The 56,230-nt window shown below is 61.5% G+C and carries 55 protein-coding genes and 2 pseudogenes (1 of these 57 cut by a window edge); 47 read left to right on the top strand and 10 right to left on the bottom strand.

Translation table 11 applies throughout. The features are described from left to right. From nadC to AC0L2B_RS11945, 4 genes are all read right to left on the bottom strand, one after another. Positions 1–820, bottom strand: the 5' portion of a protein-coding gene (gene nadC, locus AC0L2B_RS11960) for a carboxylating nicotinate-nucleotide diphosphorylase (protein WP_473512887.1). The gene continues 68 nt to the left of window position 1, outside the view; the window shows 820 of its 888 coding nt (coding positions 1–820); the start codon lies at positions 818–820; its stop codon lies beyond the left edge, outside the window. After that, positions 817–2,364: an L-aspartate oxidase gene (locus AC0L2B_RS11955; RefSeq protein ID WP_473512886.1), complete on the bottom strand. Its 1,548-nt coding sequence runs from the start codon at positions 2,362–2,364 to the stop codon at positions 817–819. Before AC0L2B_RS11955 ends, nadC begins: the two co-directional genes overlap by 4 nt. Continuing rightward, positions 2,361–3,335, bottom strand: a complete 975-nt coding sequence (gene nadA, locus AC0L2B_RS11950; protein WP_473512884.1) for a quinolinate synthase NadA — start codon at positions 3,333–3,335, stop codon at positions 2,361–2,363. The genes AC0L2B_RS11955 and nadA overlap by 4 nt, the downstream gene beginning before the upstream one ends. Positions 3,336–3,400: 65 nt before the next feature. After that, entirely contained in the window at positions 3,401–4,363 is a 963-nt protein-coding gene (locus AC0L2B_RS11945) for an NUDIX hydrolase (protein ID WP_065010606.1), read from the bottom strand. Between the two features lie 173 nt (positions 4,364–4,536). Here AC0L2B_RS11945 and panB point away from each other — a divergent pair, with 173 nt between their 5' ends. The 4 genes from panB (at position 4,537) to AC0L2B_RS11925 (ending at position 7,831) form a co-directional block, all read left to right on the top strand. Beyond that, the gene (gene panB, locus AC0L2B_RS11940; protein ID WP_473512882.1) at positions 4,537–5,373 is read left to right on the top strand and encodes a 3-methyl-2-oxobutanoate hydroxymethyltransferase; all 837 of its coding nucleotides are present in this window, start codon (positions 4,537–4,539) and stop codon (positions 5,371–5,373) included. Beyond that, the gene (panC, locus tag AC0L2B_RS11935) at positions 5,370–6,269 is read left to right on the top strand and encodes a pantoate--beta-alanine ligase (RefSeq protein WP_473512881.1); all 900 of its coding nucleotides are present in this window, start codon (positions 5,370–5,372) and stop codon (positions 6,267–6,269) included. Before panB ends, panC begins: the two co-directional genes overlap by 4 nt. Positions 6,270–6,381: 112 nt before the next feature. Beyond that, entirely contained in the window at positions 6,382–7,107 is a 726-nt protein-coding gene (locus AC0L2B_RS11930; RefSeq protein ID WP_473512879.1) for a LuxR family transcriptional regulator, read from the top strand. 94 nt (positions 7,108–7,201) lie between these two features. Beyond that, positions 7,202–7,831 (top strand): acyl-homoserine-lactone synthase, encoded by a 630-nt coding sequence (locus AC0L2B_RS11925; protein WP_065010610.1) that lies wholly within the window; start codon positions 7,202–7,204, stop codon positions 7,829–7,831. A 1,067-nt stretch (positions 7,832–8,898) separates the two neighbouring features. Here AC0L2B_RS11925 and AC0L2B_RS11920 read toward each other — a convergent pair. Further along, entirely contained in the window at positions 8,899–9,288 is a 390-nt protein-coding gene (locus AC0L2B_RS11920) for a hypothetical protein (protein ID WP_473512911.1), read from the bottom strand. A gap of 423 nt (positions 9,289–9,711) precedes the next feature. Here AC0L2B_RS11920 and queC point away from each other — a divergent pair, with 423 nt between their 5' ends. The 16 genes and pseudogenes from queC (at position 9,712) to AC0L2B_RS11840 (ending at position 23,931) form a co-directional block, all read left to right on the top strand. Then, on the top strand, positions 9,712–10,410 hold the full coding sequence (gene queC, locus AC0L2B_RS11915; RefSeq protein ID WP_473745481.1) for a 7-cyano-7-deazaguanine synthase QueC: 699 nt from the start codon (positions 9,712–9,714) through the stop codon (positions 10,408–10,410). Continuing rightward, complete coding sequence (gene queD / locus AC0L2B_RS11910; RefSeq protein WP_065010611.1) at positions 10,410–10,766, top strand: 6-carboxytetrahydropterin synthase QueD; 357 nt, start codon at positions 10,410–10,412, stop codon at positions 10,764–10,766. Before queC ends, queD begins: the two co-directional genes overlap by 1 nt. Then, the gene (queE, locus tag AC0L2B_RS11905) at positions 10,763–11,497 is read left to right on the top strand and encodes a 7-carboxy-7-deazaguanine synthase QueE (RefSeq protein WP_473512876.1); all 735 of its coding nucleotides are present in this window, start codon (positions 10,763–10,765) and stop codon (positions 11,495–11,497) included. Before queD ends, queE begins: the two co-directional genes overlap by 4 nt. 746 nt (positions 11,498–12,243) lie before the next feature. Then, positions 12,244–13,503, top strand: a complete 1,260-nt coding sequence (locus AC0L2B_RS11900; protein ID WP_473512874.1) for a glycosyltransferase family 9 protein — start codon at positions 12,244–12,246, stop codon at positions 13,501–13,503. Between the two features lie 318 nt (positions 13,504–13,821). Beyond that, positions 13,822–14,793: pseudogene (locus AC0L2B_RS11895) on the top strand (cation:dicarboxylate symporter family transporter); the annotation flags it as partial. A gap of 20 nt (positions 14,794–14,813) precedes the next feature. Next, a complete protein-coding gene (locus AC0L2B_RS11890) occupies positions 14,814–15,008 on the top strand; it encodes a hypothetical protein (protein WP_473512873.1) in 195 nt (64 codons plus the stop codon). A 122-nt stretch (positions 15,009–15,130) separates the two neighbouring features. Further along, positions 15,131–15,847 carry a DsbA family protein gene (locus tag AC0L2B_RS11885; RefSeq protein ID WP_473745479.1) on the top strand — a complete coding sequence of 239 codons (717 nt, stop codon included), beginning with the start codon at positions 15,131–15,133 and terminating at the stop codon, positions 15,845–15,847. Between the two features lie 398 nt (positions 15,848–16,245). Continuing rightward, the gene (locus AC0L2B_RS11880) at positions 16,246–17,232 is read left to right on the top strand and encodes an ArdC family protein (protein ID WP_473512872.1); all 987 of its coding nucleotides are present in this window, start codon (positions 16,246–16,248) and stop codon (positions 17,230–17,232) included. 145 nt (positions 17,233–17,377) lie between these two features. Further along, positions 17,378–17,770, top strand: a complete 393-nt coding sequence (locus tag AC0L2B_RS11875) for a DUF2958 domain-containing protein (RefSeq protein WP_473512871.1) — start codon at positions 17,378–17,380, stop codon at positions 17,768–17,770. Between the two features lie 444 nt (positions 17,771–18,214). Further along, the gene (locus AC0L2B_RS11870; protein ID WP_473745477.1) at positions 18,215–18,349 is read left to right on the top strand and encodes a hypothetical protein; all 135 of its coding nucleotides are present in this window, start codon (positions 18,215–18,217) and stop codon (positions 18,347–18,349) included. A gap of 534 nt (positions 18,350–18,883) precedes the next feature. Beyond that, entirely contained in the window at positions 18,884–19,207 is a 324-nt protein-coding gene (locus AC0L2B_RS11865) for a DUF736 domain-containing protein (RefSeq protein WP_065010508.1), read from the top strand. A gap of 179 nt (positions 19,208–19,386) precedes the next feature. After that, positions 19,387–19,656, top strand: a complete 270-nt coding sequence (locus AC0L2B_RS11860; protein WP_473512868.1) for a helix-turn-helix transcriptional regulator — start codon at positions 19,387–19,389, stop codon at positions 19,654–19,656. Next, positions 19,653–20,201, top strand: a complete 549-nt coding sequence (gene traF / locus AC0L2B_RS11855) for a conjugative transfer signal peptidase TraF (RefSeq protein ID WP_473512867.1) — start codon at positions 19,653–19,655, stop codon at positions 20,199–20,201. Before AC0L2B_RS11860 ends, traF begins: the two co-directional genes overlap by 4 nt. Then, positions 20,189–20,875, top strand: a complete 687-nt coding sequence (locus tag AC0L2B_RS11850; RefSeq protein WP_473512865.1) for a lytic transglycosylase domain-containing protein — start codon at positions 20,189–20,191, stop codon at positions 20,873–20,875. The genes traF and AC0L2B_RS11850 overlap by 13 nt, the downstream gene beginning before the upstream one ends. Before the next feature lie 211 nt (positions 20,876–21,086). Beyond that, complete coding sequence (gene rlxS, locus AC0L2B_RS11845; protein WP_473512863.1) at positions 21,087–23,057, top strand: relaxase/mobilization nuclease RlxS; 1,971 nt, start codon at positions 21,087–21,089, stop codon at positions 23,055–23,057. A gap of 574 nt (positions 23,058–23,631) precedes the next feature. Beyond that, complete coding sequence (locus tag AC0L2B_RS11840) at positions 23,632–23,931, top strand: hypothetical protein (RefSeq protein WP_473512862.1); 300 nt, start codon at positions 23,632–23,634, stop codon at positions 23,929–23,931. 430 nt (positions 23,932–24,361) lie between these two features. Here AC0L2B_RS11840 and AC0L2B_RS11835 read toward each other — a convergent pair whose 3' ends face one another. Further along, complete coding sequence (locus AC0L2B_RS11835) at positions 24,362–24,583, bottom strand: hypothetical protein (protein ID WP_065010489.1); 222 nt, start codon at positions 24,581–24,583, stop codon at positions 24,362–24,364. Positions 24,584–24,909: 326 nt separating this feature from the next. Here AC0L2B_RS11835 and glmS point away from each other — a divergent pair, with 326 nt between their 5' ends. The 13 genes from glmS (at position 24,910) to AC0L2B_RS11770 (ending at position 38,876) form a co-directional block, all read left to right on the top strand. Continuing rightward, the gene (gene glmS / locus AC0L2B_RS11830) at positions 24,910–26,733 is read left to right on the top strand and encodes a glutamine--fructose-6-phosphate transaminase (isomerizing) (RefSeq protein WP_473512860.1); all 1,824 of its coding nucleotides are present in this window, start codon (positions 24,910–24,912) and stop codon (positions 26,731–26,733) included. A gap of 246 nt (positions 26,734–26,979) precedes the next feature. Next, positions 26,980–29,010, top strand: coding sequence for a conjugal transfer protein TraG (locus AC0L2B_RS11825; protein WP_473512859.1), 2,031 nt, complete (start codon positions 26,980–26,982; stop codon positions 29,008–29,010). Between the two features lie 120 nt (positions 29,011–29,130). After that, on the top strand, positions 29,131–29,544 hold the full coding sequence (locus AC0L2B_RS11820) for a CopG family transcriptional regulator (RefSeq protein WP_065010491.1): 414 nt from the start codon (positions 29,131–29,133) through the stop codon (positions 29,542–29,544). After that, positions 29,541–30,509 (top strand): P-type conjugative transfer ATPase TrbB, encoded by a 969-nt coding sequence (trbB, locus tag AC0L2B_RS11815; RefSeq protein WP_473512857.1) that lies wholly within the window; start codon positions 29,541–29,543, stop codon positions 30,507–30,509. Before AC0L2B_RS11820 ends, trbB begins: the two co-directional genes overlap by 4 nt. Before the next feature lie 11 nt (positions 30,510–30,520). Continuing rightward, the gene (locus AC0L2B_RS11810) at positions 30,521–30,829 is read left to right on the top strand and encodes a TrbC/VirB2 family type IV secretion system protein (protein ID WP_008871922.1); all 309 of its coding nucleotides are present in this window, start codon (positions 30,521–30,523) and stop codon (positions 30,827–30,829) included. Beyond that, complete coding sequence (locus AC0L2B_RS11805; protein WP_008871923.1) at positions 30,829–31,101, top strand: VirB3 family type IV secretion system protein; 273 nt, start codon at positions 30,829–30,831, stop codon at positions 31,099–31,101. The genes AC0L2B_RS11810 and AC0L2B_RS11805 overlap by 1 nt, the downstream gene beginning before the upstream one ends. Further along, positions 31,095–33,545 (top strand): conjugal transfer protein TrbE, encoded by a 2,451-nt coding sequence (gene trbE, locus AC0L2B_RS11800; RefSeq protein ID WP_473745476.1) that lies wholly within the window; start codon positions 31,095–31,097, stop codon positions 33,543–33,545. Before AC0L2B_RS11805 ends, trbE begins: the two co-directional genes overlap by 7 nt. Next, positions 33,542–34,267: a P-type conjugative transfer protein TrbJ gene (trbJ, locus tag AC0L2B_RS11795; RefSeq protein ID WP_473512854.1), complete on the top strand. Its 726-nt coding sequence runs from the start codon at positions 33,542–33,544 to the stop codon at positions 34,265–34,267. Before trbE ends, trbJ begins: the two co-directional genes overlap by 4 nt. 29 nt (positions 34,268–34,296) lie before the next feature. Continuing rightward, the gene (gene trbL, locus AC0L2B_RS11790) at positions 34,297–35,619 is read left to right on the top strand and encodes a P-type conjugative transfer protein TrbL (protein ID WP_473745475.1); all 1,323 of its coding nucleotides are present in this window, start codon (positions 34,297–34,299) and stop codon (positions 35,617–35,619) included. Further along, complete coding sequence (gene trbF, locus AC0L2B_RS11785) at positions 35,620–36,351, top strand: conjugal transfer protein TrbF (protein WP_473512850.1); 732 nt, start codon at positions 35,620–35,622, stop codon at positions 36,349–36,351. Then, positions 36,341–37,363, top strand: coding sequence for a P-type conjugative transfer protein TrbG (gene trbG / locus AC0L2B_RS11780; RefSeq protein ID WP_473512848.1), 1,023 nt, complete (start codon positions 36,341–36,343; stop codon positions 37,361–37,363). Before trbF ends, trbG begins: the two co-directional genes overlap by 11 nt. Positions 37,364–37,376: 13 nt before the next feature. Continuing rightward, positions 37,377–38,591 carry a TraB/TrbI/VirB10 family type IV secretion system protein gene (locus tag AC0L2B_RS11775; protein WP_473512846.1) on the top strand — a complete coding sequence of 405 codons (1,215 nt, stop codon included), beginning with the start codon at positions 37,377–37,379 and terminating at the stop codon, positions 38,589–38,591. A gap of 12 nt (positions 38,592–38,603) precedes the next feature. Then, positions 38,604–38,876 (top strand): DUF2274 domain-containing protein, encoded by a 273-nt coding sequence (locus AC0L2B_RS11770; protein ID WP_473479515.1) that lies wholly within the window; start codon positions 38,604–38,606, stop codon positions 38,874–38,876. 152 nt (positions 38,877–39,028) lie between these two features. Here AC0L2B_RS11770 and hemN read toward each other — a convergent pair whose 3' ends face one another. Beyond that, positions 39,029–40,378, bottom strand: a complete 1,350-nt coding sequence (hemN, locus tag AC0L2B_RS11765) for an oxygen-independent coproporphyrinogen III oxidase (RefSeq protein WP_473512910.1) — start codon at positions 40,376–40,378, stop codon at positions 39,029–39,031. Between the two features lie 157 nt (positions 40,379–40,535). On the opposite strand from hemN, the gene AC0L2B_RS11760 reads away from it, so the two are divergent. Continuing rightward, the gene (locus AC0L2B_RS11760; RefSeq protein ID WP_473512909.1) at positions 40,536–41,300 is read left to right on the top strand and encodes a Crp/Fnr family transcriptional regulator; all 765 of its coding nucleotides are present in this window, start codon (positions 40,536–40,538) and stop codon (positions 41,298–41,300) included. Here the strand turns inward: AC0L2B_RS11760 and AC0L2B_RS11755 are convergent. Next, positions 41,237–41,758, bottom strand: a pseudogene (locus AC0L2B_RS11755) (IS481 family transposase); the annotation flags it as partial. The gene AC0L2B_RS11760 and the pseudogene AC0L2B_RS11755 overlap by 64 nt on opposite strands. Before the next feature lie 123 nt (positions 41,759–41,881). Between AC0L2B_RS11755 and ccoN the strand changes: the two are divergent. The 13 genes from ccoN to AC0L2B_RS11690 all read left to right on the top strand — a co-directional run bounded on the left by ccoN (position 41,882) and on the right by AC0L2B_RS11690 (position 54,374). Next, on the top strand, positions 41,882–43,513 hold the full coding sequence (ccoN, locus tag AC0L2B_RS11750; protein WP_473512845.1) for a cytochrome-c oxidase, cbb3-type subunit I: 1,632 nt from the start codon (positions 41,882–41,884) through the stop codon (positions 43,511–43,513). After that, entirely contained in the window at positions 43,504–44,235 is a 732-nt protein-coding gene (gene ccoO / locus AC0L2B_RS11745; RefSeq protein ID WP_077376382.1) for a cytochrome-c oxidase, cbb3-type subunit II, read from the top strand. Before ccoN ends, ccoO begins: the two co-directional genes overlap by 10 nt. An 11-nt stretch (positions 44,236–44,246) precedes the next feature. Further along, positions 44,247–44,396, top strand: a complete 150-nt coding sequence (locus AC0L2B_RS11740; RefSeq protein WP_040591650.1) for a CcoQ/FixQ family Cbb3-type cytochrome c oxidase assembly chaperone — start codon at positions 44,247–44,249, stop codon at positions 44,394–44,396. Between the two features lie 2 nt (positions 44,397–44,398). Beyond that, positions 44,399–45,262 carry a cytochrome-c oxidase, cbb3-type subunit III gene (ccoP, locus tag AC0L2B_RS11735; protein ID WP_473512844.1) on the top strand — a complete coding sequence of 288 codons (864 nt, stop codon included), beginning with the start codon at positions 44,399–44,401 and terminating at the stop codon, positions 45,260–45,262. A 171-nt stretch (positions 45,263–45,433) separates the two neighbouring features. After that, the gene (gene ccoG, locus AC0L2B_RS11730; protein ID WP_473512843.1) at positions 45,434–46,987 is read left to right on the top strand and encodes a cytochrome c oxidase accessory protein CcoG; all 1,554 of its coding nucleotides are present in this window, start codon (positions 45,434–45,436) and stop codon (positions 46,985–46,987) included. Beyond that, entirely contained in the window at positions 46,984–47,481 is a 498-nt protein-coding gene (locus AC0L2B_RS11725; protein ID WP_473512842.1) for a FixH family protein, read from the top strand. Before ccoG ends, AC0L2B_RS11725 begins: the two co-directional genes overlap by 4 nt. Beyond that, the gene (locus AC0L2B_RS11720; RefSeq protein WP_473512841.1) at positions 47,478–49,760 is read left to right on the top strand and encodes a cation-translocating P-type ATPase; all 2,283 of its coding nucleotides are present in this window, start codon (positions 47,478–47,480) and stop codon (positions 49,758–49,760) included. The genes AC0L2B_RS11725 and AC0L2B_RS11720 overlap by 4 nt, the downstream gene beginning before the upstream one ends. Next, positions 49,757–49,912: a cbb3-type cytochrome oxidase assembly protein CcoS gene (gene ccoS, locus AC0L2B_RS11715; protein WP_008871940.1), complete on the top strand. Its 156-nt coding sequence runs from the start codon at positions 49,757–49,759 to the stop codon at positions 49,910–49,912. Before AC0L2B_RS11720 ends, ccoS begins: the two co-directional genes overlap by 4 nt. Positions 49,913–50,117: 205 nt before the next feature. Continuing rightward, entirely contained in the window at positions 50,118–50,240 is a 123-nt protein-coding gene (locus AC0L2B_RS11710) for a hypothetical protein (protein ID WP_473512840.1), read from the top strand. Continuing rightward, complete coding sequence (locus AC0L2B_RS11705; protein WP_473745474.1) at positions 50,237–52,222, top strand: glycoside hydrolase family 127 protein; 1,986 nt, start codon at positions 50,237–50,239, stop codon at positions 52,220–52,222. The genes AC0L2B_RS11710 and AC0L2B_RS11705 overlap by 4 nt, the downstream gene beginning before the upstream one ends. Positions 52,223–52,226: 4 nt before the next feature. Then, a complete protein-coding gene (locus AC0L2B_RS11700) occupies positions 52,227–52,517 on the top strand; it encodes a hypothetical protein (RefSeq protein ID WP_473745473.1) in 291 nt (96 codons plus the stop codon). Between the two features lie 124 nt (positions 52,518–52,641). Beyond that, complete coding sequence (ubiM, locus tag AC0L2B_RS11695) at positions 52,642–53,823, top strand: 5-demethoxyubiquinol-8 5-hydroxylase UbiM (RefSeq protein ID WP_473512837.1); 1,182 nt, start codon at positions 52,642–52,644, stop codon at positions 53,821–53,823. 125 nt (positions 53,824–53,948) lie between these two features. Further along, entirely contained in the window at positions 53,949–54,374 is a 426-nt protein-coding gene (locus tag AC0L2B_RS11690) for an EAL domain-containing protein (protein ID WP_473512836.1), read from the top strand. 285 nt (positions 54,375–54,659) lie between these two features. Here AC0L2B_RS11690 and AC0L2B_RS11685 read toward each other — a convergent pair whose 3' ends face one another. Together AC0L2B_RS11685 and AC0L2B_RS11680 are read right to left on the bottom strand one after the other, a co-directional pair. Beyond that, a complete protein-coding gene (locus AC0L2B_RS11685; protein WP_065010507.1) occupies positions 54,660–55,436 on the bottom strand; it encodes a sulfite exporter TauE/SafE family protein in 777 nt (258 codons plus the stop codon). A 122-nt stretch (positions 55,437–55,558) separates the two neighbouring features. Further along, positions 55,559–56,230: TCP-1/cpn60 chaperonin family protein (locus AC0L2B_RS11680; protein ID WP_473745471.1), on the bottom strand; the 672-nt coding region annotated here is incomplete at its 5' end.

Genomic DNA, 56,230 nt, shown 5'->3' with positions numbered 1-56,230 from the left:
GCGCGCTGTGTGTCAGCCATCCGACTGAGATGAGGTCGACCCCCGTCGCAGCAATCAACGGAGCCGTTTTCGGCGTCACCCGACCGGAAGCCTCGGTGATGGCGCGGCCACCGACGATTGCCACGGCGCGCGCAAGGTCCTCAACCGACATATTGTCGAGCAGCACTGCGTCGACTCCCAGCGTGAGCGCTGTATCGAGCTGCTCAAGGGTCTCGACCTCGACCTCGATCTTCACCATGTGGCCTGCGGCGGCGCGCGCCCGCTCTATTGCCGTGCGAATGTCGCCGGCGATCGCGATGTGGTTGTCCTTGATCAGCACGGCGTCGTCGAGCCCGAAACGGTGATTGGCGCCGCCGCCGACGCGTACCGCATATTTCTCCAGCGCGCGCAGGCCGGGCGTCGTCTTTCGCGTGCACACGATCTTCGCCTTGTGGCCACGCACGGCCTCGACCATCGTCGCTGTGGCAGTGGCGATACCGCTCAGGCGGCACAGAAAATTGAGCGCCGTGCGCTCGGCCGTGAGCAGGCCTCGCGCCGGTCCGCACAACTTGGCGATAGCCTCGCCCGCCGCGACATCGCTGCCGTCAGCTCGCCAGATGTGCATGTCGATCGCAGGCTCGACGAGCATGAAGGCGAAGGCGGCCAGATCGAGACCGGCAACGATGCCCATCTGTCGCGACTTGAGCACCAAGGTGGCCGTGCGATCACGCGGGATCACGGCGTCGCTGGTCAGATCACCGCATCTGCCCAGGTCTTCGAGAAGAGCACCGCGCACGATCGGCTCGATCAGGGTTGAGGGAAGGGGTGAGAACGAATTCATGTCAGGGTGCTCCGTATCGGCGCCCGCCAGCTGAGTGCGACGGCGGTCTGTATTGCGCTGCGCAGTGTCAGCCGTGACTGGCGCGCATCTGCATCGCGTCCGGGGAAATCGGAACGACAGTGCGAGCCGCGGCTCTCTTCGCGCCGCAGGGCCGCAATGGCGATCATCAGCGCGACCAAGGCGGGGCCGGAGGTAGCGCTGTCGTGAGCTGCGATCGGCAACAGGGTCGCCACCCCGTCGCGTAGCGTCTCGCTATCGCGTATGATGCCGAGCGCGGCCGAGACGATTGGGCGGATGCCGGAGGCGTCTGGCCGTCGAGGCACGAACGCGGAACACACGCGCGGACGCCGGGTGTGTGATACGTCGGCGACGCTTTCAGCAACCCAGCTCGCTGTGACCGCCGCTTCGATAAGCGAGTTGCTGGCGAGTCGGTTCGCGCCGTGCAGACCGGTGCATGCGACCTCGCCACATGCCCACAATCCCTCGATGGAGCTGCGGCCGGCAGCGTCTACAGCAACACCGCCCATGTGATAATGTGCCGCCGGGCGCACCGGGATCGGGTCGATCGCGGGATCGATGCCGGCCTGGCGGCACAAATCGGCGATCGCCGGAAAGCGCTTGTCAAATCTGAGGCCGAGACATCGCCTTGCGTCCAGGAACACACGGCGTCCGGCAGCGAGCTGGTGCCAAACCGCGCGCGCAACCACGTCGCGAGGCGCAAGCTCGCCCCCGGGGGTTTCAGCGAGGAAACGCTCTCCTTGCTCGTCGATGAGCACAGCACCCTCGCCGCGCACCGCTTCGCTCACCAGCGGCATCGGCCGCCGCGGACCCTCGAGGGCGGTCGGGTGGAACTGCACGAATTCCAGGTCGGCGAACTCCGCCCCGGCACAGGCGGCGAGCGCGAGCCCCTGTCCACATGAGCCAGGCGGGTTTGTCGTATCGCTAAACAAGCCGCCGATGCCGCCGGTCGCCAGGACCGCGCGGCGCGTTGGCAAGGCGATTGCGCCCGTGCACCCGGCCGCGACCACGGCGATAATCGCCCCGTCTTCCACGACAAGCCGGCGGGCCTCCACGTTTTCCAGGATAGTGATCGAGGTTGTGCGCCGTGCCGCGGCGATCAGCGCGCGGACCAGCTCGCGACCGGTGGCATCGCCCGCCGCATGCACGATCCGCCGCTGCGAGTGCGCCGCCTCAAGCCCGAGCCGCAACGCGCCGTCAGCGCGTCGGTCAAATGCGACACCGAAGCGCTCTAGAGTCCTGATCGCTTCAGGTGCAGCTCGGACCGTTCGCCGCACCGTCGTCACGTCGCAGAGACCGTCGCCGGCCGCGACGGTGTCACAAAGATGAAGTTCGGGACTGTCCTCGCCGCCGACGCTTGCCGCAAGACCGCCTTGGGCGAGCTCGCTGCAGGCTCCGGTTCCCAGCCCCGCATTGGACAGAAGCACAACCGGTTCCGGCGCCAGATGAAGCGCCGTCATCAGGCCTGCCACACCGGCGCCGATGATGACCGGCGCCCCGCCGATGTCATGAACGTCGAGGCTCATATGGAAAGCATACGCTCGACCGAGCGGCGCGCGCGCCCTGCAATCCCGGGATCGATCCGAACCTCATGCCGGTTCTCCTCGAGTGCGACGCGAATGTTAGCCAGCGTGATGCGCTTCATGTGCGGACAGAGATTGCAGGGGCGGACGAACTCGACGTCGGGATTCGCGATCGCGACATTGTCGCTCATCGAACATTCCGTCATCAACACTACGCGGGGTGGTTTTTCCCGCTCGACATAATCCGACATGGCCGCGGTGGAACCCGAAAAATCCGCCTCTGTGACAACGTCCGGGGGGCATTCGGGATGGGCCAGCACGATGACACCCGGATGTGCGGCGCGCAGTTCGCGAATATCGGCCGGGGTGAAGCGCTCATGCACCTCGCAACGACCCTTCCAGGCGATGATCCCGACCTTCGTCTCGGCGGCGACGTTCTTGGCGAGATATTCGTCGGGCAGCATGATCACACGCGGCGCGCCGAGCGATTCCACCACCGCCTTTGCGTTGCCCGAGGTGCAACAGATGTCGGACTCGGCCTTCACGGCCGCGGAGGTGTTGACATAGGTGACAATGGGCACGCCGGGATAACTCTGTCGCATCAGCCGCACGTCTTGTGCCGTGATCGAATCGGCCAGCGAGCAACCAGCGCCCAGGTCGGGGATAAGCACGGTCTTGTCCGGATTAAGCAGCTTGGCCGTCTCGGCCATGAAATGCACGCCGGCAAGGACGATGACTTGCGCCTCGACTGTCACAGCCTTGCGGGCCAGCGCCAAGCTGTCGCCGACAATGTCTGCGACGCAATGGTAGATCTCGGGCGTCTGATAGTTGTGCGCCAGGATGATGGCATTGCGCTCGCGCTTCAGCGCAAGGATGGCTTCGATATCGTCCACGAAAGACGGCCATTCAATCGGCGGAATCACGCGCCGGACGCGCTCGTAGAGGAACGCGGCCGTAGGCAGCACGGCGCTCATTGATGCCCCCGCTTATACTCTAGTTGAAGATAACCGGCATATACTTGCCGTGAGTATAAGGGATGTCAACCCCGCGCCAGCGGCAATTTTGTCCCGGCGATGGCCCTTTCGTCGAGAACGGCGTGGCGGAAGCGGTAGAGCTTCGCCGGCCGACCACCGGTCTCCGCAGTGGTCTCACCGGTCTCCTCGACCAGTTCCTGTTGCTCGATCAGGCGGCGAAAGTTCGGCTTGTGGATGAGCCTGCCGGCGAGCGCCTCCACGGTTCGCTGCAGCTGCAGTAGCGTAAAGGTCGGTCGCATAAGCTCAAAGACAACGGGCCGGTATTTGATCTTGGAGCGCAGCCGCGCAATGCCCGTTGCCACGATACGGCGATGATCAGCGACCATAGGTTTGCTCGGCACCAGGGGAAGCGGCGTCTCCCGTCCGCTTCCGGCCTCTTGGACCAGGCCTGCTTCATAAAGTAACTCATATCGCTGAAGCACGAGCTCCTCGTTCCAATAACGGTCGTCGAAGCCAAAGGCGATCGCCGCCCGCTGCCGGCGTTCGCGTCGCGTGGCCGCGTCGCTGGCTCCGTCTGCCCAACCGATCAAGCGCGGTCGCACAACATCCAGCACCACCGGCGGGGTGCCGGAGCGGTGGTCCTCCCATGGAAAATAGTCGTACCAGCTTTGCCAGCCGCACTTGGATGAGCCCGCTGCCTGTTCTTTGCTGGTCAAAGCGAGATAGCTGATGGAGATGACGCGTTGCTGGCGTTCGACGCCGATTCGGTCCCGATCGGCGAAGGTGTAAAGCTGCTCGATGTACCCCAAGGGCTGGCCGGTCTGCTGCTCGACCCACCCCCTCAAACCGGATTGCGGCGACCGGTGCTCAAGCGCAAAAGGTCCGGACGGCAGGGTGTCAGCCTCGCCGATGGTTAGGAGACAGGGGTCACTTTCATTTACGGCCACGACGACGGCGATCAGGTCCACTTTGACTTGGTCCGCCTTGCCGGCTTTGTCTTTCCTGGTTCCTGTTGCCTGATCGTCCATGTTCGTGAAAGTGGTTGACCCGTGCCCGGGAGCCTTAATCGATTTAATGTAAGCGAGGCTGTCCGCACGTCAACACCGCACAGCTGCATGCCCATTTTTAGCTCTTCGCACTTGCACAAAAATGTGCCAAACGCGACACCTGCGGCGGGTAACGCTAGGGAAGGAGGGATGGGTTGAGCGCAGCTGGTGATCCAAAGGGAATTGCACCGCCGGATGTTCGGATGCGGAAAGGCCAGACTCCACTCGTCTGCCTGACGGCATATACCACGCCGATCGCCAGGTTGGCCGATCGACACTGCGACATCGTTCTCGTCGGCGACAGCGTCGGCATGGTCCTGCACGGCCTCTCGTCGACGCTGGGCGTCACTCTCGACATGATGATCATGCACGGCCAGGCGGTGCGCCGCGGTCTGGTGCGAGCATTGATGGTCGTAGACCTGCCATTCGGTTCCTATGAAGAAAGCCCCGAGCAGGCCTTCCGCAACGCTGCGCGCCTGATGGCGGAGACCGGTTGTGCAGCGGTGAAGCTCGAGGGGGGCCAGACCATGGCCGAGACGATCCGCTTCCTCGCCGCGCGCGGCGTGCCTGTCATGGCCCATGTCGGCTTGACGCCGCAGGCGGTCAATACTCTCGGCGGCTACCGCGTCCAGGGGCGGGGAGACGATGCCGAGCGCATCAGGCGCGACGCCGGTGCGGTCACGGAGGCCGGCGCTTTCTCTGTGGTGCTGGAGAAAGTGCCCGAGCCGCTTGCACGGCGCATCACTGCGGAGATCGCCGTCCCCACGATCGGCATCGGTGCCTCGCTCGCCTGCGACGGCCAGATTCTGGTCAGCGACGATATGCTCGGGCTTTTCAGCTCTTTCCGGCCGAAATTCGTCAAGCGCTACGCCGAACTAGGCGACCAGGCCGATGCGGCGATAGCGGCTTACGCCGCCGACGTGAGGGAACGGCGCTTTCCGGCGGCCGAACATCTCTACGCCAACGAGACGGAGGCCGGAGGCGTCACATGAGCGTGCCGATCGTTCGAACCGTTGCCGAGCTCCGCGCTGTTGCCGCGGGATGGCGTCGCTCAGGCACCCGTATCGCCGTTGTGCCGACCATGGGAGCCTTGCACGAAGGCCATCTGAGCCTCGTGCGTGCCGCGCTTCAGAAGGCCGAGCGGGTAGTCGTGACGCTGTTCGTCAATCCCAAGCAGTTCAACAGTGCCGCCGACCTTGCCGCCTATCCCCGGACGGAAAACGAAGATGCTGCCAAGCTCGTGCCGACAGGCGCACATCTGCTCTATGTGCCGGATGCAGACGAGATGTACCCAGCGGGCTTCGCCACGGCCGTTTCGGTGTCCACTCTCAGCGAGGGCCTGTGCGGCGCCTTCCGGCCCGGCCATTTCGATGGCGTGGCGACGGTCGTGGCCAAGCTCTTCCTGCAGACCGGCGCTGACTTCGCCTTCTTTGGCGAAAAAGATTTCCAGCAGCTTCAGCTTGTCAGGCGCTTGGTCCGGGACCTTGACCTCCCGATCACCGTGCTCGCATGTCCGACAGTCCGCGAAGCCGATGGTCTTGCCCTATCGTCGCGCAATAGCCGGCTCTCGCCAGCAGAACGCGCCATTGCCCCAAAGCTGGCTTCGGTCTTGCTCGACACGGCTGAGCGGCTTGCGCGTGGCTCTCCTGTCCTGCCCATGCTTGATGAAGCGCGTGCAACAATTCTGGCGACAGGCTTTCGCGAGGTCGAGTACCTGGAACTTCGCGGCGAAACAGACCTGCAGCCGCTAGCAAGGCTTGACCGACCAGCACGCTTGCTTATCGCGGCTTGGCTCGGCGACACACGGCTCATCGATAACGTCTCAACATCCCCGGTTGGTATGCGGCCAGGTGCGCGGCGTTCGCTTCACGGGGAAGCAACAAAGTAATGCCGGCGATGATGGCGACCAAATCGTCCGCGTCGCATCGATGCGGGGTCATTTAAACCCAGGTTTCCGTCTGGCGTCGAGCAACATTCGAGGAGGTGGCGCAAAGGGGCTAATGTATCGCGTATTCGAAAACTTCGTAGAGCAACTCTCTGCAAGCGTCGATGCGGTCGACCTCCATGAGGCGATTGCGTCCGCCGCAGCCGGCTTCGACTTTCCGCTCTTCGCCTATTTCAGTTACCCGTCGGTCTCCGGCCAGACGCCGCGATTGATTTCAAATTATCCTTCATCCTGGACATCGCACTATCTGCAACTGCGCTACCACAGCCATGATCCGGTGATCCTGCGCGGGCTGCAAGGCTGGGATACTTTTGGTTGGGGCGTGGATCGACCCCGCCAGTGTCTGCCGGCCTCGCAGCAAGAGATCCTGGAAAAAGCAGCTCACTTTGGCATTCGCGGCGGATTGACCATGTCCATGCATGACCACCGCGGCCGGTTTGCGGCGCTGACCTTTGCTTCCGACCAGTCCCGCCCGCCTCTCTTGCGGTCACTCACTCGCTACGAAAAAGCATTGCAGCTGGTCGCAATCAACTTTCATATACATGCCCGGCGCCAGCTCGCCGAAGATTGCGTGGTGGATGGCATAACGCTGACCCCGCGGGAGTTCGAATCCCTGAAATGGGCGGCGCGCGGTAAGTCCGCCTGGGATATCAGCCAGATTCTCGGCGTCTCGAAACGCACCGTGACCTTCCATCTGGAAAACGCCAAGGCAAAGCTTGGCGTGCGAACGATCAACCAGGGCATAGCACGGCTGACTGCTTCCCGTCAGTGGAGATCCTGACGCCTTTTGTTGGAAAGCTGTAAAGGTCTACAGGCTGCATCAATGTCGGCTTTGCTCTTCGATAGCGGGAACACATCCTGCACGGAGGCGACAGATGATGCAGCTGATAACACCTGAGCTCTATGGCGAGTTTCCAAACGAGCTCAATGAAATGCACGGGCTCAGGCATCGGGTCTTCAAGGAAAGGCTGGATTGGGAAGTTCAGACCGAAAGCGAGATGGAAACAGACGCATTTGACAGCCTGAACCCCGTCTATCTGCTTCTCAAGGGATCCGACTGGCGAATTTGCGGTTGCGTCCGTCTTTTACCGACTACCGGACCGACAATGTTGCGCGACACCTTTCCGATGCTGCTGGGTGAGACTGCGGCGCCCGCGAGTGCCCGCATTTGGGAGAGCAGTCGTTTCGCACTCGATCTCCCTCCATCAGCGCCTAAGTCTGGCGGACTGGCGCAAGCAACGTACGAGCTCTTCGCCGGCATGATCGAATTCGGCTTGGCGAACAATCTCACTCGGATTGTGACAGTGACCGATACGCGCATGGAACGGATCCTGCGTCTCGCAACGTGGCCGTTGTCGCGCATCGGACAGCCGAAGCCGGTTGGTAACACGGAGGCGGTCGCCGGTTTTCTCGAGATTTCCCACGCTAGCCTCAAGCGCATCCGCTGGAGGGGACGTCTGAACGGACCTGTATTATGGCAACCGGTTCTCGGCCTGTCGGCGTAGCGCTTAACGATGCTCAGCCTGACCAATGCTCCCGCCCGCGTGCGCTACGTACGGTTGATATGCTGGCCGGACGGCGTAGTGCGAAGCTTACGACTATTCCGGTCGATTCCCCCGCACGACCTGGGGAAGTTTTTAGGTGCAATCCGCAGTTCCAGCGTTGCCACGCCAAATGGCGCGCCCCGCCGCAGACACCCGAGTTTTTGGACACTGTAAAAGCCCGGATTTCTTTACGCCGCAAAAAAGCAGCAACTCCGGAATCGTTCACAAGCAGCCAAGGCCTGCACCGCTGGACGATTGCTCCTCTCAGCGGTGCCTTCTGGTACCAAAAAAGCCCCGGCGCTGGGTCGATGCGCCGGGGCTTTGGGCACGTACGAGCTACACCAACATGTCCGCTTCTGAACGTGCGCTAATAAAGTGAATGAATGGTGAATCGCGCAATAGCTCGGCGAACGGGGTTCGTATTCATGCTCCCACGTAAGAAGTGTTGCTGGCATGGATCAACGCTGCCGTAGGCCTAAGAGCCAAGGCTGGGGTGAAGCCCGCAGGATCGGTGAATGGCATGATCAGTTTGCCACCTGATTGTAAAGCACCAGCGGTAGTGTGCTGAGTTCTGCAAAATGGCGGGGCATTAGCGGTGACGTTGGCGTGTCCGTCGCGCAGCCCCGTGTTTAGCGGAGCGGCGGACATGGCGGGCCGCGTCTCAGGCGGCCAGTGCTCTCAGGCTCTCCTTCTTGTGCTCGCGCAGATGATCCATGTTGAGGTAGCGGGTCGCCTCGAGCCAGTTCTCGTGGATCTCCACTGATTGCGCGATTTTCCTGCTCGATTAACTGCAGAAGCGCGGCGTAACCGCCAAGCAGGCGCACCGGCGGAATATTTTCGCGCAATCCCTGTAACGTGAAGGAGAAGGTCACTTAGGAGGGCGGCTCGTGCGCGTGAGGTATATCCGAACGTGTGCAGCAGATCGTCGCGCTCTCCCCGGACACATCCGCGCGCCACAGAGCCTCGGTGGCCGGCAGCTCGGACGCGCAGATGGAGCCAAAAATCCACAGATGCATTCCGGTCATATGCTAGCTGCCAAGCATATGACCGGCATTTCGCAAGGCGCCTAGGAAGAGACCGGCATGGACGGTGATATCGATCTTGGCCTGCATTGACAGGGGCATGCCGGCCCAGTTCTCCAATGGCGAAATGAAATGTGAGAAAGTGCCATTGACCATGCAAGAGCGGGTAACAAGGCCTTGTCTGTCCAACGCGACCACGCCCGTCTGGTCGGCTCGATATCGGATGGCTGCGATCCGCTGGACCTCCGAGTCACCATCGACCCGCACGTCGAAAACCAGGACACCGTGGCTCCTCGTGGCTATCTCTGCGGCTTTTTGGTTGAAGCTTAGGGAGAGTGAGCGGACGCTTTCGACCGCCATCTGGAAAATCGCCAAATCCAGTTCATCCAACGCCATGTAGGCTATTGCGCGCAATATAGGGGTGATTGCAACGACGGATTCGTGTTCCAGATCGAACTGATCCTGAAGCAGGGCGCGCGCACTGTCCTTGAACTTGGGCTTCTGCACTTCCGCCGTTAACGAACTCCGTACCTTCCTCGTTACTTCGCCAATTCGCGTGTGGCCTATGCAAGCATCCCTAACGCAGATTGGATGGGTCATCTTCTTTCCCAGCAATGCCTCGAGGTCGCTTCGCATCTGTCCTTCTGAGCATATGCTTGGGTTTGGACATCCATGAAAGAGCCCGCTGTCGACGCCCGCTGCGCCACGGCACGTCAGCGATCAGACTCCACCGGGTTCACAAAGTTGACTCGCTGGGGTAGGGGGACCGCAGAGAAATCTCCGGTCGCAGCCTTACCCGGTCAAAACAAGGATACCACGATGAAGACTCTCGTCATCTGCTCCGGCGGATTGGACTCCGTTTCCCTTGCTCACAGCGTGGCAGCGGAGCACGAGCTCGCCGGCCTCCTGTCTTTCGATTACGGCCAACGGCACAGGAAAGAATTGGGCTTCGCCGCTCTCTGCGCGGAGCGACTGAACACTATGCACCAGATCATCAACATCCCCGAAATCGGCCGCGGCCTTTCCGGCTCAGCGCTCACCGATAATTTCGACGTGCCGGACGGCCACTACGCCGAAGACACGATGAAGATCACGGTAGTGCCGAACCGGAACGCCATCATGTTGGCAATTGCCTTCGGTCTCGCCACCGCGCACAAGGCCGAAGCGGTGGCGATGGCCGTCCATGGTGGGGACCATTTCATCTATCCAGATTGCCGTCCGGCCTTCATCGAAGCTTTCCAGATGATGCAAGACCGCGCGCTGGAAGGCTACGCAGAGATTCGCCTTTACACGCCTTACGTCAACCTCACGAAGGGCGACATCGTCCGGGATGGAGCAAGATGCGGAACGCCATTTGCGGAGACCTGGTCGTGTTACAAGGGCGGCGAGCGTCACTGCGGACGGTGCGGGACCTGCGTGGAGCGGCGCGAGGCGTTTCATCTCGCGGGGCACGCTGATCCTGCCGACTACGAAGACCCTGTCTTCTGGCTCGAGGCGCTGCGGAGGAGGAGCGCCTGATGTTCCGCATCACCAAGGAATTCCACTTCTCGGCCTCGCACCAGCTCACCTCTTTGCCGCCGGATCATCAGTGCGCACGCCTGCACGGGCATAACTACATCGTCGAAGTGGAACTTTCGGCGAAGGACCTGGACGCGCACGGCTTCGTGCGTGACTATCACGATCTGGCGCCGCTCAAACGCTATATCGACGAGAGCCTAGACCATCGGCACCTCAACGAGGTGCTGGGACATGAGCAAGTCACGGCGGAATACTTGGCCAGACATTTCTATGAATGGTGCAAGGCACGTCTGCCGGAAACCGCGGCCGTGCGGGTGAGCGAAACCCCGAAAACCTGGGCGGAATACCGGCCGTGACGGACACGCGTCCCGCAATCCGTGTGAGCGAGATATTTGGGCCCACGATCCAGGGCGAGGGAGTGCTCATCGGGTTGCCTACAGTCTTCATCAGAACCGGCGGGTGTGACTACCGGTGCTCCTGGTGCGACAGCCTCCATGCGGTGGACAGCCAATTCCGCCACGAATGGGAGATGATGCCAATCGATGCGGTGTGGCAAAGCGTCGTTGGGCTTTCCGGTGGCCGGCCAGTGATGGTGTCGCTGTCAGGCGGCAATCCGGCCATTCAGCCCTTCGGTGCGCTGATCGAGCGAGGCCATGGTGAAGGTTACCGTTTTGCGCTGGAAACCCAGGGTTCGGTGGTCAGCGACTGGTTTGCGGATCTTGATGTGCTGGTTCTCAGCCCAAAGCCGCCGTCAAGCGAAATGAGGACCGATTGGGCTGCATTCGAGGCGTGCATAGAAGCGGCGCAGCAGAAGCCGCAAATCGTGCTCAAGCTCGTTGTTTTCGACGAGAGTGACTACGCCTATGCCAAAGACGCCGCCGCGCGATTTCCGCGCCTTCCGGTCTATCTGCAACCCGGCAACCACACGCCACCGCGCCCTGGCAATGAAGACGCACCTGTCGACCTGGACGGAATAATAAAACGCATGGAGTGGCTTGTGGAAAAGGTGACACACGACAGGTGGTTCGAAGCACGCGTGTTGCCGCAGTTGCACGTTATACTCTGGGGAAACAGGAGAGGCGTCTAGTCGCGCCTGTGCGGGAATGCGCCCGCGGATTTTCGGTTCGACGGGTTGGCCGCCATTTGGCGGCGCTGCCGGGTACTTCCGGAGGTGCTCGATGCCGAGATGGTGCTGGGCGCTTCGAAAGTGAGCGCGCACCGGAGCGGCTAGGCTACCGCTCCGCTGTATTGTGGCCGCAAACTTTGGCAGCCATCTATCCATGGCGTGGATGGGCTTCATCGAAACAAACGATTTTCTCAACCTTCCGGAATCTCGCATTGACGTCAGCACCGGCACGCATCGACCATCCGCTGCCTCTGTCGCGTGAAAAGGGGCCCGAAAGGGGAAAAATCTTTGCATGACCTCAGACGTGCGCTGGAAATTGTCCTGGGAATGAGTTGCAGCAGGCCGACGATTTCGAATTGTCCGACCTCGATTTCTTAGCGGAGTCTTCCCCTCTCAGAACCGTTGAACGACCGGCGTCACCCAGGCCTAACTCATTCAGGCCAGTCCGCACCTGCCTCTTCCCGCAAAGAAATTCGACAGCCCATCTTTCCGCTCGTCGTTGCCGTCGCTGGTCGGCAAAGCTTCCGGACTGACCGGGGCTGACGCCGGAACTCCTCTTTCGGTTCGCAGACGCGAACACCGCAAATCACCAGTCGTTTCAGAGTCGCTTGCCGCGTTAATTTGTTAACGCGGATCAGATTGGAAGAATCCAACCTACACACACATAACTTGGCTAGCAATGTTGTACGTATAACCTCGGAATGGCAATGGGATACTTTACAAAGCGCGACGCCAATCAAATTATATACCGCAGTTGGGAAGAGTCGGAACAGCCAAGCGCCAAGATGAGAATTTTGGCGCTTAAGCTTGATCGTGTCGGGGACTTTTGGATGTCTCTAGCGCCCCTGATGGACCTGCGTCAGCGCTTTGCCGATGCCCACATTACGCTGGTGGTCGGAAGCTGGAACATCGACACTGCAAAACAGTTCGACCTCGCCGACGATTACGTTGCTTTTGACTTCTTTCCTCGCAACCCGAAGGTCGATACCCGCAAGAAAGCGGCCGACATACGGCCGCTGCTGACCGGCGAGTTTGATCTCGCCATTGATATGCGTGTCCCGGATGAGACAAGGCCCATTTTGCTCGAAATCCCCGCCAGGCATCGTGCGGCGATAGTTGATCCTTACGGAATGCATCAGATCGATATTGCGATAGCGCCATTCGATCTGAAATTGCGCAGAACCATCTTCTACAAGCTGGCTCAAAAAATAGGGATCGCCGACAAATTCCCTCGCACATGGCTTGATTGGTTCGTTGACCGTAAGCAGGTACGTCTCCAGCATGTGTCGGAAATCCTCCTGTTTCTGGTCGCAAAGGCAGCGGCCTGTTTCGACGCAGAAAGTGAAGCGGGCCGCCGACAGAGTTCGGCAGAAGGCAAGTCCCCGATCGTCGTGGCTCCGTTTTCGAATTCCAGCCTTCGCGATTGGCCGATCGAAAACTTTGGCAAACTTGTCGCTGCTCTTTCTACCCGCGGTGAGGTGGTTCTCGTCGGCCGTGGCGAAAGCCGGGAAGCGCTTGAGGAGGTCGCGATGACAGCTCGCGACCGTGGAGCCGCGGAGATTCGAACGGCTGTCGACTTGTCAGAATTGGAATTCAATCATCTCATGAATTCGGCCGCGCTCGTGGTGTCGAACAATTCAGGCACTGGGCATGTCGCTGCCCAGCTTGGCCGCCCTACTGTCGGCATTTTCACCGCGTCACATCTACCGGAAATTTGGGGTTTCCGTGGTCCCCTGGTCAGCATGCTTATGAGCGTTATTGAATGTCGCGGATGTGGTCTGGACAAAGTGCGGCGCTGTCCGGTCAAAGTCCGCTGCAAGTTCGACATCACGCCCGATCTGGTGATTGCCGAGGTAGACGCCTTGATGAATTATTGTAAGAGGCGGGACAAACTTATTGTGGCTCGCGGGCGGTGCGGCCAGAACGACGATCGCGCGCGAAGAGGCAGCTCAGGGCCCATGCCGTAACCCGGCCGGTCGATTACTCCATCTGTGGAGCGCCAGACTATACGGATCGCGGTAGCGATCCCCTGTCGACGGCGGTGTTTGATATCCGCAAGCTCAGCCGACTGGGCGATGGCTTGGACATAGCCATAGCCAGATGTCGACCATCTAGATCCCGATCGCAGCCACCAAGTTAAACAGGTTGCCTCTGCGCGTTATCGCGCCGCCGCTGCTTGGCACGGCGCTTGCGCCCGAGATGGCAGCAGCGTTCGATCGGAGCGCCGCCAGTGAGAGGCCTTGAAGCGAGGAAGAGCCCGCCCCGATCCGGCAGGGAGAGAAACGGTGTTAGCTCCACAAGTCCACAGCGCGAACGCCGGGCCTCGTAAGCCCCATATTGCGCGGCTTTACGTTCAGGTGCTTGCCGCCGTCGCCCTCGGCGTCGCTGTTGGCTTTTTCTATCCGGGGAGCGGAGAGGCTCTGAAGCCGCTCGGCGATGCTTTCATCAAGCTCGTGAAGATCATCATCGCGCCTGTCATCTTCCTGACAATTGCAACCGGCATCGGCGGCATGAACGATCTCAAGAAGGTCGGCCGGGTCGCCGGCAAGGCAATGATCTATTTCCTCACCTTCTCGAGCCTCGCATTGATTGTCGGTCTCATTGTCGCAAATGTCGTTCAGCCAGGTGCCGGCCTCAACATCGATCCAGCCTCGCTCGATGCTCAGGCCGTGAAGGGCTATGCGGCGAAGATCCACGAGCAGTTCGTGACCGGCTTGCTGATGCCGTCAATCGTTGGTGCCTTCGCCGAAGGCGACATCATGCAGGTCCTGTTCTTCTCGGTGCTGTTCGGCATCGCTCTGGCGATGGTCGGCGACACGGGCAAGCCTGTGCTTTCTTTGCTTCAGGCGCTCCTCGCGCCGGTGTTCAAGCTGGTCGGCATTCTGATGAGGGCCGCGCCCGTCGAAGGGGCGAGCGCCAGGCGTTCGGTCGTGGGCCTCGGCATCCCGGCCGCATATTCATTCAATCTGCACGGCACCAATATCCACCTGACGCTGGTCCCCCTCTTCCTCGCCCAGGCGACGAACACGGATATGTCGATCGGCGGTCGGATCCTGCTGCTGTTCGTCGCCTTGCTCTCTTCGAAGGGAACAACTCGCATTACCGGTGCGGGCCTCCTCACGTTGGCCGCGGCGCTCTTTGTCGTTCCGACCGCCCCAGCTGTCGGCGTGACGCTTATTCTTCGCGTCGACCACTTTGTGTCGGAGTGCCGTGTGCTGACCATTTTTCTCGGCAACGCAGTGGGAAGGTTCGTGTTGCCCGAAGCAGGGCGAGCCGGATGATGGACGATTGGCAAAGGCTCTCGCGAGCGGGTCCTTCGGCGCTCGGGCGTTCGTTGAAGGGCAGATCGCCCGGCGTGATGACCGGTGGTCTCGGCTGGCAACTCGCGAACGCCGCTCAGCTATTGCAGTCAGCCCATTGGAGCGAAGCCGTCATAAAGCAACCGCCAGATGGCGCCGGCATCGAATTGTGAGCCCCCCCCGCGACTGCCGATACTGCGGGAACTGCCGGGCACGCGATCCAAAGCGACGACCAACTTTCACGCCAAAAGGCCAGCCGTTGCTGCCCCGTTAACGGCTGATTGGAGCCCGACCCATGTCAAAGCAAAACGCCGTCCTTGTCGCCGTAATCGGTTTTTTAGTCCTCGCCCTGTCCGTGCTGGGAACGCTAAGGCGACAGCCAGATAGGTTGACGACCTGCAACGGCTCGGAGATGAACGCCTTGCTCGCGGCGGACTTGAGGATACTCATTCCGCAGCATCGCGACGCACTCCTCAACGACCTCGCCTCGCCAGTCGCCGGCAATCCGCAGGGCGACGTCCCCCTGGCCTCATTCCTCGACTACAACTGCCCGCTGTGCAAGGAAATGGACCTCATTCTCCAGCAAGCCCTCAAGCATGATCCCAATCTGAGGATTGTGCGTAAACAGCTCCCGGTCCTGGGACCTGCTTCCGAATTCGCCGCGCGTGCGGCGCTCGCCTCCCACAAACAGGGAAAATTTGAGGCGTTTAATCGCGCCCTTTTTGCTTTTCCCGGCTTGGTGAACCAAAGAACTACCCTAGTCATTGCGGCACGTGTCGGCCTCGATGTTGAGCAGCTCAAGCGGGATATGGAAGGCCCGGCCATCACCGAAGCCATCGCACGCGATCGCGCGCTCGCGAACGAGCTGTACATCACCGGCACGCCGGCGTTGGTGGTCGGCGACGAAGTGATAGCCGGGGTGGTAGAGACGGCCGGGCTGCGAAGCTGCATCGCCGATGTGCGCGCAAACGCCAAGGTTCAGTCTTCCACAGCTGCAAAATGGGCATTTTGACCGCATCAACTGCTCTCGGGACCAGAGTCCTGAGCGCCCGCGCGCCTGAAGGCGCGCGCCGGGTGCTCGTGCACCGAGCCCGCTTTTCTTCGACAGGCTCAGGCGGTCTCGGCCATCCGGCTTCGCCCCCTGACGCCGGCAGCCTGTCGGCTGCTGACGGTCGCCGGCCAGCTGGCCGGCGTCGATTTTGTGGTGGCCTTCCCCGGTGGCACGGGGTGGGCGGCACTCCCTTCTAGGCCAGCCGCGGCATCCCGCAACCCTCCGCTTGCCGCTCCGGGTCCTCCTCTTCGTTCCGGTCCTTCGGATGCGGTCCGCCTTCTACGGCGGGCCTTTCCGGTCGCTTTCGCCGCCCACCCCGCTTCCGGGGAGGGCGCGATTGGCGAATGGAGGACCAGACAATGCGTGCAAACAACAAGCGTTCCGGCAGCCGAGGGGCTGGCGCGGGCAAGGGCGGGCGCTCAGGCGCCAGCCTCTATCAGGAGATCACAGATCGCATCGTTGCCGAACTGGAGCGCGGCACCGTGCCATGGGTCAAGCCCTGGGGCAGGGCAAAGGCAGGCCTTGGCCTGCCCAGGAATGCAGCCACCCAGCGCCGCTATTCCGGCATCAATATCCTGATCCTGTGGGGCGCCGTCCTCGAGCGCGCATACCCCAGCCAGAACTGGCTCACCTTCCAGCAGGCGCTTGCCCTTGGCGGCAATGTCAGGAAGGGCGAGCGCGGCACGACCATCGTTCACGCTGACCGATTTATTCCCAAGGACGAAAAGGAACGCGCCAAGGCCGATGGCGACGAACCGCAGGCTGTGCCTTTTTTGAAGCGCTTTACCGTCTTCAATGTCGCGCAGTGCGATAATCTGCCCGACGATCTCCATGCCGCCGCCGAGCCGCTGCCGGCGCGCGAAATCGTCCCGCAGGCCGAGCAACTTATTCGCAGAAGCCGTGCGGATTTCCGTATCGGTGGCGATCGCGCTTTCTACATGCCCGGAAGCGACACCATCCAGGTGCCGCCCCAGCCGGCTTTCTTCCACCAGATCGACTACTACCGGACCTGCTTTCACGAGCTTGGCCACTGGACCGGCCACCCGACGCGACTCGCGCGCGACCTGTCAGGCTCATTCGGCTCCAGAACCTATGCGCGCGAGGAACTGGTCGCCGAAATCGCAGCGGCTTTCGTCTGCAGCAGTCTCGGCATTGAGCCGACGGTGCGCCACGCCGACTATATCGGCTCATGGCTGAAGGTGCTGCGCGAGGACAATCGCGCCATCTTCCGCGCCGCCAGCCACGCCTCGAAAGCCGCCGATTTCCTGCTCGGCCTTAAGACCGACGTCGAAGGTGAGGCGCATGCCGAGATCAAAAGTGAGGCGAATGCCGAGATCGCCGCGTGAGCACGCTCCATCGCCATGCGCGACCGCCTTGCGCTTCTGAGGGCGCGCCGATGCGCGCCCGCGCGCGGCGCACCAGCCGCTCGTATCCGCCTGTTTCAAAAAGCCGCAACTCAGTCAGCCCGAACCGTCTTGAAGGAATTCCGCAATGATCCTGATCACCGATGAACTGCGCGCCCGGCTCCTCGCCAACGGCGCTGCCGACACCGAAACCGACCACGCACCGGTCGTGAAACTGTTCGATCCGGCCGGTCCTGCGATCTGGCTCCTGACCGAACTCGATGTGGACGGCGACACGCTGTTCGGCCTTTGCGACCTCGGCTTCGGCTTCCCTGAACTCGGCAGCGTCAGCCTTGCCGAACTCGAATCCATCAAGGGTCCGCTCGGACTGGGCATCGAGCGCGACCTTTATTTCATAGCGCGTTGTCCGCTGTCCGTTTATGCGGAGGCCGCGCGCAGCGCCGGCCAGATCACCGAAGCCGAGCGGCTTCTGAGGCAGGCAGCGGAAGCACTTGCCAAATCCCATTCCGAGCGCCGCTAGGCGCGGCGGAGCCAGAGCGCCGCTAGGCGCAAACCCGTCCCCGCCGCATCGGTCTTCGGTCTCTCCGGCGGGGACAATCGCACCCCAAACGAAGGAGAAAGACACGAAGCTTGCCCATATTCGCTCGACCGACTGAATATTTCCGCCCTCAACATGCGCCACGGAAAACGCACGCCCGACCTGTCCGACATTCTGCCGTCCGTCCGCGCGCGGCGTCCGCGCGCGGCGTCCTCGTGCCGCTTCTGGTGCGGCCCAACGGCTCGCCGGAAAGCTTCGAGATCGTCGCCGGACGGCGCGCTATTTCGCCTCGAAATCGCTCGCCGACGGGCGAGGTAAAGCCAATCCCTTGCCCTGCGCCATCATGGAGGCTGGCGAGGACGCCGATGCTCTCGAAGCCTCGTTGATCGAGAACGTCGCCCGCCTCGACTCCGACGAAGCGTCGCAATGGGAGACGTTCTCACGGCTGATCAGAGAGGCGTGCGCTTGGGGCTGCTCGACCATCCGAGCGCAGCACTTCGCCCGATGGTGGCGCATGCGATAGCCGGTTCCGGCCTGTGGCAGGTTCGCCGCGAACCGTAGCGCGCTTGCAGCGAGATCATGGCCGCAAGCCTCGCCGGAAGCAGGGCGGAAGCTGCGTTCGCCGCCTGCATGTTCGAGCTTCCTTTGCCCCGCATCGCGCACCAAGATCCAGGCCGGCAAACTCCTGATCCCCATGGATCGGTCCGCCCGCCCGATGCCTGATCTGCGCCCAACCTGCGGTCACGATCTCGATCGGCGTGGGCACCTGATCAGCCGCAGGCCTTGTAAATTCCCGCCCCTCCTGCCTGGCTGTAGCGACCGCGTTTCCCACGATCTCCTGCTCTCTTCAAGGACCATTCCCCTGCGGCTGGCTTGTGACCTATGGGCGGATCCGGCCGCCCGAAACCCTCGCCGATCAGCTTTTTTCCCCGCCGCCTGCGGCGGCTTCCTCGCGCCGCTTCGCTTCAAAAAAGCTGCCCGCTCAGGTCCTCCGCTATCGCTTCGGCCCTGTCGGGTTCAGGCGGTCCGGACGCGCCCATTACGGTCCGCCATCGCAGGGGATGGTCCCCGGCGACAGCAAAAGGAGACTTCGAAATGACCGCGATCGGTTACGTCAACAAGCAGGAAAACGGCGGCTACAAGGGCCAGCTCAAGACGCTCAGCGTCCGCGCCGACATCGACATCGTCCCCAACCAGGCCAAGAGCGCCGACAACCATCCCGACTTCCGGGTGCTGACGCAAGGGGTCGAAGTTGGCGCCGGCTGGATCCGCACCGGCGAAACCTCCGGCAAGGACTATGTGAGCCTGTCGATTGCGGCGCCGGAGTTCGGACCGCGCAAGCTCTACGCCAATCTCGGCCGCGCCGCCGGCCAGGACGATGACGACACCTACGCCATCATCTGGAACCCGGCCGACTGATCGGCCGACCCGAGCCTCGCGCCCCAGCCGGCGCGGGGCTCATCATTCCCAGGCGCTCTAGCCAAACCCGTCCGCCCGAAAAGGCGGCGAAAACTCTCCCCGGACTCTTCGCCCGTCCCGGAGGCGATCTCGCTCGCCCATCCTCGCCCTCGCTTGTCCGAAGCGAAACGAGGATCACCATGGACGACGAAAACGAACGCGCGGCCCGCGCCAAAAAGGGCAGTCCCTTTCTCAGCACAGCCCAAGCAGCCTTCTATATCGGGCTCTCCCAGCGCACCCTGGAAAAGATGCGGCTCACGGGCGGCGGCCCGAAATTCCGCAAGCACGGCCGCTATGTCCGCTACCACATCGACGAACTCGACGGATGGTCGAAAGGACACCCGCAGTACGCCCGTAACGCGGGTGGTGAGGCCGGTTCCGGCCAAGCCGGCCAGGGAGGCCGAGCATGAGCCGGCGCCCTTCCATCCGTCTGATCGGCAGCGGCCTGCCGCGCCTCCAGGCACGCAAAACCATCGCCGCTGCCGTGATTGGACTGACCCTGATCGGCTTCGCCGGCACCGTCAAACCAAGGCCCTGGCTGGTCTGGAACGCCTCGGCCAGCGCGCCCGTCGGCCTCTATCGCCTCGGGCTTGCAGCACCGGCTCGGGGCGATCTGGTGCTCGTCCGCCCGCCAGAATCGCTCGCCGAACTCGCCGCCGAACGCGGCTATCTGCCCCGCAACGTGCCGCTGGTAAAACGTCTTGCGGCGCTGCCGGGCGACGAAGTCTGCACCTTCAATGACGCGGTCATCATCGACGGCGAGATCGTTGCGCGACGGCTGGCGAAGGATACCAGAGGCCGCCCGCTGCCACGGTGGAACGGGTGCCGGACACTCGCCGACAACGAAATCTTCCTGCTCGGCAGCGACGATATTCGGTCATTCGACAGCCGCTATTTCGGGCCGGTGCCGCGCGCAAATGTCATCGGGAGGCTCGTGCCGCTATGGACCGAGTGACCCTGCTGATGTTCGGCATAATCGCCTTTGCGCCATGCGCCTGTTCCGCCTCGACCGGCGCTGAGCCGGTCGCCATCTCCCAAAATCCGCAGCTTCAAAGGTGGCAGGAGTTCACAGACGAAGCAAGCAGACGCTTCCGTATTCCTCAGGCCTGGATTTACGCCGTCATGCATGCCGAAAGCGGCGGCAAGACCACGCTCGACGGCCTCCCAATTACCTCACGCGCGGGCGCAATGGGCCTCATGCAGGTGATGCCGGAAACGTATGAGGACATGCGTGCCGAATACGGTCTGGGAGCCGATCCGCACGATCCGCGTGACAATATTCTCGCCGGAACCGCCTATCTCAGCGCCATGTTTGACCGCTTCGGATTCCCCGGCCTGTTTGCCGCCTACAACGCAGGACCCGAGCGCTACGAAGAGCATTTGAAGCGTGGGAAGCCGCTGCCCAAGGAGACCGTTGCCTATCTCAAACAGCTCAGGAGGACGGGGATTTCGGCGGACGACATTGATGAATTCGAAGGGGACTCCAAGGCGCCAGACAGCCAAAACGCTCCCTCCGGCCGCTCGCTCTTCTTCCTTCGTCACGGCGTTCGCGCCGGCGAAGCGAAAGGCGATCTCTTTGTGCCGCTGCGCGTCAATCGCGCTCGGACGAACGAGCCGAATGGCGGGTGACTCGGCGAGCGGGGGCGCGGTTTTGCGGGGCGGGAAAGAGCAGGTGCGGAAGCCGGAAGGGGAAGGGCGGCGTAAGGCAAGATAAAGGCAGTGCCTCCAGGAGGCGGCGAAGTCTTTGTCTGCACATCGTTTTTCCCGGAGGCTGCTGGCAGAGCCGGGAGTGTGGGACACGCAAGTAACTGACTCTGCTTGAAATTTCTGGGAGGCCACGATGCAGGATGACGAATTCAGGCCGAAGCTCGGCAGAATAGGTTCGCGCGGCTCGAAGGCAGGCAAACGCTTCGCCAGCCAGGTCCGGGCGGCGATTAACAGAGCCGGCGGCCGACCGCAGGGCGGCGGCCGCTTTAACGGCAGCCGGGCAGGGCGCGGCGGAGCGGCCGCCGCGCTGCTGAAATCACGCGACAGGTATGCTGCCTTCCGGCAGCGGCGGGTGGTGGTCAAGGCGCGCGTCGTCAAGCTGGCCGGCAAAGGCCAGGGTGGGGCGCGTGCGCATCTGCGCTACATCCAACGCGACGGCGTTACCCGGGAAGGCGCGCCTGGCGAGCTCTACAGCGCCGACAGTGATCGCGTCGACAGCAAGGCCTTCCTTGATCGTGCCGATGGCGATCGGCATCAATTCCGCTTCATCGTCGCACCCGAAGACGGCATCCAGTATGACGACCTGAAGCCACTCACGCGCCGGCTCATGGCGCAGATGGAGGAGGATCTCGGCACGAAGCTCGACTGGGTTGCCGTCGATCATTTCAACACCGGCCACCCGCACACCCATCTCATCGTCCGTGGCAAGGACGACCGCGGCGAGAACCTCGTCATTGCGCGGGAATATATCTCAAGCGGAATCCGCGAACGGACCGCCGAGCTGGTCAGCCTCGATCTCGGTCCACGAACCGATCGCGAGATCGAGCACCGCCTGCGCCAGGAAATGGAGCAGGAGCGCTTCACCAGCATCGACCGGCAGCTGCTCAGCATGCGCGACAGCGATGGACTGGTTTCTCCGGTCGGCCGCGACGCCTTTCGACAGACCCTGCACCAGGGCCGCCTGCGCAAACTCGGACGGATGGGTCTGGCCGAGGAGATCAGCTCCGGCCGCTGGCGCCTCGACGATGAGCTCGAAGCGACACTGCAGCGCATCGGCGAGCGCGGTGACATAATCAAGACGATGCACCGAGACATTGCGGATAGAGGACTATCCCGAAGTGCAGCCGACTGTGTGATCCACGATCAATCCGGGCAGCTCGCGCAACCTTTCGTTGGCCGCCTTGTGGCGCGCGGGCTTGCCGACGAGATCAACGACCGCCACTACCTCATTGTGGATGGGGTGGACGGGAAAAGCCACTACATCGATGTCGGCAAAGGCGAGGCCACCGAACCGACGCCCGACGGCTGCATCGTCCGTGTCACGCCGAGAAACACCGGGCCGAGGCAGGTTGACCGCACCGTCGCCGAGATCGCTGCCGTCCACGGCGGGCGCTACAATGTTGATATCCACCTGAAGCATGATCCGTCTGCCAGCGAACGCTTCGCCGAAACCCATGTGCGTCGTCTGGAAGCCATTCGCCGCGAAACCGGCACTGTCAGGCGCGAAGCCGACGGCACATGGATTATCGCGCCGAACCATCTCGACCAAGTCGCCGACTACGAGCGCAAGCGAGCCATGGCTGTGCCTGTTGTCGTCGACAAGCTCTCATCAATGCCGCTTGATCAGCAAATCGGATTCGACGGTGCCACCTGGATCGACCGGGAAATGGTTTCCGATTCACCGGAGGCCCTGCGCAACTCCGGCTTTGGCCGTGACGTGCGGGAGGCGCAAGCCCGCAGGCGGCAATGGCTGATTGCTCAGGGTCTCGCGCATGAAGAGCAGGACCGCACCGTCTATCGCGCCAACATGATTTCGATCCTCCGCCAGCGTGAACTGAACCGTGTTGCCGGTCAGCTCTCGGAAGAGCTCGGTCTGTCCTATGCTGAAGTGCGACCCGGAGACCGGGTACAAGGCACTCTCCGCCGCTCAGTTGAGCTCGCCAGCGGCAAATACGCCCTTATCGAGAAATCGCGCGAGTTTGTCCTCGTCCCGTGGCGGCCGGTGCTCGAGCGGCATGTCGGCAAAGAGATTTCTGGCATAGTGCAGCGAGACGGTATCTCCTGGAACATCGGTCGGCAAAGGAGTGGGCCTAGCGTTTCATAACTTGTGTGGCAGCCATGCGTGAGTGCGGTGTGCCTTGGATGGCCCGGCAAGAGTTCGACCAAGGCGCTCCGATAGCGTGAGTGCCACCAGCTCTGGTAGGTCTATCGGACCAAGGACAGCGCGCCCCGTGGCCAATTGCGATCCCATTCTAACCAAGATGCTCGGGCTCGCGCCAGATCGCCGTTAAGCTTGCCGGAGCTCGCGCAAAGGTCGAGGACATTTACTGAACCAGCTCGACAAAAAACAAGGGATCGAGCTCCTCCCAGCTGCTGTCGCTGTGGATGCCCTTCCACATGGCATGAGGTTAAGGGCATTCCGAGCAACGAGTCCGCCTCCGCTTCAATGGCTCGCGAACGATCTGACGAGGTCGAGCAGTTTGGCCATGCGCTTCGAGCATCAGAGTATCGCCGCTTTCCAAGCTGATCGGTGGACGAGGTGAACCGCTCTTATGCTCGGAAAAGGCGAGGCTCGTCGCACCGATAGGGTGTAACGATGTCGACATCGGCGATAAACGTTACGAGCATCGTCGGCTGTAGGCGAGCATCATGCACCCGTCCCAACTCGGGAGGGAGCCATGAGCAGCCCCAACACCTCGAAAATTGGCCTTGCCTACTCAAAAGACCGCGACCGTGCGCAGCCGATTCATAACCCAGCAACGGCACATAAAAACGAACTGCTGCTGCGCATGTCTCCGGCCGACCCGCAATTGCTCAGCCCACACCTTCACCGCAGCTACCTGCCATTGAGAACCCAACTCGAAACGGCAAACGCCCCTATAGAGGCTGTCTACTTCTTTGAGATGGGGATCGGCCCGGTGGTGGCGAAACTCCGGCCGGAGCTCGACGCCGAAGTTGTCGTAGTCCGGTTTTTGTAGCACATCAGCTGTCCGCTTTGGGTTGACGGCGAAGCCCGGATGAAAGCGGAAGAACACCCGGGGCCGCTTGCTGGTTCAGTTGACTGCCGCGGCAGGCTCCTGCGCATGTGCTTGTCGCTGCCCTTGCGTCGTTTCCGGTGAAGCGCCGACCTCGTGTCGAGACGCAGTCAAGGTTGGCCGCCGCGCTGCCGCGGGCGCTGCGACGCTTCCAGGCCACGCCTTGAGGGGCGTTGAGCCGCCGGCCGGGATGTCAGCGTGCCGATGGAAGTCAGGGTCGTTGCCACGCGCTGTTTGGCATTGTCCAGAACTGATGAGTTTGGCGCAAGTTCCAGACGGCCGACAGTGCGCGTGAGCAATCATGCAGGAGTTTGCCAAGGCGGCCAGCAAGGCAGTCGAACAGGCAAAGGGAAGGTCCGGGTGACTGCATCCCTCAGCGGAGATGACGAGTAGCCCGCCGCTTCGATCTGATGAGTTCAAGCAGCTCAGCCTCATCCGCGTCAGCCTCTTCTTCCAACGTGACCAAAATATCCAGGGCGAGATTGTCCGCCTCCAACGATGAGCGGGCGATATGCTCGTCACTGCATATCTGGTCGAATACCCGTTGGCATAGATCGAGATCGGCAGGGTATAGACCGGCCCGTTTGAACGGCATTTTGAACACCCCTAAGCATTGTAGCAGTCAATGGTTCTAAGGGCCGTTAACTGGGCGAGTCAACAGCATGTAAAAAGCGGACATTGCGATGATCGTTACGCCTCAGCCGACTACGGAAACTCGTCCCAACTGGCGGTTGGTGGACGCAAGCCGGCACCGCGCGTACCGTTTCTCGCTGGTCAACACGTCCTCTTCTATCCACTGGCTGGATGGCAGCCATCCCAACAATCGATTTTACCTGTTTTACCGAATTCTACTAGGAGGCTCAGCGCCGGGCGGTGCCCTTCGGGTCGGCTGAGGCTACCGGGAAGAATTCGGAGACGATCATGTGCGGGATTGTTGGCATCGTTGGGCATCAGCCGGTGTCTGATCGGTTGGTCGACGCTTTGAAGCGTCTCGAATATCGAGGATATGACTCAGCCGGCGTTGCCACCATCACCGAGGGCTCGTTGCACTGCCGGCGCGCCAAGGGCAAGCTCATCAATCTCGAGACGAGGTTGAAGGAAGAGCCGCTGAGTGGCACCATCGGCATCGCACACACGCGCTGGGCAACGCATGGGGCACCGACTGAGCGCAACGCGCACCCGCACTTTACGGACGGTGTGGCCGTCGTTCACAACGGCATTATCGAGAATTTCGCCGAGTTGAAGGACGAACTGGTGGCGGCGGGCGCCGAGTTCCAGACCGACACCGACACCGAGGTCGTCGTGCATCTCTTGGCAAGACACCGCCGGGAGGGCATGGGACGGGGTGAGGCAATGCACGCCATGCTGAAGCGCGTCAGGGGCGCCTACGCGCTTGCCATTCTCTTCGAGGATGATCCGTCGACCATCATGGCGGCGCGCAATGGACCACCGCTGGCGATCGGTCACGGCGACGGCGAGATGTTCCTGGGCTCCGACGCCATGGCGCTAGCTCCCTTCACAAATGCAATCACATATCTCGTCGACGGCGACTGGGCCGTTATCGGCAAGGCAGGCGCCGATATCTTCGATTTCGATGGCCATCCCGTCGAACGTCCGCGCCAGACTTCCACGGCCGGGGCATACCTGACCAATAAGGGCAACCGTCGCCACTTCATGGAGAAGGAAATTTACGAGCAGCCCGAGGTCATCGCCCGTGCGCTCGGACATTACATCAACTTCGAAGGGAATCGCGTCGATACGGTTTCGAGCATAGATTTCTCCAGCATCCCGAGCCTGGCGATCTCGGCTTGCGGCACCGCCTATCTGGCCGGACTGATCGCAAAATACTGGTTCGAGCGCTATGCGCGCCTGCCGGTCGAAATCGACGTTGCGTCCGAATTCCGCTACCGGGAGATCCCGTTGCCGCCTGAATCGGCGGCTCTTTTCATTTCGCAATCCGGCGAAACCGCCGATACGCTCGCGTCCCTGAGGTACTGCAAGGGGCGTGGGCTGAAAACCGGCGCTGTCGTCAATTCCCGCGAATCGACCATCGCTCGGGAGGCCGACGCGATCTTCCCGATCCTTGCCGGCCCGGAGATCGGCGTCGCCTCCACCAAGGCTTTCACGTGCCAGCTTGCGGTTCTGGCAACACTCGCCATCGGCGCTGCCAAGGACCGTGGAACGCTAACTGAATATGAGGTGAAGGCGCTCGTCGGGAGCCTTGCCGAAATGCCGGGCGTCATGGGCCGGGTACTGAACAGCATCCAGCCAGATATCGAGCTCCTGTCGCGCGAACTGTCAAAGTGTCATGGTGTCCTGTATATTGGCCGCGGCACCAGTTTCCCACTGGCGATGGAAGGTGCGCTGAAGCTCAAGGAGATTTCCTACATCCATGCGGAGGGCTATGCGGCTGGCGAATTGAAGCATGGTCCGATCGCATTGGTAGACGAGAATATGCCAGTGATCGTCATCGCGCCACATGATCGTTTTTTCAACAAGACCGTCTCCAATATGGAGGAAGCGGCCGCCCGTGGAGGGCGGATTATCCTCATCACCGATGAAAATGGGGCCGCTGCGTCGAAACTCGACACGATGCATACGATCGTGCTGCCGGCCGTCGACGAGATTATCGCGCCGATGATCTTCTCGCTGCCGATACAGCTTCTTGCCTATCATACGGCGGTCTCCATGGGCAAAGATGTCGACCAGCCGCGCAATCTCGCAAAATCGGTCACCGTCGAATGATGTGACGCGCTCATAGGTGGCATGCGTACATCGGAAATACACTTCAAAGCGTCACCGGCATTTGGATGTCGACGAGAGGCAGATCAGGTCTGCGGCCAAGTGGGCATATTTGCTCCACCGAAAGTTTCCAGTCTGAGCGATCCAGCCCATTCCCTCATCGCACCTGGTCGTGCGTAGTGTGCATTTCAGTTCACATCGCGCCGCGCGATGCTTGGCCCCGCATGTCCAGAACTGCGGAGAAAGCCAATGACGCCTACGAAGTTGCTGATTGGGCAGATCGCCGTCGTGTTCGCAATCGTGATACTCGGCGTATGGGCGGCCACGCAGTGGTGCGCCCACATGCTCGGCCATCAACCGCCACTCGGCGCGCCATGGTTAGTCGCGGCTGGCTGGCAGATCTACAAGCCGTGGAAACTGTTCGAATGGTGGTTCCACTTCGACGCTTATGCGCCCGAGGTCTTCGATAAGGCCGGTGCGCTTGCCGGCGCCAGTGGGTTGCTGGGCTGTGCCGCCGCGATCGCCGGCTCGCTCTGGCGCGCGCGACAGCTCGGGTCGGTCACCACATATGGCTCGTCAAGGTGGGCCGCGACTCACGAGATCGAGACGGCAGGGCTGTTTCGGCCGGCCGGCGTTTTCCTAGGCAAGCTGAAGGATCGTTATCTGCGCCATGACGGGCCCGAGCACGTCATGGCCTTTGCCCCAACACGATCAGGCAAGGGCATCGGACTGGTTGTTCCAACTCTTCTGTCCTGGACCGGCTCGGCCGTCATTCACGATATCAAAGGCGAGAACTGGCAGTTGACCTCCGGCTGGCGCTCGAAGTTCTCCTACTGTCTTCTGTTCAATCCGACCGATCCGAGGTCGGCGCGCTATAACCCGCTGCTGGAGGTACGAAAAGGTCCAGACGAGGTCCGCGACGTCCAGAACATCGCCGACATCCTGGTAGATCCGGAAGGCGCGCTGGACCGGCGGAACCACTGGGAGAAAACCAGTCACTCACTCTTGGTCGGCGCCATTTTGCACGTGCTTTACGCCGAAGAGGAAAAGACGCTCGCTCGCGTCGCCACCTTCCTGTCCGACCCGCAACGCTCGTTTGCCGCGACACTACGGCGGATGATGACGACCAACCATCTCGGCGCGGCGGATAAACCCCAGGTCCATCCTGTCGTGGCCTCGGCAGCTCGCGAGGTGTTGAACAAGTCGGAGAACGAGCGTTCAGGCGTTCTTTCGACCGCCATGTCGTTCCTCGGCCTCTATCGCGATCCTACGGTGGCGGCAGCGACATCAGCCTGCGACTGGCGCATTGCCGACCTCCTGGATGCTGAGCGACCGATGTCACTCTATCTGGTCGTGCCGCCATCGGACATCTCGCGCACGAAGCCGCTGGTGCGACTTGTGCTCAATCAGATCGGCAGGCGTCTGACGGAGCGGCTGGAGGGGGATCCTAAGAAGAGCAGGAACCATCAACTGCTCATGATGCTGGACGAATTCCCGGCGCTCGGTCGCCTTGATTTCTTCGAAACCGCGCTCGCCTTCATGGCCGGCTATGGCATCCGTGCATATCTGATCGCGCAATCCTTGAACCAGATCTCCAAGGCGTATGGGGACAACAATGCCATTCTCGACAACTGCCATGTGCGGATTGCCTTTTCCTCCAATGACGAGCGCACGGCCAAACGCATTTCGGACGCGCTCGGCACGGCGACGGAGCTGAGGTCCATGCGCAACTATGCCGGCCATCGCTTGGCCCCCTGGCTGTCGCACGTGATGGTTAGCCGCCAGGAGACCGCCCGCCCACTATTGACACCGGGCGAGGTGATGCAGTTGCCGCAAGCCGATGAACTGGTGTTGGTTTCAGGGCTGCCGCCGATCCGGGCGACGAAGCTGCGCTACTACCAGGATCGAAATTTCACCGAGCGCGTGCTTTCTGCGCCGGTATTGCGCGACGGCGCTTACGCGGATCGGCCAGTACCGCGCCCGGACTGTTGGATCGGGCAGGTGCGGAGCGTTGACCGCCGTCTGGCTGGCGGCGGCGGAAGCGCGGGCGAGGCAATTGAAGATGAAGGAGGTGTCCAGCAACAGCGACATCCGGGTCTGCCTGAAGAGCATACAGCCGTCACTCTGGAGCCCGACCGGGACGACCTGCTCAAGCCCGCGGACGATGATAGCGAGGCAGTTGCCGACAGGCGCGTGATGGACCGAATTTCCACTGCCGCACGCGCCTATGGCATCAACGAGGGAACGGGCGACAACAAGGACATCGTGCCCGGCTTCTGAAAGAAGCTGCCGAAGGCAGAGCGCAAATCAGCGTAGATAACGGCCATAAGCAATTTCGAGGAAGTCGCCGATGCTCGTTCCCGCCCGCGCAACAGCGCTGGGACAGTTGGAACGAGCCACATGAGCCCTCAGCGCATTCGTCATCAGTTTCTGCTCGAACCCGACCTGAGCAAGAAACTGGACGACCTCAACCGCGATCCATCGACGACCAAATCAGCGATCGTGGCGAAGGCAGTCGAGGCCTTTATCGAGCGGCGTGGCGAGAACGAGCTCGACCGGCGCTACGGCGTAAGGCTCGACCGTCTTTCTCGTGACCTCGGTCATCTCAGACGCGACGTCGAGATGATCCTAGAGAGCCTGGCGCTCTTCATTCGCTTTTCCATCACGCTTCATGCTCACACGCCAGTCCCGGACAGGGCGACGCAGGCGATAGCCCAGGAGCGCTTCGACAAATTCGTCGAGCAAGTGGGCCGCCAGATCGCCTCCGGCAAACGGTCGCTTGGTACGGATAATGGCGGGGGAGGGGAAGGATGACTTCTCATCCGGAGGTCGACCATCGCCATCGTGCCATGTTGCGCACCGCCATGGGCCCGGCAATCGCTGAGGCCCTTGCCGATTCATCTGTTGTCGAGGTGATGGTCAATCCCGACGGTGCGCTGCGGCTCGACCGGCTGGGAGAAGGTCGGGTCGGTACCGGCGTGCATATGCACCCATCCGAGGCGGAACGCATCGTTCGCCTGGTCGCTTCCCATGTGCGTGCCGAGGCGCATGCGGGTAGTCCGATCGTCAGCGCCGAACTGCCCTCGGGCGAGCGCTTCGAGGGGCTGTTGCCGCCAGTCGTTCTGGCGCCATGCTTCGCCATCCGCAAACCGGCCGCAAAACTCTACACGTTGGCCAACTATGTCGCCGACCAAATCATGCTGCCGCTGCAGGCCGATGCGCTGAGGAAGGCCGTGCGCGAGCGGCGCAACATATTGGTCGCAGGCGGCACGTCGTCGGGTAAAACCACGCTCGCCAATGCGCTGCTGGCCGAAGTCGCGGAATGCGACGAGCGGGTGATCTTGATCGAAGACACACGCGAGCTGCAGTGCGCTGCCAAGGACTGCGTTGCACTCAGGACAAGACGGGGCTCGGTGACGCTTGCCGATCTCGTTCGCTCGACGCTGCGGCTCAGGCCCGACCGCATCGTCGTCGGCGAAGTCCGGGGTGCGGAAGCCCTCGATATGCTGAAGGCATGGAACACTGGCCACCCCGGCGGCATCGCAACGGTTCACGCCAATTCGGCGCGCTCCGCCCTCTACCGGATCGAGCAACTCGCGCAGGAAGCCGTCGTCACTGTACCACGCCGTCTGATCGCCGATGCCATCGATCTGATTGTCTTCATCGCCGGGCGCGGATCCTCGCGCCGCATTGACGCCATCGCCCAGGTCACCGGTCTCGACGGCAGCGGCGATTACGCCGTCACCCAACTGACGCTCCCGCAACTTCAGCAGTTTTGAAAGGCCAATTCATGTGCAAGAAGCTTCGCTTTCTTTCGTCCACCGCGCTCGTGCTTGTTCTCACGGTCTCAGCCCGCGCAGCAGGCTCCGGCATGCCTTGGGAACAGCCGCTGCAGCAGATCCTGGAGTCTGTACAGGGACCGGTCGCCAAGATTATCGCCGTGATCATCATCATCACCACGGGCTTAACCCTTGCCTTCGGTGACACCGCAGGCGGTTTCCGCCGGCTGATCCAGATCGTCTTCGGGCTGTCGATCGCATTCGCGGCATCGAGCTTCTTTCTCTCCTTCTTCTCCTTTGGCGGCGGAGCACTCGTCTGATGGTCGCTGGAGAGCAGCATATTGAAGGCTTCGCGGTTCCCGTTCACCGGGCATTGACCGAAGCCATCCTGCTGGGCGGTGCACCGCGCGCGGTGGCGATCCTCAACGGCACGGTGGCCGCAGCTATCGGCCTCGGTTTGCAGCAGTGGATCGCTGGGCTGGTGCTGTGGATTGCCGGCCACACGCTGGCGGTCTTTGCCACAAGACGCGATCCAGACTTCGCCAGCGTGCTCGTTCGTCACCTTCGTCTGAAGGGATGGTTGGCATGCTGAACCTGTCAGAATACCGCAGCAAAGCCGACAAACTTGCCGACCATCTGCCCTGGGCAGCGCTCGTCGCGCCCAGCATCGTGCTCAATAAGGACGGCAGCTTTCAGCGGACCTTACGGTTCCGCGGGCCCGATCTCGAAAGCGCGACGGAAGCAGAACTTGTCGGCATCTGCGCCCGGGCAAACAACGCGTTGAGAAGGCTCGGTTCCGGCTGGGCATTGTTCTTCGAAGCCGAGCGCATAGAGGCGCTCGGCTATCCTAACTCAACCTTTCCCGACGCCGCGTCTTGGCTGGTCGATGAAGAACGACGCGCGGCCTTCGAGGGCAAGGTCGCGCATTACGAGAGCCGCTATCATCTGACTCTGCTGTTCATGCCGCCCCCGGACGCACGGGCGAGGGCTGAAAGCGCGCTCGTTGACGCACACCAATCTGGCGGCGGGAGAGACTGGCCCCAGGAGCTGGCGCGGTTTCGCGACGAGACCGACCGGGTCCTCGATCTTTTGTCCGGCTTCATGCCCGAGGTGCGCGTGCTCGACGATGCCGAGACCCTGACTTACCTGCACGGCACAATCTCGACCCGCCGCCATCCACTCGCTGTCCCGGAAACGCCGATGTATCTCGACGGCATCCTGGTCGACGCGCCGCTTACCGGCGGCTTGGAGCCGATGCTCGGCGAACACCATCTTCGCACCCTTACCGTCCTCGGATTCCCGAATCTCACCCGGCCCGGAATTCTCGACGCGTTGAATCATCAAGATTTCGCCTATCGCTGGGTGACGCGCTTCATCCCGCTCGACAAGACGGAAGCCACGAAGACGCTGACACGGTTGCGCCGCCAGTGGTTTGCCAAGCGCAAGTCGATCGCGGCCATCCTGCGCGAGGTCGTGACCAACGAACCTGTCCCGCTGGTCGACAGCGATGCCGACAACAAGGCGCTCGATGCCGACGCAGCCCTTCAGGCGTTGGGCGGCGACCATGTCGGCTTCGGTTATCTCACCACAACGGTGACAGTGTGGGATGAGGACCATCAAGCCGCCGCGGAGAAACTTCGCGCGGTCGAGCGCATCATCAATGGGCTCGGCTTCACCACCATCCGCGAAAGCGTCAATGCGGTCGAGGCGTGGCTCGGCTCGCTGCCTGGTCATATCTATGCCAATGTTCGCCAGCCGCTCGTTCACACATTGAACCTTGCGCATCTCATGCCGTTGTCGTCGGTCTGGGCAGGTCCTACGGCGAACGAGCATCTCGCCAAGGTCACCCAGCGAGAGGCCTCGCCACTTCTGTTCGCAGAGACCAACGGGTCGACACCATTCCGGCTATCCACCCATGTCGACGATGTCGGCCACATGCTGATTGTTGGCCCGACCGGCGCCGGCAAATCGGTGCTGCTTGCCCTGACTGCACTGCAGTTCCGGCGCTATGCCGGCGCGCAGGTCTATGTCTTCGACAAAGGCAATTCAACGCGCGCGGCAGTCCTTGCCACGGGTGGAGAACACCACGCGCTGGGTGCTGACGGTGCGCTCGCCTTCCAGCCCCTGCGCAATATCCGCGACCAGGCTGCCCGCAGTTGGGCAGCCGAGTGGATTGCCGGCCTCATTGCCCATGAGAATGTCACCGTCACGCCGGAGGTGAAGGAGGCAATCTGGTCGGCACTCACCAGCCTTGCCACCGCGCCGGCGCAGGAACGCACGCTGACCGGCCTTTCGGTCCTGCTTCAGTCCAACAGGCTGAAGTCCGCGTTGATGCCCTACACACTCGACGGTCCTTTCGGCCGCCTGCTCGACGCCGATGATGATCGGCTGGCCTTATCGAATGTGCAGTGTTTCGAGACGGAAGAGCTGATGCAGAGCCAAGGCGCTGTGCTGCCTGTGCTCACTTACCTGTTCCATCGTCTTGAAGAGCGGTTCGATGGACGGCCGACGCTGCTGATGCTCGACGAGGCTTGGCTCTATCTCGACAATCCGCTCTTCGCCGCCCGTATCCGCGAATGGCTGAAGGTGCTCCGAAAGCGGAATGTTTCGGTGATCTTCGCTACGCAATCGCTGGCTGATATCGCGGGCTCTTCAATCGCGCCGGCGATCGTCGAGAGCTGCCCCCAGCGCATTTTCCTTCCCAATGATCGTGCTGTGGAACCGCACGCGCGGGCAGCCTACGAGCGCTTCGGCTTGAACGAGCGGCAGATCGAATTGATCGCCCGCGCCACGCCGAAGCGCCACTACTATCTTCAGTCACGTAGCGGAAACCGTCTCTTCGAGCTCGGGCTTGGCCCCATCACTCTTGCGCTTTGCGGCGCTTCCGATCCGGCGACGCAGACCCTGATCGACAAAATCCAGTCCGAAAACGGGCAAGACAGCTTTGCCTCCCGCTTTCTGAGCGCGCGCGGGCTCGATTGGGCTGCCGAGCTTCTCCAGCAATTCCCTCAACCAGACATGGAGCAATCCTCATGATTGGACGCCGTCTTTTCACCAGCCTGATCACCGTTTCCCTGATCGCCAAGCCAATGGCCGACTATGTGCAGCCGGCCTACGCCCTTATCGTGTTCGATCCATCCAATTATGCGCAGAACGTGCTGACGGCGGCGCGCGCGCTGGAGCAGATCAACAACCAGATCCAGTCGCTGCAGAACCAGGCAACCATGCTGCAGAACATGGCGCGCAATCTTCAGCGTCTGGATTTCTCTTCCGTGGGCCAACTCACCGGTTCGCTCCATCGCATTGACGGTTTGATGGACCAGGCGAGTGGCCTCAGCTTTGATCTGGGCAAGCTTCAAAACCAGTGGCGCAGCCAATATCCAGAAAGCTACGAGGCCACGATCAAGGTCAGCGATGTGGCAACCGCTGCGCGCGAGCGCTGGCAGAGCGCCATGCAGGCGTTCCGCCAGACCATGCGGGTCCAGTCGCAGATCGTCGAGAACGTCCGCGCCGACGGCGACCTGCTTGCCGATCTCGTCAACCGCAGCCAAGGGGCAGCCGGTGCGCTTCAGGCAAGCCAGGCCACCAACCAGCTGATCGCGCTTTCAACCAAGCAGCAGATGCAGATCCAAACGCTGCTCGCGACTCAGTTTCGAGCTGAGGCCGAGGATGCCGCGCGCAAGGCGCAGTCCGAGGAAGCCGCCCGCGAGACGACCAAGCGCTTCCTGGGTACCGGCTCGGCCTATCCCGGCAATTGATCACCAACTCTGACGAGGAAGGCGGCGGCATGAACGACCTTGGCGTCATCGATCGCTTCATGGAGACGTTCATCCGCTATATTGACAGCGGGTTCGGTCTGCTTTCGGGCGACGTCGCCTTCCTCACCACCATCCTGATCGGCATCGACATCACGCTGGCCGGGCTGGCCTGGGCGCTCGGCGATGAGCCCAACATTCTCGGCCGGCTTACCCGCAAGGTGCTCTTTGTCGGCGTCTTCGCCTTCATCTTGAACAATTTTAAGAACCTCGCCGACATCATCTATCGCTCCTTTGCCGGGCTCGGCATCAACGCGTCCTCCGGCAATCTCTCCCCAGACAATCTCCTGCGCCCGGGCCGCATCGCCGCGACCGGTTTCGAAGGCGCTTGGCCGCTGCTTGATCAGGCAAGTCAGCTGCTCGGCTTTCCAGAAATCTTCGGCAACGCGCTCACCATCTTCGTGCTGCTCATGGCCTGGTTCCTGGTCATCATCGCATTCTTCATCCTTTCCATTCAGCTGTTCATCACAATCCTTGAGTTCAAGCTCACCACGCTTGCCGGCTTTGTTCTGGTTCCCTTCGCACCCTGGAATCGATCGGCGTTTCTGGCCGAGCGCGTGCTCGGCAATGTCATCTCTTCAGGCATCAAGGTGATGGTACTTGCCGTCATCGTCGGCATCGGCTCCACCCTCTTCGGCGAGTTTGCTTCCGCGCTGCAAGGCAAGGAGCCGGACCTGGCCGCCGCCATGTCACAGGTGCTGGGCGCGCTGGCGCTGCTTGGGCTCGGCATCTTTGGGCCCGGCATCGCGTCGGGTCTAGTGTCCGGCGCGCCGCAGCTTGGCGCGGGCGCCGCCCTTGGCACTACTGCGGCGGCAGCTGGTGCATCGCTCGTTGCCGGAGGCACGGCATTTACTGGCGCGCGCATGGCAACCGGCGGCAGTCTCGCCGCAATTCGGGCCGGCACAACGATGGGATCGGCTGCTTTAACGGCCTGGCAGATCGGGCGAGCAACCTCGCCCCACACCGGCCTGTCCGGTGTGGCTGCTGGATTGCGGGGCGTGACCAGTGCCGCCGGCGGCGCCGCGATGCGAGCAGCAAGAGCTGCCGCGGGAACGTTCGGGCGCAGCGCCGATGACGGCCGGGAAGCCGCACGGACCGCGACCGGTGGTGCGCCCACCGCGTCCATGACTGGAAACCCAACCGCTGCAGACCCTAATGCCGCTCCGACGTGGGCAAGGCGCTTGCGTTCCGAACAGACCGCCCGTGCCCACCGCCACGCCGCCATGCAGGCTGTCCGTGAAGGCGACAGCCAGGGAGGCAGCGCCAATCCATCTCTCAACGACAAGGACGACTAGATGCTGTTCAAGCGACCCGTTCAACGTTACGGCAAGACACCCGAACCGGTCACGCCGTATCAAAAGGCCGCCCAGCTATGGGACGAGCGCATCGGCTCATCTCGAGTACAGGCTAGGAACTGGCGGCTCATGGCCCTCGGCTGTCTGGCCTTGGCGACCGGGCTCTCTGGCGGACTCGTATGGCAGTCGATGCAGAGCCGTGTTGTGCCTTACGTCGTCGAGGTCGACCGCTTCGGCGAGGCACGCGCCGTCGCGCCGGCGATCCAAGGCTACGAGCCCTCCGACGCCCAGATAGCCTGGCACCTCGGCCGCTTCATCCAGAATGTCCGTTCCGTCTCCACTGATCCGGTGCTGGTGCGGCAGAACTGGCTGGCGGCTTACGACTTTGCCACCGACCGTGCGGCACTCTTCCTCAATGAGTACGCCAAGGCGAACGATCCCTTCGGTCAGATCGGAACGCGCAGCGTGTCCGTCCAGGTGACCAGTGTGGTCAGGGCTTCCGACAGCTCGTTCCAGGTTAAATGGACTGAGCAGGTCTTTGAGCGCGGCAGCCTTGCCAGCACCACGCGCTGGACCGCGATCCTCACCATCGTGATCCGCCCGCCAAGCAATACGGATCAGCTGCGCAACAATCCGCTCGGTGTCTTCATCAACGCCATCGACTGGTCGCGCGAGCTCGACAGTGCCGCACCGACATCCGTTTCCCCGAAGGAGCCCGCCGATGACAAATAGAGCCCAATCGTTCCGTGCCGCGCTGATCCTATCCGCATCGGCAGCAGTTCTCTCGGCCTGCGCATCAAAGCCGGTGCCGCCTGAGATTTCGTATGATGCTGCCGACTTCAAAGCAGCGGCAATCGAGAAGGCGCCAGAGACACCGGTCAAGATAGTCGAGGTGCCAAAGCCGTTGCCGCTCCCCGGCCAGTTGCAGCCAGAACCGGGCAAAATCGCCGACAAGCGCTCTCCTGAAGAACGCGTCGCAGACGCCAACAAGGCGGCGACGCAGCAACCCACCCGGTACGGCTACGTCAATGCGGTGCAGGTCTATCCCTTCACCGATGGCGCGCTTTATCAGCTCTATGCCGCGCCGGAGCGCGTCACCGATATCGCCCTACAGCCGGGCGAGAAACTGACAGCCGTGTCGGCCGGCGACACGGTGCGCTGGGTCATCGGCGATACCGTCAGCGGCACCGGTGACGACCAGCGCACCCATGTGCTGGTAAAGCCCTTCGCGCCGGGGCTTAGCACCAATCTGGTGATCACCACGGAACGACGCACCTACCATTTGGAGCTTCAAAGCACCGATAAGGCCGCTATGGCGGCGATCTCCTGGACATACAGCGAGGACCAGATCGTCGCGCTCCGCCAGCGCAACGCTCAGGCCGAGGCTACCATGCCGGTGGCGGCGAACGTGGCGCTCGAAAACATTCGCTTTCGCTACTCGATTAGGGGCGACACACCGCCCTGGAGACCGACGCGAGCCTTCGATGATGGCAGCAAGGTTTATATCGAGTTCCCGCGCCGCATAGACCAGGGAGATGCCCCGCCACTCTTCATCGTCGGCTCTGACGGGGACAACCAGCTCGTCAACTACCGCATGCGCGGCAACTACTACATTGTCGATCGGCTCTTCGCCGCGGCCGAACTACGCCTCGGCACCAAGCAGCAGCAAGTGGTGCGCATCACAAGGACGGACGGCCGTCAACCGCCGCGTCGCGTATCTCTCTTTGCGCGCTCCAGCAGGTGAGGAGAGGGGCCTTATGACCGACACTTCCCCATCCAATGCTCCGCCAAAACTCGATCCCGAGCAGCTGCAGTTACGGGCCTCGCCCCGCCGCGCCGTGCGGTTCAGGCGCGGCGTGATCGTCGCCATCGCTGCCGTCGGGTCCAGTGCCATCCTGGGCGTCACGATGATGGCGCTGCAGGGACCGGCGCTTCGCTTCAAAGAAAAGGCGGAATATCTCTACAACACTGACCGCAAGCCAACCCCTGAAGGACTTGAAACACTTCCCAAGGACTATTCCGGAGTGAAGCCGAACCCTCCTGTGCTTGGACCACCACTGCCGGGCGACCTCGGTCGCCCCATCCTTGAGCGGAGGCGCCAGCTCGGCATCGCGCCAGGGCAGGACAACTCCGCCGAGGAGCAGCGTGTTGCCCAGCAGGCGATTGAGGCGCGCGAATCACAAGTCTTCTTCCGCATTGAAAATCAACCCAAGGAGGCGGGCATCGGCGGTAATGCGAAAAGTGCCCAGCAGCCGTTCGGGGCGCCTCCGCAATCTGATGCAGCTCGGCCGTCAGATTCCGTTGCCCCGGCTGAGGGCGATCAGAACAATCAACAACGCAAGCTCGATTTTGTCAGCCAGCGCAACACCAGCGGGATCTACAACCCGCATGCATTGCAGACGCCAGCTTCTCCAAATCAGCTCATGGCTGGCAGCGTGATCGCCGCAAGTCTCATCACCGGCATAAATTCCGACTTGCCCGGGTTTGTCGTCGCGCAGGTCACCGAGAACGTGCACGATACGCTCACCGGCAGCATCCTGCTTATCCCGCAGGGCTCGCGGCTGATCGGGACCTATGACAGCGTCGTCGCTTTCGGGCAAAAACGGGCGCTTCTGGTTTGGCAGCGAATAATACTGCCAGACGGTTCTTCGATCGAAATCGACAATCTGCCGACGACAGACACTGCCGGCTATGCCGGGCTCGCGGACAAGATCGATTTCCACACCTGGCAGCTGATCAAGGGAGTCGCGCTGGCCACATTGCTGGGCGTCGGCACCGAGTTAAGTTTTGGAGAAAACGAAAGCGATCTGGTCAAAGCGATCCGGGAATCCACTCAGCAGAACGTCAGTCAAGCCGGCCAGCGCATCACCGAGAAGAACCTCAATGTTCAGCCCACCATCACCATCCGCCCAGGTTGGCCACTGCGCGTCATCGTGCACAAGGATCTGGTGCTACGGCCATACGCGAGTTGAGCGGGAGTGAATATGGCCAACTTGAAACTTGGAAAGCTTCCAGACCGAACACCTTCGAAGATTACCATCACCGTCAGCGCGGAGTTGGGCCAAGCACTCAAGGAGTATGCTGCCCTTTATCGTCAGGCCTATGGCGAGTCTGAAACGGTGGCAGAACTCATCCCTTTCATGCTGGCGGGGTTTCTGGAAGGCGACCGAGCGTTTGCCAAGGCCAGAAAAGAAGGTTTGCCGACGTCCAGCATGCCGGAGAAGTCGCGGCGTCTGGCACGCTCAGATTCCGAGTAACCGAGGCAATGAGTGAATCGCCCGCACACGAGCCTCGATGGGCTAACTCCGCTTGAATATGTAACCCGATCCGTCAAGGATCACACGTGAACAGGCTCACTCACAAATGGAGGCAAACAGGGGAGCACGTCACCGCGACCGCACTCTTTGGCTCAAACTGCAACCGAGTGCCTGGCCCTTCCGCTTTGGAAATATTTGTCGAACCTGGCCGCGATGCTTCGGACGAATGGGCGACTTTCAGCCGGCACGACGAAACGGTCGCCATCCAGTTCAAGCAATCGAACGGGATCGTGGAGGGCCATGGTACTCGACTCAAGAAGGAGCTTCTGGCCGGCTTTGCCGAAGCGTTCCACCAGATCGACTGCCGAGAAGGCGAAATCACACATTAGCCTCTCGATGATCCAGCCGCGAACGCGGTCGTCGTCGGAAAGCGCGATACCGCGGACAACCGCCAGCCCGCCATGCGCGACTATACTTCCGTACTCGGCGGTTGAAATATTGTTCTGCACGTAGCCCTGGCGAAAACGGCCGATGGACGAAGGGCCAAACCCGATCAGTGTCTCGCAGCGATCCTCCGTGTAGCCCTGAAAACTGCGATGCAAAGCCCCTGCGCGCGCCGCTATCGCCAAGGCATCGCCTGGCTTGGCGAAATGATCGAGCCCTATTGCTTCATACCCCTTGTCCACAATCGCTCGCGCGGCGAGTTGCGATTGCGCCAAGCGCTCCGTGGGGCCAGGCAGCCACGCCTCTTTGATTATCGTCTGATGCTTCTTGAACCAGGGCACATGCGCGTAGCCGAACAGCGCCATCCTGTCCGGTTCCAGGGTCAGCGCCTGCGCTACGGTGGAACAGACGCTCTCCCTGCTCTGGTGAGGCAATCCGTAAAGCAGGTCCAGATTGACGGAACCGACGCCGCGGGAGCGAACTCCGTCGACGACAGCTTTCGTTTGCAAAAAGCTTTGCTCGCGGTTGATTGCCTTTTGCACTTTTGGCTCAAAATCCTGGACGCCGAGACTCGCCCTGGTCATGCCGATTTCGGCCAGCGCATCAAGGCGCGCCTCATCGATGTCGTTTGGATCGATCTCGACGCTGATTTTTGTGTCCGGGACAAAATCGAAGCTGTCCCGCAAGAACGCGCCAAGCGCCACCATGTCCCCGGGCTTCAGCATGGTGGGCGAACCGCCGCCGAAGTGGACTGCGCGGACATGCCCCTTGCCGCTGACGAGTCCCGCAACCGTCGCGATCTCCGCGTGTAGCGAGCGCAGATAGGCCGTCACCGGCTCATAGTGGCGCGTCTGTTTGGTATGACACGCACAGAACCAGCAGAGTCTGTCGCAATAGGGGATGTGCAGATAGAGCGAGATCTCGCCGCCACTTTTGAGCGCCTCCAGCCAGCCACGATAAACCGCAGGATTGACGCCCGTGTGGAAATGCGGTGCAGTCGGATAACTGGTATAACGCGGGACGTTCTCGCCAACCCGGGCAGCTAATTCGGACTGCATGTCGTGGTCCACCATGTTTGCATCGCTGGAACTCTGGGCTTATTGGCAAGCCAAAGCCCTGATTTCGGTCAATCAGCAACTCGGACAAACTGCCGCAAGGATTTTTCTACCTTAGATTGGTATCCTGCCGGCACTTGGGATCGGGTTGAGCGAGCGCATGTCAGTACGGCGAGACATTTACATTTCCGGTATCCCCGTTCTTTGCGTCCATTGCGAAGCACGGCATCGCGGCGTCTGCGGTTCGCTTCGTCCAGACAATTTGGTTGGGCTCGCCAAGACTTGCTCGCGGCGCCAGATCGAGTCAGGAGTGGAACTGATCGGCGACGCACAGGCGGTCGACAGCTATTCGAACCTGGTTTCAGGCGTGGTTAAACTGACAAAGAGCCTTTCCGATGGTCGCCAGCAGATCGTCGGTCTCCAGTTTGCACCGCATTTTCTGGGACGTCCTTTTAAGGTGGAAAGCTCGATCAATGCGGAAGCGGTGACAGCTGTCACGCTGTGCTCGTTTCCAAGGGCAGCCGTCGAACGGATGATGAAGGGGTCGCCGGAATTCGAGCATCGCCTGCTCAAGCAGACGCTGAATGAACTCGATGAAGCACGCGAGTGGCTGGTGACGTTGGGGCGCAAGACCGCATCGGAAAAGGTGGCGAGTTTTCTCCTCATGATCGCTCGGAATATGGATTCCGGTGTTGACCCGGTAGCCAGGTCAGCGTCCTTCGATCTGCCGCTGACGCGCGCCGAGATGTCTGATTTTCTTGGAATTACGAACGAGACTGTGAGCCGGCAGCTGACGCAATTGCGGGCTGACGGCGTGATTCGGATCGAGAACACACGCCATGTGACGGTGGACAGCATGAGCCGGCTGCGCTCGATGTCGATGCCGAGCCTGAGCCAGAAGACCGACAGCCTGGACAGGTTATAGAGGCCGTTCGGCGAAGAGAAGGTACAGGCCGTTGTCGCTCCTGATGGCGGAAGGCAGGCCGCGTTCCCTGAACAGGCGGATGGCGGCCTCGATGACCGGTCCTTCCTTCTTCGATTCGAGCGCTTCGCAGGCGAGCAGGTAGCGCGAGGCCTGGTCGGTGACCGTCACAATTCGACCATCGCCCGCCGGAATTCCCCTTAGAAGTCCGTGCACCATAACGCGTTGGTGCTAGTTGCGTGCCGAAGCGCTGCCGCTGACGGGCGCGCTTTACAGGCCGTGACGATCGAGCAGGCATGCGCCGTGCTCTTCGAGGGTATGCGGACATCGCCGGCGAGCCTCCTAATCAGGAGCTCCCTAATCTTCATGGCGCCCAGTGGGTTGGCTTGTCCTTCTTGGTTGCGACGATCGTCAGCTCGATCTGGTCGGGCAGGCTTGGCGTAGCGCACCGGCCGCCGTGAAGGTCAACCTAGCTGCCGAAAAATCGTGCGGCCCCCTGACATGGATCAGGGCGAGCAGGCGGCGGCTGCGCAATTGATGCACAGCGGATTTGGCGTCCGCCGGGTTCGAGATCGGGATTTGCGATGAAATTCGGCACAGAGATCGTGCTTCTAAGCCTGTTTGCTTTTGCGGCCCTGGTGGCTGCCGGTTTCGGCGTAGATGAACCTTTCCGCCAGCATATGTGGGTGTTGTTCTTCGCCGTAGCTGGTTTCACCGCGATCCTGTTGCGCAATACGGAGTTCAAGCCCGCAGTTCCGATAGACCCCGCCGCTTTTATGGACGGTCCAATCCGTTACGGGGCCGTCGCGACGGTGTTTTGGGGCGTCGTAGGCATGCTGGTTGGTGTGGTCATCGCGCTGCAGCTTGCCTATCCCGATCTCAGCGTCGAGCCCTGGTTCAACTTTGGCCGCTTGCGGCCGTTGCATACATCCGGCGTGGTTTTTGCCTTCGGCGGCAATGCGCTGCTTTGCACGTCCCTTTATGTCGTACAGCGCACCTGCCGCGCCCGGCTGTTCGGCGGCAATCTCGCCTGGTTCGTGTTCTGGGGCTATCAGCTGTTCATCGTCATGGCTGCGACGGGCTACCTGCTCGGCATCACCGAAAGCCGCGAATACGCCGAGCCCGAATGGTATGTGGATCTTTGGCTGACCATCGTCTGGGTCGCCTACCTCGTCCTGTTCCTCGGCACCATCCTGAAGCGCAGGGAACCGCACATCTACGTCGCCAACTGGTTCTACCTGTCCTTCATCGTGACCATCGCGATGCTGCATGTGATCAACAACCTGTCGATGCCAGCCTCGTTCGTGGGTTCAAAAAGCTATTCAGCCTTCTCCGGCGTCCAGGACGCCTTGACGCAGTGGTGGTACGGCCACAATGCCGTGGGCTTCTTTCTCACCGCCGGCTTCCTTGGCATGATGTACTATTTCGTGCCCAAGCAGGCGAACCGGCCAGTCTATTCCTACCGGCTGTCGATCATCCACTTCTGGGCGCTGATCTTTCTCTACATCTGGGCCGGCCCGCACCACCTCCACTATACCGCCTTGCCCGACTGGGCGCAGACTCTCGGCATGGCGTTCTCGATCATGCTTTGGATGCCCTCCTGGGGCGGCATGATCAACGGCCTGATGACGCTGTCCGGCGCCTGGGACAAGCTGCGGACGGACCCGATCATCCGCATGATGGTCATGGCCATAGCCTTCTATGGCATGTCCACTTTCGAAGGCCCGATGATGTCGATCAAGACGGTCAATTCGCTCTCGCACTACACCGACTGGACCATCGGGCACGTGCATTCCGGCGCACTCGGTTGGGTCGGCATGATCTCGTTCGGCGCGATCTATTTCATGGTGCCGAAGTTGTGGAACCGCGAGCGGCTCTATTCGCTGCGGCTCGTCAACTGGCACTTCTGGCTGGCAACGCTCGGGATCGTCGTCTACGCCGCGGTGATGTGGGTCTCCGGCGTTATGCAGGGCCTGATGTGGCGCGAATACGACGAGCAGGGCTTTCTGGTCTTCTCGTTCGCCGAAACTGTCGCCGCCATGCATCCGTACTACATCATGCGTGCCATCGGCGGCGCGATGTACCTGTCCGGCGCGCTGATCATGGCATGGAACGTCACCATGACAATCCTCGGCTACCAGCGCGAGGAGAAACCGATGCCGCGTCCCATCGCCGCCGTCCGACCTGCGCGATCAGGAGCCAGAAAATGGGCTTGATGGACAAACACGCCGTAATCGAGAAGAACGCCACGCTTCTTCTCGTCGGCTCCCTTCTGGTGGTGACGATCGGCGGCATCGTCGAGATCGCGCCGCTCTTCTATCTCGACAATACGATCGAGAAGGTCGAAGGCATGCGGCCCTATTCGCCGCTCGAACTCGCTGGCCGCAACATCTATGTGCGCGAGGGCTGCTACCTCTGCCACAGCCAAATGATCAGGCCGTTCCGCGATGAGGTCGAGCGCTATGGGCACTACAGTCTGGCGGCCGAGTCGATGTACGACCACCCGTTCCAGTGGGGATCGAAACGCACAGGACCGGATCTCGCGCGGGTGGGCGACCGTTATTCCAATGGATGGCACGTTCAGCACCTTGTGGATCCGCGCTCCGTGGTGCCGGAATCGATCATGCCGAGCTACGCGTTCCTGAAGGAAATGCCGATTGAGGTGAAGGACTTCTCGACGCACCTGATCGCGAACAGCCGTGTGGGCGTGCCCTACTCCGACGACATGATCGCGAGCGCGAATGCCGATCTCATGGCGCAGGCAGATCCCAACATCGACACATCCGGTCTTGAAGCGCGGTATCCAAAGGCCAAGCTCGGTGACTTCGATGGCAATCCGCAACAGGTCAGCGAGATGGACGCGCTGGTCGCTTACCTCCAGATGCTTGGCACTCTGGTCGATTTCAAAAACTACGACGAAGCCGCCGGTTACCGCTGAGGAGAATGGTGATGACCTACAACTTCATGCGGGCGTTTGCCGACACTTGGGGCCTGCTCGCTATGGCGCTGTTCTTCGTCGGATGCATCACCTTTGCGCTCCGTCCCGGCAGCAGGACGCGAGCCGACGAAGCTGCTCAAATCCCTCTCAAGGACGACTGATCATGAGCGGTGAGCACATTGACGAAGTCTCCGACGTCTCGACCACCGGCCATGAATGGGACGGGATCAAGGAGCTCAACAATCCGCTCCCGCGCTGGTGGGTGATCACCTTCTACGTCACCATAGTCTGGGCGATCGGCTACACCATCGCTTATCCCGCATGGCCTATGCTAAGCTCCGCCACCCGAGGCGTGCTCGTCTATTCCAGCCGCAACGATGTCAAGAATGAGCTGGCAGCGGCCGAGGTCGCCGAGGGCAAGTATGTTGCCGCCCTTCAGGCGAAGACTGTCGCCGAGATTGCCGCCGACGATGTTTTGCGCGGATTCGCTATCGCGGCCGGTGGCGCCGCCTTCAAGGTCAATTGCGTTCAGTGCCATGGCTCCGGCGCCCAGGGTTCGAAGGGCTTTCCCAACCTGAATGATGACGATTGGCTGTGGGGCGGCAAGGCCGAGCAGATCCAGCAGACAATCACGCACGGCATCCGCGTTGCCTCAGACCCCGACACGCGCCTGTCGGAAATGCCGGCGTTTGGTGACATCATTACGCCCGAGCAGATTACACAGGTCAGCGCTTATGTCTCGAGTCTCTCCGGCGCTGTTGGCGATCAAGCAATGGTCATACCCGGCGCCAATGTTTTCGCCGAGAATTGTGCCGCCTGTCATGGTGATAATGCAAAGGGAAACACGGAGCTTGGCGCACCCGACCTGACCGACGCGATCTGGCTCTACGGGGCGGGCGAGACGGCTATTGCCGCGCAGGTTCGCGCGCCAAAGCAAGGCGTCATGCCGGCCTGGGGTGGGCGTCTCGGCGAGGTCAAGGTCAAGGAACTTGCGGTCTATGTCCATTCGCTTGGCGGCGGAGAATAGGAACGGAAGCCTATTCTCGGCCCTCCCCCTGCCAAGCGACGAGGCCCGGCGCGAGCCGGGCCTCGACACCATTCCGGCTGCGACCTGCATCAACACGGGGCGGACTGCCCACGGCGAGGCTGTTCGTTGGGCGGCCCTGACATCGGCAGGGGGACTGGAGATGCTATGTGGGTGAAAACGCAGACAGAACCGCCCGAAGCAGAAGCGATCGACTCCCCCAACACCCGTGAGCCGCTTTATGCCCCACGCAAGAAGGTTTTCCCGAAGCGAATCTCGGGCAATTTCCGTCGCTTCAAATGGCTGGTGATGGCGATCACCCTGGGCATCTACTATCTGACGCCCTGGCTGCGCTGGGACCGAGGTCCGTTTGCTCCCGATCAGGCCGTGCTGATCGATCTTGCCAACCGCCGCTTCTATTTCTTGTTCATAGAGATTTGGCCGCAGGAATTCTTCTATGTGGCCGGCCTTCTCGTGATGGCCGGCATCGGCCTTTTCCTGATCACATCCACAGTCGGCAGAGCCTGGTGCGGCTATACCTGTCCGCAGACCGTATGGGTCGATCTGTTTCTGGTTGTGGAGCGTGCGATCGAGGGAGATCGCAATGCCCGCATGAAACTTGACGCCGGACCGTGGACCGCGCGCAAGCTTGTGCTGCGTGGATCGAAACACGCGATCTGGCTGGCCATAGCGTCAGCGACCGGCGGCGCCTGGATCTTCTATTTCGCCGATGCGCCAATGCTGATTGGCGAGGTCTTCGTTGGCACCGCGGCGCCGGTCGCCTACATCACCATCGGCGTGCTGACGGCAACCACCTACACATTCGGCGGGCTGATGCGCGAGCAGGTCTGCACCTATATGTGCCCGTGGCCGCGCATTCAGGCGGCCATGCTCGATGAAAATTCGCTCACCGTGACCTACAATGACTGGCGCGGCGAACCTCGCTCGCGGCACGCCAAAAAGGTCCAGGCCGCGGGGCAGCCGGTCGGAGACTGCGTCGATTGCAATGCCTGTGTCGCCGTCTGCCCGATGGGGATCGACATTCGCGACGGCCAGCAGCTCGAATGCATCACTTGCGCGCTGTGCATCGATGCCTGCGATGGCGTCATGGACAAGCTCGGCAAGGAGCGCGGGCTGATCTCCTATGCGACGCTGTCCGATTACAACGCCAACATGGCGGTAGCGACTGCAGGCGGCTCCTGCTCGGTGAACCCGTCGCTCGTCCGGACCGACGGCGGCGCTTTCTCCGACAGGTTTGCCCATTTCCATATCCGCAAGATCTTTCGGCCGCGCACCTCCATCTACATGGGTGCATGGTCGGCGGTCGGCATTGCGCTGCTCTATTCGCTGCTGACGCGCGACCGGCTCGAGGTCAACGTTCTGCACGACCGCAACCCGCAGTTCGTCACGCTGTCCGACGGTTCAATCCGCAACGGCTACTCCGTCAAGCTGCTCAACATGATCCCCGAGCCAAGGACGATCGTTGTCACGATGCAGGGCCTGCGGGGAGCCGAAATGAGCGTCGTTGGTATCGACCTTCCCGCAGACCGGTCCTTCGCCGTCGCGGTCGAACCCGACCGCCTGAAGATGCTGAAGGTTTTCGTGCGTCAGCCGGCGGACCAGGTCGGAAGCGCAACACAAACGTTCAAATTCCTGGTCGAGGACAAGGCGAGTTTCGAAACGGACGAATACACCGCCACCTTCAACGCCCCGGAGATCGCCAGATGAGCGCCAATACGCAAAAAACCCGCGAATTCACCGGCAGGCATATGTTGCTCATCATTCTCAGTTTTTTCGGCGTGATCGTTGGTGTGAATCTGACCATGGCAACACTCGCCAGCACAAGCTGGACCGGTCTTGTCGTCGAAAATACCTATGTCGCGAGCCAGCAGTTCAACCGGATCGCCGAAGAAGGGCGCGCGCAGGCCGCACTCGGCTGGACAGGCAAATTGACGATCTCTTGGGGTGAAGTCCGCTACAGTCTCAGCGATGCCGCCGGCAAACCGATTCCGTTGCGCAGTGTCAAGGTGCTGTTTCGTCATCCCGCCTACGAGGGCGCGGACAAAGCCGTCACTCTCGCCACTGCCTCGGGCCAGGAATTTGCCGCCCAGCACACGCCAAGGGACGGCGTCTGGATCGTCCAAGTCGACGCCGATGCTGGTCTCGCAGAACCCTATCGCGACGTCCGTCGAATTATAATTTCCCATGGAGCGTTACAATGAGCTGCTGTGCACCGGGCGCCGAAACGGCGCTGGATCTGGAAAGCAGCATATCCGTCCTGCCATCAACCCAGGAGGTCAGGCTGGCGAGCCGCTCGCTTGGCGGCGATCTGCACCAAACCGACCTCTCGGTCCCGACGGTGCATTGCGCAGCCTGCATCCAGAGTATCGAGACGGCGCTTGGAAAACTCGATCGCGTCGAGGGTGTACGTGTCAACCTGTCGACGAAACGGGTTGCGATCCGGTGGCGCGGAAATGAGGTTCCACCGTTTGTCGCCGCGCTTGGACGGCTGGGATACGAAGCGCATTTGTTCGCGCCCGAGACAGGGGAGAAGGACAAGACGCTATCGGAGCTGATCCGGGCCGTGGGGGTTGCCGGCTTTGCAGCGGGCAACATCATGCTGCTTTCAATGTCGGTCTGGTCCGGCGCTGAAGGTGCGACCCGCGACCTGTTCCACTGGGTCTCGGCACTGATCGCCATCCCCGCGCTCGCCTTCGCCGGTGGCATCTACTTCCGCTCGGCATGGAACGCATTGCGTCACGGCCGCATGAACATGGATGTGCCGATTGCGGTTGGTGTCTCGCTCGCCTACGCGATGAGCCTTTACGAAACCATCAACCATGGCGATCACGCTTACTTCGATGCATCGGTATCGCTGCTGTTCTTCCTGCTGATCGGCCGCACGCTTGATCACGTGATGCGCGAGCGTGCCCGGACCGCGGTGAACGGTCTGTCACGGCTGGCGGCGCGCGGCGCCACAGTATTGCGCGACGATGGCACGCGCGACTACCGGCCGGTTGGCGAGATCGAACCAGGCATGCAGTTGCTGATCGCTGCCGGCGAACGGATTCCCGTCGACGGCAAGGTCATTCGAGGCTCTTCGGATCTCGACTGTTCACTGGTTTGCGGTGAGAGCACACCCAGAACCGTGGCGACAGGGGAAACCGTGCAGGCCGGCACGCACAATCTCACCGGCCCGCTGACCATCGAGGCGACAGCCGCCGCAAAAGACTCCTTCCTGGCCGAAATGGTCCGGCTGATGGAAGCCGCCGAGGGCGGTCGCGCGCATTATCGCAGGATCGCCGAGCGCGTTTCAGCGCTCTATGCTCCAGTGGTTCATCTGACCGCCTTCCTGACGTTCCTTGGCTGGATGGCGGCGACCGGCGATTGGCACCGGGCAGTAACAAACGCAATCGCCGTTCTCATCATCACATGCCCATGTGCGCTCGGTCTCGCCGTGCCGATCGTGCAGGTCGTCGCTGCGCGGCGTCTGTTCGAAAGCGGTGTCATGGTCAAGGATGGTTCGGCCATGGAGCGCCTGGCGGCGATCGACACGGCCGTGTTCGACAAGACAGGAACGCTTACGCTCGGACAGCCCCGGCTCGTCAATGCGTCGTCAGTCGATCCGGCCATGCTGGCAATCGCTGCCGAGATGGCCGCGCACTCCCGTCACCCGCATTCAAACGCCATTGCCACCTTTGCCGGTTTCGCCGGTCAGCCAAAGCTCGAAGCTGTCAGCGAACACCCCGGATTCGGCATCGAAGCCACCGCGAGGGGAAGCACCTGGCGACTGGGGCGGCGCGATTGGGCTGGATGGAAGGCCCGAACCGGTGGCGAAAGCAGATACGGCGGAACGGTTCTGACCAAAGACGGGATCATCGTGGCGTCCTTTGTCTTCAAGGACGCGCTGCGTCCGGACGCCAGGGCGGCCATCGAGCAATTGAACAACGCCCGAGTTTCCGTGGAAATGCTGTCGGGCGATACCGGGGCTGCCTGCGGCGAGGTCGCGACGACGTTGGGGATACATCACTTTGTTCCGGCGCTGCTTCCTTCGGGCAAGGTCAAGTATATTGAAAGCCTGGCGAAGGACGGCCACAAGGTGCTCATGGTTGGCGACGGCCTCAACGACACCCCTGCGCTGGGCGCGGCACATGTCTCGATCGCTCCAGCCACGGCGGCCGATGTCGGCCGCAAAGCTGCGGATTTCGTGTTCCTGCACGAAAGCCTGTCGGCCGTCTCCCTTGCCCTCGACGTTTCGCGAAAGGCCGGACAACTGATCCGGCAAAACATCGCCATCGCGATTGTCTACAACGCCATTGCCGTCCCGATCGCCATTTTGGGGCAGGTAACACCATTGATTGCGGCAATCGCGATGTCGGCCTCATCACTGCTTGTCATTGGCAATGCGTCGAGGCTGCAAGGTTTTGTGCCAGACGTGCCAAGGAGAACTGCTCCGCCTGATAGCCGCTCCCACACCGGCACATTGACGCAACCCTCATGACAATCCTGGTCTATCTCATACCGGTGGCTCTGTTGTTGGGCGGGCTTGGACTGTCTGGCTTCCTGTGGGCCCTGAGGAGTGGTCAATACGAGGATCTCGACGGAGCCGCCGAGCGTATCCTCATTGACCGGGACGAGAGGCCGGAACGCTGATTCCGTCACTCGAGGGCCTGCGTCGCCCATTCCGCCATGCAAGCGGCTGATGCCACGAAGTACCTCCCACGGCCGGACGAGCGCTGGCGATCCAACGGAGCGGATAGACCGGCGGCGCGGGTTTGTCGTGTCTGGCTGACCCAGATCAGTGCTGTCTCCTCATCGCCCTGATTTCAATGGACGAGTCTTTTCAAGGGGAGAACGCATGTCTAGCGGGACGGAAGCTGAGCGGCATCAGGTGCTGGCGGTGTTCGCCGGGGGCGCCGGCATTGTCGAAGCCGTGAGCAGGCCGGCGCACGTCATTGCAGGAGCCGATGCGTTCGAATGAGCGAGTTCAAGCCAGTTCGGTTCGTTGATGTCGCGCTGGAGGGGCAATTCTGGCGCGAGAGGCTGGAGACGGTGCTGACACGGACCATCCCCAGCCAGCACGTCCAGCTTGGCAAGCAAGGTGTATTGCTGTCCCTCACACTGCCGAACCAGTCGCTGCCACTGAGCGTCCCAGGCAACGAGCACGATTCCGGGCAGGTGTTCTGGGATTCCGACGCTGGCAAGTGGATAGAAGCAGCATCCTACGCGCTGTCACACAGGCGTGATCCCGACATCGAGGCATGGATCGAAAATATTGTCGATGATCTCGAAAAGGCGCAGGCTCCCGACGGTTATCTGAACTGCTGGTACCTGCAGCGCGAGCCCGACAAGCGCTGGACCAACCTGCGCGACAATCACGAACTCTACAATCTTGGACATCTGCTCGAGGGCGGTATCGCCTACTTCCTCGCGACGGGCCGGCGCCGGCTCCTGGACATCCTTGAGCGGTATGTTGACCATGTGCGCAAGACATTCGGCCCGAACCCCGGCCAGAAGCGCGGCTATTGCGGCCATCAGGAAATCGAGCTGGCCCTCGTTAAGCTCTATCGCTTGACTGGAGACAGAATGCATCTCGACCTCGCGGCCTATTTCATGAATGAGCGCGGGCGTCAGCCGCACTACTTCGATCAGGAAGCGGTCGCGCGCGGGGAGAACCCCAGGGATTTCAGGGCGCAAAGATATGAGTACAACCAGTCGCACAGGCCGGTGCGCGAGCAAACTAAGGTGGTCGGACATGCGGTCCGAGCGATGTACATGCTTTCTGCCATGGCCGACCTCGCGGCGGAACTGAATGACGACAGCCTCAAGAAAGCATGCGAGGTGCTCTGGGCCGACGTCATCTCCTCGAAAATCTACATCACGTCCGGCTTGGGTCCGGCTGCCGCGAATGAAGGCTTTACCGAGGATCACGAACTGCCGAACGATACGGCGTATGCGGAGACCTGCGCCTCGGTAGGCCTGATCTTCTGGGCACATCGCATGCTGCATCTCGAACTCGACGGCCGATACGCCGACGTTCTGGAACAGGCGTTGTTCAACGGCGCGCTGACCGGCCTTTCGCGCGATGGCGAGCGCTATTTCTACTCCAATCCGCTCGAGAGCGATGGGCGACGCAGCAGATGGGCCTGGCACTCATGCCCATGCTGCACGATGAATTCGTCTCGTTTGATTGCTTCGATCGGAGGCTATTTCGTCTCGGCCAGTGAAAACGCAATCGCCTTCCATCTCTACGGCGGCGTTTCGACGAACATCCAACTCGCTACGGGCAATGTGTTCCTGCGGGAAACCAGCGCCTATCCATTTTTCGGCTCGATCAGGATCGAGGTCAGCCCTGACGCGCCGGCCGAATTCACGATCAACCTCCGCATTCCCGGTTGGGCTCATGAAGCCGAAGCTTCGGTCGGGGGATGTGCAGTCGACGTGACGGCATGCACCAGAAATGGCTATCTTGCGATCTCGCGGCTATGGAATGCCGGAGACACCATCGCCCTCGAACTACCGATTTCTCCCGAGCGCATCTATGCTCATCCCTCGGTCAAGCAGGATATCGGCCGGGTGGCGCTCAAGCGCGGGCCGTTGGTTTATTGCGTTGAAGAAGTCGACAATCCCGGAGGGGCGGTGCAGCAGCTCAAACTGCCGCGAGGCGCCAGGATCGAAACGGTGGAACGGGGCGATCTCTTCGATGGGCGTGGTCACGCTGACCGCCTCCGCAGAGCGTGTCGAAGACCAAGCGTGGGGAGACAGCCTGTACAGGAATGCGCCCCCGATCGTTTCGGGCTGCCGGCTAACCGCCCTGCCATACTATCTCTGGAACAATCGGGCAAAAGGCTCGATGCAAGTGTGGCTGCTGGAAAGCTGAATGGCCGAGGTGAGAAACCCGTTGGTTGGCTGGCTATCTGCCCAGGTGAGCGGAGTATGCCAAAGTTTTGTTTGCAGGAGTGAACGGATGTCGCGATTTCGCCTATTGACGATCTTCATGTCGGGAATGCTGGGAACGGCGACGTTGCCGGATCCAGTCGCCTCGGCACCAGTCCTCAACCCCGCCAATCGCAATGGGCTGGTCGAGCAGAACGAACTACTGATGCTGGAGAACAGGCTGCGGCGGCAGCAATATCAGCAGCAGCAGCAGCAGTTCCGTTCCCAGGATCGCGAGATCGCGCCGCAGCAACGGCCCGATCGACCGCTTACTTGCCAGCTACAGCCGTCAAGCAACGGCTTTGTGAGCATCTGCCGCTGATGAGGCGGCTTGCCACTTATTTAGGCGGCCATAGCTTGTGCGCGTCGTGCTTAACTAGCATCAGAGGCGTTTTTTCGCAGCTCGTGCTTGGGCACTGGAGAGCCTACGCGATGGCGCCACGCTGATGGCCGACTCCGATGACAGCTTCGACATCATTGTCGTTGGAGCGGGGCCGGTCGGACTTTGTTTCGCCGCATCACTCGCTCAAAGCCAACTCAAGGTCGCAGTTGTCGAACAGAACTCAATTGATACTCTCGCCAATCCGCCTTTTGACGGCCGGGAAATCGCGCTGACCCACGCCTCGATCAGAATCCTTCGCGAGATCGGCGCCTGGGATGCCATCCCCGCTTCGGACAAATCACAGCTTCACGGCGCGCGCGTGCTCAACGGTTCGAGCCCTTTCGCTCTGCGTTTCGATCCTCCCAGCGGGTCTGGAGAACCCCTCGGAGTTTTGGTCCCAAATTGCCGGATCCGCGACGCGCTGTTCAAGACAATCCACGTGCAGAATCACGCGCGGCTGCTGTGCGGCCACTCGGTCGTAGATGCAACAACCAGCCACACAGGAGCACTCGTAACGCTGTCTAATGGCGTGCAGTTGAACGCTAGCCTTGTGGTTGCCGCCGATTCACGTCTGTCGGCCACTCGTGATCTGCTCGGCATAGGCGCCGATATCAATCGGCTTGGCTACTCGATGCTAATATGCCGGGTGCGGCATGAGCGCCCCCACCACCAGGTGGCAATCGAATGGTTCGATCACCATCAGACGATAGCGATGTTGCCCCTGGCGGAGGGAGTGTCGTCGCTGCTGCTCACCCTGCGCTCAAACGAGGCCGATAGACTGCTTGCCTTCAGCGACCATTTGTTTCTGAGGGAATTGACGAACCGGTGTCGAGGGCGCCTTGGAAAAATGACCTTGGCAAGCAAGCGCCATACCTATCCGCTGGTCACGACTTGGGCGCACAAATTCCGAGCTCCCAGCGCCGCACTCATCGGCGACGCTGCCATCGGCATGCACCCGGTGACTGCGCATGGTTTCAACATCGGTATCAGCGGCCAGAAGCAACTCGCCTATGGAATCCTAACAGCATGTCGCGACGGTCGCGAGATTGCCGATCCCGACATGCTGCACGGATACGAAAGTTGGCTGCGCCTGTCAGCGGCGCCGCTCTTCCACGGCACGAACATTCTCGTCGGACTCTACTCAAGCGAGCACCCGGCGGCACGGCTTGCACGACATGTGGGGCTTCGGTTCGCCCAACATGCCCCCTTTATGCGGCATGGCATTTCGGCCATGCTTAGGCGATGAAACCGTACCAGCAGCTTTGGACCTTGCGCGATGAAAGAGGGCCTCATTCGCCGGAGTAATCGCTGCCCCTGCACGCAGAGGCGTAGCTTCCCGCGGGAGGCCCTAAATGTCGCCCCGAAGAGGTATTGTCACCGCGCGAATTGGAAGCCGGCGATATCGACGACATGGTTCTGAATGGTCTGGCGGCAAAAGACCTCCCAGCAACGATGTTCGAAATCGAGATTACCGAAGAATCCCCAGTAGATGGGCGCCTTTCACATGCCGGCATTTGCATCGCGCTCGATGACTTCGCCACCGGCTTTTCCACGTTGGCATCGCTCAAGGACAGTCGGATACGCAAGGTGAAAATAGACCAAGGCTTCATTCTCGGCCTAACCAAGTCTCGGGAGGACCGGCTGCTTGTCAAAACGGTGATCGATCTTGGTCGGGCGCTCGGGATCGATGTCATGGCCGAGGGCGTCGAAACAGAGGCAGACCGGCAAATTCTGCACAAGCTTAGCTGCAGAACCGCTCATATTCTCCAAGGCGGTGCCTTTGAGCCAAGCGCTTGAATTGGCACTAAAAGAGCACGCGAAGCAATGTTGATCGCCGCCGTCATCAGTCACTGCATCGAGCAGAGCAGTCACTGCATCGAGCAGAGCGTAAAAGGACCGATGGGCCGGGCGAGGCGGAAATCGGGAAACACGTTGATCACTGGCGTGCCATATGCTGTTCGTGGCGCAGGTTAGGTTTTCCAGGGTGGCAAGTCGCCTCCAGTCCGCGATTCACTTCGGTTACGCCGATCATGATGTCCGGAAGCAAAGCGAAGGCTTAGAAGGGTAGTCCGCTTGCTCAGGTCAGACGAATCCCAGTTGTTGGGCGGTCTGGAACAAAGCGAGCAGCATGATCAGGCAACCGACGAGCCGCAAAAGCGTCCGCTCGGCAATCGCCTTGAGCACCCATCCGGCAAGCGGAGCGGCGACTATGCCGCCCACGATCAGCCCCAGTACCGAGCTTGCATGTGTCGACAGCGCCCCCGCTTCCTGCCAGTGCCCACTGACGAGCGCGACGATGAAGGTGACGGACACCGCTAGCGTGATCAGGAACTCGGCCGCATTGACAGTGCCGATCACGTAGCGGGGCGGCGCGCCGGCGCCAAGCAATCCGGTCACGACCATCGGGCCCCATCCGCCGCCACCTGCGGCGTCGAGGAAGCCGCCTACAGTACCCAGCGGCGCCACAAGACGGGTAGGAACCGGATTGCTGGGGATCTTGCGGAACGACCGGAGGAACAGCCAGAGCCCGATCACAGCGAGATAGGTCGTGACGTAGGGCTTCACCATGTCGCCGTCGAACGAGGTCAGCACGAAGGCGCCGAGGCAGCCGCCGAGAATGCCGAAAGGAGCAAGCCGCCAGAACAGCTTCCAGTCGATATTGCGGTGGTAGTGGTGCGCCGTGCCGGAAGCGGCCGTGGTGAACACTTCCGCCGCGTGTACCGCGGCGGAAGCCTGCGCCGGCGGAACACCGAAGGAGAGCAGCACGGTGGAGGAGATCGCGCCATAGGCCATGCCTAACGCGCCGTCAACCGCCTGGGCGAGGAAGCCGACAATGGCGAACAGAATGAAGTCAGTCATTGGTGTCCGCCGTGAACGTGCCGCCGTATGTACCCTTGTGGATGTGGCATCCGGCTTGGCTCCGAGTCAGAGAAAAGGGCGGCATCGCTGCCGCCCATCGAGATTGTTGAAGTGCGTGGACCTTAGAAATCCATACCGCCCATACCGCCCATACCGCCCATGCCACCCATGCCACCGCCGGGCATGCCGGCAGGCATGCCGCCGCCAGCCGACTCCTTCTTCGGAGCCTCCGCGATCATGGCTTCGGTGGTGACCAGCAGGCCGGCGACCGAGGCCGCGTCCTGGAGAGCTGTGCGCACGACCTTGACCGGATCGACGATACCCATGGCGATCATGTCGCCATATTCACCGGTCTGGGCATTGAAGCCGAAGGTCGGGCCCGTGTTCTCGAGGATCTTGCCGGCAACGATCGATGCTTCCGCACCGGCGTTGGCCGCGATCTGGCGGGCCGGAGCCTGCAGCGCGCGACGCACGATGCTGATGCCAGCGGTCTGGTCGGAGTTGGCGCCGCTGACGGTGATGGCCAGCGAAGCGCGCAGAAGTGCGACGCCGCCGCCGGGAACGATGCCTTCTTCGACGGCCGCGCGGGTCGCGTTGAGGGCGTCGTCGACGCGGTCCTTCTTTTCCTTGACTTCGATCTCGGTCGCACCACCGACGCGGATGACGGCAACGCCGCCCGCCAGCTTGGCGAGACGTTCCTGCAGCTTCTCCTTGTCGTAGTCCGAGGTGGTCTCCTCGATCTGCTGCTTGATCTGGGCGACGCGGCCCTGGATCTCGGCCTTCTTGCCGGCGCC

This window comes from Mesorhizobium sp. WSM4815, from assembly GCF_055811575.1.
Note: the sequence above shows the minus strand (reverse complement) of the source record. Positions and strands in the feature narration are given on the sequence as shown.

Bases quoted from the DNA above. Each gene is read 5' to 3' on its own strand.
- AC0L2B_RS11955 (WP_473512886.1), bottom strand. From the start codon at position 2,364: ATGAGCCTCGACGTTCATGACATCGGCGGGGCGCCGGTCATCATCGGC.
- nadA (WP_473512884.1), bottom strand. From the start codon at position 3,335: ATGAGCGCCGTGCTGCCTACGGCCGCGTTCCTCTACGAGCGCGTCCGG.
- AC0L2B_RS11945 (WP_065010606.1), bottom strand. From the start codon at position 4,363: ATGGACGATCAGGCAACAGGAACCAGGAAAGACAAAGCCGGCAAGGCG.
- panC (WP_473512881.1), top strand. From the start codon at position 5,370: ATGAGCGTGCCGATCGTTCGAACCGTTGCCGAGCTCCGCGCTGTTGCC.
- AC0L2B_RS11930 (WP_473512879.1), top strand. From the start codon at position 6,382: ATGTATCGCGTATTCGAAAACTTCGTAGAGCAACTCTCTGCAAGCGTC.
- AC0L2B_RS11925 (WP_065010610.1), top strand. From the start codon at position 7,202: ATGATGCAGCTGATAACACCTGAGCTCTATGGCGAGTTTCCAAACGAG.
- AC0L2B_RS11920 (WP_473512911.1), bottom strand. From the start codon at position 9,288: ATGGCGTTGGATGAACTGGATTTGGCGATTTTCCAGATGGCGGTCGAA.
- queC (WP_473745481.1), top strand. From the start codon at position 9,712: ATGAAGACTCTCGTCATCTGCTCCGGCGGATTGGACTCCGTTTCCCTT.
- queD (WP_065010611.1), top strand. From the start codon at position 10,410: ATGTTCCGCATCACCAAGGAATTCCACTTCTCGGCCTCGCACCAGCTC.
- AC0L2B_RS11900 (WP_473512874.1), top strand. From the start codon at position 12,244: ATGGGATACTTTACAAAGCGCGACGCCAATCAAATTATATACCGCAGT.
- AC0L2B_RS11890 (WP_473512873.1), top strand. From the start codon at position 14,814: ATGATGGACGATTGGCAAAGGCTCTCGCGAGCGGGTCCTTCGGCGCTC.
- AC0L2B_RS11885 (WP_473745479.1), top strand. From the start codon at position 15,131: ATGTCAAAGCAAAACGCCGTCCTTGTCGCCGTAATCGGTTTTTTAGTC.
- AC0L2B_RS11880 (WP_473512872.1), top strand. From the start codon at position 16,246: ATGCGTGCAAACAACAAGCGTTCCGGCAGCCGAGGGGCTGGCGCGGGC.
- AC0L2B_RS11875 (WP_473512871.1), top strand. From the start codon at position 17,378: ATGATCCTGATCACCGATGAACTGCGCGCCCGGCTCCTCGCCAACGGC.
- AC0L2B_RS11870 (WP_473745477.1), top strand. From the start codon at position 18,215: ATGGGAGACGTTCTCACGGCTGATCAGAGAGGCGTGCGCTTGGGGCTG.
- AC0L2B_RS11865 (WP_065010508.1), top strand. From the start codon at position 18,884: ATGACCGCGATCGGTTACGTCAACAAGCAGGAAAACGGCGGCTACAAG.
- AC0L2B_RS11860 (WP_473512868.1), top strand. From the start codon at position 19,387: ATGGACGACGAAAACGAACGCGCGGCCCGCGCCAAAAAGGGCAGTCCC.
- traF (WP_473512867.1), top strand. From the start codon at position 19,653: ATGAGCCGGCGCCCTTCCATCCGTCTGATCGGCAGCGGCCTGCCGCGC.
- AC0L2B_RS11850 (WP_473512865.1), top strand. From the start codon at position 20,189: ATGGACCGAGTGACCCTGCTGATGTTCGGCATAATCGCCTTTGCGCCA.
- rlxS (WP_473512863.1), top strand. From the start codon at position 21,087: ATGCAGGATGACGAATTCAGGCCGAAGCTCGGCAGAATAGGTTCGCGC.
- AC0L2B_RS11840 (WP_473512862.1), top strand. From the start codon at position 23,632: ATGAGCAGCCCCAACACCTCGAAAATTGGCCTTGCCTACTCAAAAGAC.
- AC0L2B_RS11835 (WP_065010489.1), bottom strand. From the start codon at position 24,583: ATGCCGTTCAAACGGGCCGGTCTATACCCTGCCGATCTCGATCTATGC.
- glmS (WP_473512860.1), top strand. From the start codon at position 24,910: ATGTGCGGGATTGTTGGCATCGTTGGGCATCAGCCGGTGTCTGATCGG.
- AC0L2B_RS11825 (WP_473512859.1), top strand. From the start codon at position 26,980: ATGACGCCTACGAAGTTGCTGATTGGGCAGATCGCCGTCGTGTTCGCA.
- AC0L2B_RS11820 (WP_065010491.1), top strand. From the start codon at position 29,131: ATGAGCCCTCAGCGCATTCGTCATCAGTTTCTGCTCGAACCCGACCTG.
- trbB (WP_473512857.1), top strand. From the start codon at position 29,541: ATGACTTCTCATCCGGAGGTCGACCATCGCCATCGTGCCATGTTGCGC.
- AC0L2B_RS11810 (WP_008871922.1), top strand. From the start codon at position 30,521: ATGTGCAAGAAGCTTCGCTTTCTTTCGTCCACCGCGCTCGTGCTTGTT.
- AC0L2B_RS11805 (WP_008871923.1), top strand. From the start codon at position 30,829: ATGGTCGCTGGAGAGCAGCATATTGAAGGCTTCGCGGTTCCCGTTCAC.
- trbE (WP_473745476.1), top strand. From the start codon at position 31,095: ATGCTGAACCTGTCAGAATACCGCAGCAAAGCCGACAAACTTGCCGAC.
- trbJ (WP_473512854.1), top strand. From the start codon at position 33,542: ATGATTGGACGCCGTCTTTTCACCAGCCTGATCACCGTTTCCCTGATC.
- trbL (WP_473745475.1), top strand. From the start codon at position 34,297: ATGAACGACCTTGGCGTCATCGATCGCTTCATGGAGACGTTCATCCGC.
- trbF (WP_473512850.1), top strand. From the start codon at position 35,620: ATGCTGTTCAAGCGACCCGTTCAACGTTACGGCAAGACACCCGAACCG.
- trbG (WP_473512848.1), top strand. From the start codon at position 36,341: ATGACAAATAGAGCCCAATCGTTCCGTGCCGCGCTGATCCTATCCGCA.
- AC0L2B_RS11775 (WP_473512846.1), top strand. From the start codon at position 37,377: ATGACCGACACTTCCCCATCCAATGCTCCGCCAAAACTCGATCCCGAG.
- AC0L2B_RS11770 (WP_473479515.1), top strand. From the start codon at position 38,604: ATGGCCAACTTGAAACTTGGAAAGCTTCCAGACCGAACACCTTCGAAG.
- hemN (WP_473512910.1), bottom strand. From the start codon at position 40,378: ATGCAGTCCGAATTAGCTGCCCGGGTTGGCGAGAACGTCCCGCGTTAT.
- AC0L2B_RS11760 (WP_473512909.1), top strand. From the start codon at position 40,536: ATGTCAGTACGGCGAGACATTTACATTTCCGGTATCCCCGTTCTTTGC.
- ccoN (WP_473512845.1), top strand. From the start codon at position 41,882: ATGAAATTCGGCACAGAGATCGTGCTTCTAAGCCTGTTTGCTTTTGCG.
- ccoO (WP_077376382.1), top strand. From the start codon at position 43,504: ATGGGCTTGATGGACAAACACGCCGTAATCGAGAAGAACGCCACGCTT.
- AC0L2B_RS11740 (WP_040591650.1), top strand. From the start codon at position 44,247: ATGACCTACAACTTCATGCGGGCGTTTGCCGACACTTGGGGCCTGCTC.
- ccoP (WP_473512844.1), top strand. From the start codon at position 44,399: ATGAGCGGTGAGCACATTGACGAAGTCTCCGACGTCTCGACCACCGGC.
- AC0L2B_RS11725 (WP_473512842.1), top strand. From the start codon at position 46,984: ATGAGCGCCAATACGCAAAAAACCCGCGAATTCACCGGCAGGCATATG.
- AC0L2B_RS11720 (WP_473512841.1), top strand. From the start codon at position 47,478: ATGAGCTGCTGTGCACCGGGCGCCGAAACGGCGCTGGATCTGGAAAGC.
- ccoS (WP_008871940.1), top strand. From the start codon at position 49,757: ATGACAATCCTGGTCTATCTCATACCGGTGGCTCTGTTGTTGGGCGGG.
- AC0L2B_RS11710 (WP_473512840.1), top strand. From the start codon at position 50,118: ATGTCTAGCGGGACGGAAGCTGAGCGGCATCAGGTGCTGGCGGTGTTC.
- AC0L2B_RS11705 (WP_473745474.1), top strand. From the start codon at position 50,237: ATGAGCGAGTTCAAGCCAGTTCGGTTCGTTGATGTCGCGCTGGAGGGG.
- AC0L2B_RS11700 (WP_473745473.1), top strand. From the start codon at position 52,227: ATGTCGCGATTTCGCCTATTGACGATCTTCATGTCGGGAATGCTGGGA.
- ubiM (WP_473512837.1), top strand. From the start codon at position 52,642: ATGGCCGACTCCGATGACAGCTTCGACATCATTGTCGTTGGAGCGGGG.
- AC0L2B_RS11685 (WP_065010507.1), bottom strand. From the start codon at position 55,436: ATGACTGACTTCATTCTGTTCGCCATTGTCGGCTTCCTCGCCCAGGCG.